The 57,671-nt window shown below is 37.2% G+C and carries 55 protein-coding genes, 1 tRNA gene and 1 pseudogene (2 of these 57 running past the window's edge); 28 read left to right on the forward strand and 29 right to left on the reverse strand.

The genetic code is table 11. The features are described from left to right. Together R3F25_00795 and R3F25_00800 are read right to left on the reverse strand one after the other, a co-directional pair. Nucleotides 1-559 carry the beginning of an SUMF1/EgtB/PvdO family nonheme iron enzyme gene (locus R3F25_00795; GenBank protein ID MEZ5495363.1) on the reverse strand. 1,322 nt of this gene lie to the left of the window's left edge, so 559 of the gene's 1,881 nt are visible here — the first part of the coding sequence; the start codon lies at nt 557-559; its stop codon lies beyond the left edge, outside the window. A 9-nt stretch (nt 560-568) separates the two neighbouring features. Then, nucleotides 569-2,194, reverse strand: a complete 1,626-nt coding sequence (locus R3F25_00800) for a bifunctional metallophosphatase/5'-nucleotidase (GenBank protein MEZ5495364.1) — start codon at nt 2,192-2,194, stop codon at nt 569-571. A 36-nt stretch (nt 2,195-2,230) separates the two neighbouring features. Between R3F25_00800 and R3F25_00805 the strand changes: the two genes are divergently transcribed. The 3 genes from R3F25_00805 (at nt 2,231) to R3F25_00815 (ending at nt 4,426) form a co-directional block, all read left to right on the forward strand. Next, complete coding sequence (locus R3F25_00805; protein ID MEZ5495365.1) at nt 2,231-3,283, forward strand: HRDC domain-containing protein; 1,053 nt, start codon at nt 2,231-2,233, stop codon at nt 3,281-3,283. A gap of 61 nt (nt 3,284-3,344) precedes the next feature. Then, nucleotides 3,345-3,421: transfer RNA gene (locus R3F25_00810), tRNA-Pro, on the forward strand. Between the two features lie 24 nt (nt 3,422-3,445). Then, nucleotides 3,446-4,426, forward strand: a complete 981-nt coding sequence (locus R3F25_00815) for a malate dehydrogenase (GenBank protein MEZ5495366.1) — start codon at nt 3,446-3,448, stop codon at nt 4,424-4,426. An 83-nt stretch (nt 4,427-4,509) separates the two neighbouring features. Here the strand turns inward: R3F25_00815 and R3F25_00820 are convergent, their stop codons facing one another. Further along, nucleotides 4,510-6,576 (reverse strand): hypothetical protein, encoded by a 2,067-nt coding sequence (locus tag R3F25_00820; protein ID MEZ5495367.1) that lies wholly within the window; start codon nt 6,574-6,576, stop codon nt 4,510-4,512. A 401-nt stretch (nt 6,577-6,977) separates the two neighbouring features. On the opposite strand from R3F25_00820, the gene R3F25_00825 reads away from it, so the two are divergent. From R3F25_00825 to R3F25_00845, 5 genes are all read left to right on the forward strand, one after another. Beyond that, nucleotides 6,978-7,913: a hypothetical protein gene (locus R3F25_00825; GenBank protein MEZ5495368.1), complete on the forward strand. Its 936-nt coding sequence runs from the start codon at nt 6,978-6,980 to the stop codon at nt 7,911-7,913. Nucleotides 7,914-8,170: 257 nt separating this feature from the next. Next, nucleotides 8,171-8,905 carry a DUF1538 domain-containing protein gene (locus tag R3F25_00830; protein MEZ5495369.1) on the forward strand — a complete coding sequence of 245 codons (735 nt, stop codon included), beginning with the start codon at nt 8,171-8,173 and terminating at the stop codon, nt 8,903-8,905. A gap of 4 nt (nt 8,906-8,909) precedes the next feature. Then, nucleotides 8,910-9,689, forward strand: a complete 780-nt coding sequence (locus R3F25_00835) for a DUF1538 domain-containing protein (GenBank protein MEZ5495370.1) — start codon at nt 8,910-8,912, stop codon at nt 9,687-9,689. Nucleotides 9,690-9,693: 4 nt separating this feature from the next. Then, nucleotides 9,694-10,038, forward strand: a complete 345-nt coding sequence (locus R3F25_00840) for a P-II family nitrogen regulator (protein MEZ5495371.1) — start codon at nt 9,694-9,696, stop codon at nt 10,036-10,038. A gap of 8 nt (nt 10,039-10,046) precedes the next feature. Beyond that, a complete protein-coding gene (locus tag R3F25_00845; protein ID MEZ5495372.1) occupies nt 10,047-10,445 on the forward strand; it encodes a CBS domain-containing protein in 399 nt (132 codons plus the stop codon). 5 nt (nt 10,446-10,450) lie between these two features. On the opposite strand, the gene R3F25_00850 is transcribed toward R3F25_00845, so the two are convergent. From R3F25_00850 to fur, 4 genes are all read right to left on the reverse strand, one after another. Beyond that, nucleotides 10,451-12,625, reverse strand: coding sequence for a M28 family peptidase (locus tag R3F25_00850; protein ID MEZ5495373.1), 2,175 nt, complete (start codon nt 12,623-12,625; stop codon nt 10,451-10,453). 122 nt (nt 12,626-12,747) lie between these two features. Continuing rightward, nucleotides 12,748-13,323 carry a transglycosylase SLT domain-containing protein gene (locus R3F25_00855; GenBank protein MEZ5495374.1) on the reverse strand — a complete coding sequence of 192 codons (576 nt, stop codon included), beginning with the start codon at nt 13,321-13,323 and terminating at the stop codon, nt 12,748-12,750. 47 nt (nt 13,324-13,370) lie between these two features. Next, on the reverse strand, nt 13,371-13,727 hold the full coding sequence (gene queD, locus R3F25_00860; protein ID MEZ5495375.1) for a 6-carboxytetrahydropterin synthase QueD: 357 nt from the start codon (nt 13,725-13,727) through the stop codon (nt 13,371-13,373). A gap of 6 nt (nt 13,728-13,733) precedes the next feature. Beyond that, entirely contained in the window at nt 13,734-14,132 is a 399-nt protein-coding gene (gene fur / locus R3F25_00865; GenBank protein MEZ5495376.1) for a ferric iron uptake transcriptional regulator, read from the reverse strand. 104 nt (nt 14,133-14,236) lie between these two features. Between fur and bamE the strand changes: the two genes are divergently transcribed. Next, nucleotides 14,237-14,578 (forward strand): outer membrane protein assembly factor BamE, encoded by a 342-nt coding sequence (gene bamE, locus R3F25_00870; GenBank protein ID MEZ5495377.1) that lies wholly within the window; start codon nt 14,237-14,239, stop codon nt 14,576-14,578. Next, nucleotides 14,575-15,096, forward strand: a complete 522-nt coding sequence (locus tag R3F25_00875; GenBank protein MEZ5495378.1) for an SRPBCC domain-containing protein — start codon at nt 14,575-14,577, stop codon at nt 15,094-15,096. Before bamE ends, R3F25_00875 begins: the two co-directional genes overlap by 4 nt. 2 nt (nt 15,097-15,098) lie before the next feature. Here the strand turns inward: R3F25_00875 and maiA are convergent, their stop codons facing one another. Continuing rightward, nucleotides 15,099-15,740 carry a maleylacetoacetate isomerase gene (maiA, locus tag R3F25_00880; protein MEZ5495379.1) on the reverse strand — a complete coding sequence of 214 codons (642 nt, stop codon included), beginning with the start codon at nt 15,738-15,740 and terminating at the stop codon, nt 15,099-15,101. A gap of 78 nt (nt 15,741-15,818) precedes the next feature. On the opposite strand from maiA, the gene R3F25_00885 reads away from it, so the two are divergent. Continuing rightward, nucleotides 15,819-16,259: a hypothetical protein gene (locus R3F25_00885; protein ID MEZ5495380.1), complete on the forward strand. Its 441-nt coding sequence runs from the start codon at nt 15,819-15,821 to the stop codon at nt 16,257-16,259. Nucleotides 16,260-16,269: 10 nt separating this feature from the next. On the opposite strand, the gene R3F25_00890 is transcribed toward R3F25_00885, so the two are convergent. Both R3F25_00890 and thiI read right to left on the reverse strand, forming a co-directional pair. Next, complete coding sequence (locus tag R3F25_00890; GenBank protein ID MEZ5495381.1) at nt 16,270-16,758, reverse strand: GNAT family N-acetyltransferase; 489 nt, start codon at nt 16,756-16,758, stop codon at nt 16,270-16,272. Next, nucleotides 16,745-17,983 carry a tRNA uracil 4-sulfurtransferase ThiI gene (gene thiI, locus R3F25_00895; protein MEZ5495382.1) on the reverse strand — a complete coding sequence of 413 codons (1,239 nt, stop codon included), beginning with the start codon at nt 17,981-17,983 and terminating at the stop codon, nt 16,745-16,747. Before thiI ends, R3F25_00890 begins: the two co-directional genes overlap by 14 nt. A 133-nt stretch (nt 17,984-18,116) precedes the next feature. Here thiI and R3F25_00900 point away from each other — a divergent pair, with 133 nt between their 5' ends. The 4 genes from R3F25_00900 to R3F25_00915 all read left to right on the forward strand — a co-directional run bounded on the left by R3F25_00900 (nt 18,117) and on the right by R3F25_00915 (nt 25,768). Further along, on the forward strand, nt 18,117-22,364 hold the full coding sequence (locus tag R3F25_00900) for a S8 family serine peptidase (protein MEZ5495383.1): 4,248 nt from the start codon (nt 18,117-18,119) through the stop codon (nt 22,362-22,364). A 16-nt stretch (nt 22,365-22,380) separates the two neighbouring features. Beyond that, nucleotides 22,381-22,578 (forward strand): hypothetical protein, encoded by a 198-nt coding sequence (locus tag R3F25_00905; GenBank protein ID MEZ5495384.1) that lies wholly within the window; start codon nt 22,381-22,383, stop codon nt 22,576-22,578. A 66-nt stretch (nt 22,579-22,644) separates the two neighbouring features. Further along, nucleotides 22,645-24,975 carry a penicillin-binding protein 1C gene (gene pbpC / locus R3F25_00910; protein ID MEZ5495385.1) on the forward strand — a complete coding sequence of 777 codons (2,331 nt, stop codon included), beginning with the start codon at nt 22,645-22,647 and terminating at the stop codon, nt 24,973-24,975. Between the two features lie 10 nt (nt 24,976-24,985). Continuing rightward, complete coding sequence (locus R3F25_00915; GenBank protein MEZ5495386.1) at nt 24,986-25,768, forward strand: class I SAM-dependent methyltransferase; 783 nt, start codon at nt 24,986-24,988, stop codon at nt 25,766-25,768. Nucleotides 25,769-25,796: 28 nt separating this feature from the next. On the opposite strand, the gene R3F25_00920 is transcribed toward R3F25_00915, so the two are convergent. After that, nucleotides 25,797-26,600, reverse strand: a complete 804-nt coding sequence (locus R3F25_00920; GenBank protein MEZ5495387.1) for a PhnD/SsuA/transferrin family substrate-binding protein — start codon at nt 26,598-26,600, stop codon at nt 25,797-25,799. Nucleotides 26,601-26,745: 145 nt separating this feature from the next. Next, entirely contained in the window at nt 26,746-27,474 is a 729-nt protein-coding gene (locus R3F25_00925) for a hypothetical protein (GenBank protein ID MEZ5495388.1), read from the reverse strand. A gap of 118 nt (nt 27,475-27,592) precedes the next feature. Between R3F25_00925 and sdhC the strand changes: the two genes are divergently transcribed. The 6 genes from sdhC to R3F25_00955 are packed head-to-tail and all read left to right on the forward strand — an operon-like array spanning nt 27,593 to nt 32,265. Further along, on the forward strand, nt 27,593-27,970 hold the full coding sequence (gene sdhC, locus R3F25_00930) for a succinate dehydrogenase, cytochrome b556 subunit (GenBank protein MEZ5495389.1): 378 nt from the start codon (nt 27,593-27,595) through the stop codon (nt 27,968-27,970). Between the two features lies 1 nt (nt 27,971). Beyond that, nucleotides 27,972-28,346, forward strand: a complete 375-nt coding sequence (gene sdhD / locus R3F25_00935; GenBank protein MEZ5495390.1) for a succinate dehydrogenase, hydrophobic membrane anchor protein — start codon at nt 27,972-27,974, stop codon at nt 28,344-28,346. A gap of 10 nt (nt 28,347-28,356) precedes the next feature. Next, nucleotides 28,357-30,168, forward strand: coding sequence for a succinate dehydrogenase flavoprotein subunit (gene sdhA / locus R3F25_00940; GenBank protein ID MEZ5495391.1), 1,812 nt, complete (start codon nt 28,357-28,359; stop codon nt 30,166-30,168). Between the two features lies 1 nt (nt 30,169). Beyond that, entirely contained in the window at nt 30,170-30,955 is a 786-nt protein-coding gene (locus tag R3F25_00945; GenBank protein ID MEZ5495392.1) for a succinate dehydrogenase iron-sulfur subunit, read from the forward strand. A gap of 11 nt (nt 30,956-30,966) precedes the next feature. Beyond that, a complete protein-coding gene (locus tag R3F25_00950) occupies nt 30,967-31,548 on the forward strand; it encodes a tRNA-(ms[2]io[6]A)-hydroxylase (GenBank protein ID MEZ5495393.1) in 582 nt (193 codons plus the stop codon). Between the two features lie 9 nt (nt 31,549-31,557). Then, the gene (locus R3F25_00955) at nt 31,558-32,265 is read left to right on the forward strand and encodes a hypothetical protein (protein MEZ5495394.1); all 708 of its coding nucleotides are present in this window, start codon (nt 31,558-31,560) and stop codon (nt 32,263-32,265) included. Here R3F25_00955 and R3F25_00960 read toward each other — a convergent pair. The 8 genes from R3F25_00960 to dksA form a co-directional block, all read right to left on the reverse strand. Further along, nucleotides 32,236-33,594: a hypothetical protein gene (locus R3F25_00960; protein ID MEZ5495395.1), complete on the reverse strand. Its 1,359-nt coding sequence runs from the start codon at nt 33,592-33,594 to the stop codon at nt 32,236-32,238. The two genes, R3F25_00955 and R3F25_00960, sit on opposite strands and share 30 nt — an antisense overlap. A 3-nt stretch (nt 33,595-33,597) precedes the next feature. Next, a complete protein-coding gene (locus R3F25_00965; GenBank protein MEZ5495396.1) occupies nt 33,598-35,031 on the reverse strand; it encodes a rhomboid family intramembrane serine protease in 1,434 nt (477 codons plus the stop codon). 3 nt (nt 35,032-35,034) lie between these two features. Continuing rightward, complete coding sequence (locus tag R3F25_00970; protein ID MEZ5495397.1) at nt 35,035-35,478, reverse strand: SUF system NifU family Fe-S cluster assembly protein; 444 nt, start codon at nt 35,476-35,478, stop codon at nt 35,035-35,037. Between the two features lie 48 nt (nt 35,479-35,526). Next, nucleotides 35,527-36,147: a LysE family translocator gene (locus R3F25_00975; protein ID MEZ5495398.1), complete on the reverse strand. Its 621-nt coding sequence runs from the start codon at nt 36,145-36,147 to the stop codon at nt 35,527-35,529. After that, nucleotides 36,066-36,491 carry a PilZ domain-containing protein gene (locus R3F25_00980; protein ID MEZ5495399.1) on the reverse strand — a complete coding sequence of 142 codons (426 nt, stop codon included), beginning with the start codon at nt 36,489-36,491 and terminating at the stop codon, nt 36,066-36,068. Before R3F25_00980 ends, R3F25_00975 begins: the two co-directional genes overlap by 82 nt. Nucleotides 36,492-36,519: 28 nt before the next feature. After that, on the reverse strand, nt 36,520-38,007 hold the full coding sequence (gene lysS, locus R3F25_00985) for a lysine--tRNA ligase (protein ID MEZ5495400.1): 1,488 nt from the start codon (nt 38,005-38,007) through the stop codon (nt 36,520-36,522). A 39-nt stretch (nt 38,008-38,046) separates the two neighbouring features. Then, nucleotides 38,047-39,142, reverse strand: a protein-coding gene (prfB, locus tag R3F25_00990) for a peptide chain release factor 2 (GenBank protein MEZ5495401.1) whose coding sequence is annotated in 2 segments (ribosomal slippage) — nt 38,047-39,078 and nt 39,080-39,142 — 1,095 coding nt in all. Because the reading frame shifts where the segments join, the coding sequence is not laid out codon by codon here. Nucleotides 39,143-39,153: 11 nt separating this feature from the next. Continuing rightward, the gene (gene dksA, locus R3F25_00995; protein ID MEZ5495402.1) at nt 39,154-39,615 is read right to left on the reverse strand and encodes an RNA polymerase-binding protein DksA; all 462 of its coding nucleotides are present in this window, start codon (nt 39,613-39,615) and stop codon (nt 39,154-39,156) included. 159 nt (nt 39,616-39,774) lie between these two features. Between dksA and yidD the strand changes: the two genes are divergently transcribed. From yidD to R3F25_01020, 5 genes are all read left to right on the forward strand, one after another. Continuing rightward, nucleotides 39,775-40,020, forward strand: a complete 246-nt coding sequence (gene yidD / locus R3F25_01000; protein MEZ5495403.1) for a membrane protein insertion efficiency factor YidD — start codon at nt 39,775-39,777, stop codon at nt 40,018-40,020. Nucleotides 40,021-40,026: 6 nt separating this feature from the next. Continuing rightward, nucleotides 40,027-41,358 carry a dihydroorotase gene (locus tag R3F25_01005; GenBank protein ID MEZ5495404.1) on the forward strand — a complete coding sequence of 444 codons (1,332 nt, stop codon included), beginning with the start codon at nt 40,027-40,029 and terminating at the stop codon, nt 41,356-41,358. 4 nt (nt 41,359-41,362) lie between these two features. After that, nucleotides 41,363-42,367, forward strand: a complete 1,005-nt coding sequence (locus tag R3F25_01010; GenBank protein ID MEZ5495405.1) for an isoaspartyl peptidase/L-asparaginase — start codon at nt 41,363-41,365, stop codon at nt 42,365-42,367. A 10-nt stretch (nt 42,368-42,377) separates the two neighbouring features. Further along, nucleotides 42,378-44,411: an excinuclease ABC subunit UvrB gene (gene uvrB / locus R3F25_01015; GenBank protein ID MEZ5495406.1), complete on the forward strand. Its 2,034-nt coding sequence runs from the start codon at nt 42,378-42,380 to the stop codon at nt 44,409-44,411. Nucleotides 44,412-44,493: 82 nt separating this feature from the next. Further along, on the forward strand, nt 44,494-47,676 hold the full coding sequence (locus R3F25_01020) for an amidohydrolase family protein (protein MEZ5495407.1): 3,183 nt from the start codon (nt 44,494-44,496) through the stop codon (nt 47,674-47,676). Between the two features lie 156 nt (nt 47,677-47,832). On the opposite strand, the gene R3F25_01025 is transcribed toward R3F25_01020, so the two are convergent. The 9 genes from R3F25_01025 to R3F25_01065 all read right to left on the reverse strand — a co-directional run bounded on the left by R3F25_01025 (nt 47,833) and on the right by R3F25_01065 (nt 56,068). Continuing rightward, nucleotides 47,833-48,954, reverse strand: coding sequence for a GMC oxidoreductase (locus R3F25_01025; GenBank protein MEZ5495408.1), 1,122 nt, complete (start codon nt 48,952-48,954; stop codon nt 47,833-47,835). Next, a complete protein-coding gene (locus R3F25_01030; protein ID MEZ5495409.1) occupies nt 48,846-49,547 on the reverse strand; it encodes an FAD-binding protein in 702 nt (233 codons plus the stop codon). Before R3F25_01030 ends, R3F25_01025 begins: the two co-directional genes overlap by 109 nt. Then, entirely contained in the window at nt 49,544-50,209 is a 666-nt protein-coding gene (locus R3F25_01035; protein ID MEZ5495410.1) for a gluconate 2-dehydrogenase subunit 3 family protein, read from the reverse strand. The genes R3F25_01030 and R3F25_01035 overlap by 4 nt, the downstream gene beginning before the upstream one ends. After that, entirely contained in the window at nt 50,193-50,771 is a 579-nt protein-coding gene (locus R3F25_01040; protein ID MEZ5495411.1) for a TlpA disulfide reductase family protein, read from the reverse strand. Before R3F25_01040 ends, R3F25_01035 begins: the two co-directional genes overlap by 17 nt. A 75-nt stretch (nt 50,772-50,846) precedes the next feature. Beyond that, nucleotides 50,847-51,716, reverse strand: a complete 870-nt coding sequence (locus tag R3F25_01045) for a UTP--glucose-1-phosphate uridylyltransferase (protein MEZ5495412.1) — start codon at nt 51,714-51,716, stop codon at nt 50,847-50,849. Between the two features lie 2 nt (nt 51,717-51,718). After that, nucleotides 51,719-53,569 (reverse strand): nucleoside-diphosphate sugar epimerase/dehydratase, encoded by a 1,851-nt coding sequence (locus R3F25_01050; protein MEZ5495413.1) that lies wholly within the window; start codon nt 53,567-53,569, stop codon nt 51,719-51,721. Nucleotides 53,570-53,578: 9 nt separating this feature from the next. Continuing rightward, nucleotides 53,579-54,583 (reverse strand): hypothetical protein, encoded by a 1,005-nt coding sequence (locus R3F25_01055; protein ID MEZ5495414.1) that lies wholly within the window; start codon nt 54,581-54,583, stop codon nt 53,579-53,581. 5 nt (nt 54,584-54,588) lie between these two features. After that, on the reverse strand, nt 54,589-55,767 hold the full coding sequence (gene lapB, locus R3F25_01060; GenBank protein MEZ5495415.1) for a lipopolysaccharide assembly protein LapB: 1,179 nt from the start codon (nt 55,765-55,767) through the stop codon (nt 54,589-54,591). Beyond that, complete coding sequence (locus tag R3F25_01065) at nt 55,760-56,068, reverse strand: lipopolysaccharide assembly protein LapA domain-containing protein (GenBank protein ID MEZ5495416.1); 309 nt, start codon at nt 56,066-56,068, stop codon at nt 55,760-55,762. Before R3F25_01065 ends, lapB begins: the two co-directional genes overlap by 8 nt. 205 nt (nt 56,069-56,273) lie before the next feature. Between R3F25_01065 and R3F25_01070 the strand changes: the two are divergent. Then, nucleotides 56,274-57,253 (forward strand): annotated as a pseudogene (locus R3F25_01070) (IS5 family transposase). Between the two features lie 157 nt (nt 57,254-57,410). Beyond that, nucleotides 57,411-57,671: the beginning of a YdiU family protein gene (locus R3F25_01075; GenBank protein ID MEZ5495417.1), read on the forward strand. 1,173 nt of this gene lie beyond the right edge of the window; the window shows 261 of its 1,434 coding nt (coding positions 1-261); the start codon lies at nt 57,411-57,413; its stop codon lies off the right edge, out of view.

Consider the following 57,671-nt stretch of genomic DNA (forward strand, 5'->3'; position numbering starts at 1 on the left):
GATATATGTCATTGATGGTTTTGATGGTTGAAAGTTTTTCTTCAAGATTGAGTATTTCATCATGATTTGGATTTAGTGTTTTCAATCTTGAGATAGCAAAAGTTAAGTTGTCAGAATCGCTTTCAGAAATCGCCAAATTGCTAATATCCAGAATCTTATTGGTAATCTTCTCAGAAAGTATTTGCAAATTTTCATTCGCTTCGTCAATTGATTTTAAACTCAGATAATAAAATAATGCATTATCATTTTCAGGTTGAAAATACCTGTCTTCATCAATTGAAAGGTTTGCGGATTTAATAAGTTCTTCACTGGTTAAGGTACTCAGAGTTTGCAAATCGAACTCCCACTGCGGAACATCGAGAATACTATCAATAGTTGGGAAATTAGTATCTGGTTGAAACTCTTTAGGTTGTTGAATTGGTATTGGAGTTTGCGAGTTGTCAGCCACTAAATCAGGTGCATCAATAAGGCGGGAATTCGATGCAGTATTTTTCATAACAACAAGAAAAACAACAAGAATAACTCCTACAATGAAAACAGCAATTTCTTTACCAGACATATAGTTATTCTATTCCGGACAGTTATCTCTCAATGTGTTGCAAATTCTACCGTCAACGACCGGTGCAATTCCTCCGCTCGTAAATTGAATCTTCTGGATAACCAGTTGCTTCAAACTGGAACCATTTTTATTACAATTTACAATCATACTCGAATCAATCATATCATATCCATCATGGTCTGTATTATCATCAATTATATATTGCGGAACGACAGCAAATATTTCTTCATTATTCTCTATGAACCTATCATTTTTGGACCAACGCAAGTTTGTAAATTGTTGTTTTTCCGGATTATGTGTGTATTTAAAACCTGAGGTTAATAACCAGTGACCATTTGCAGTCCACATATCTATGCTATGAGTAATAACTTTTTTTAGAATTTCACCATTAATTTTTATCAGCTTCAACTCTGTTGAGTACGGGAACATTCCCTCTATGTGCTTCTTAGTGATTGAACTGTTTGCCTCAATATCGTGGTTAAGTCTGACTCCTCCTGAATTAATAAATGCAATATCAGCATGACAATGATCAAATTCTTCTTTAGCAGTATCTGCGATAAAGTTGCCGATATTTGTTTCAAAACGTCTGATTTCGCTTTCTTCAGCTTTTAAGGTTACTTTAGTTGTTCCATAAGCCGAGTCGAGACAATCGTCTTCTAATTTGAGTTTACGACAGTATTGCGAGTCTGTCATTACAACCATATTATTCACGATTTGCTGAACGAAATTATCCGGTTTAAAATCTTTATCCAAATCAATAAAAGCTGGTAAAAAATTTATATTGCCATCGTGAGTTTTGCTCACTTCAATCACAGTTGCTGAAACGGCATCCGCATCCGCCTTGGTAATCCAGTGATTGTCGATTTGTTCCAGTTGGCGATAGTGTTCATGACCACCAATAATCAAATCCGGGCGATCTTTCTTATCAAGATTCATAATTCTTCTGTCATCGGACATTTGCTGATGAGTGAGAGCAACAATCACATCAGCACCTTTTTCATTAAGAAATCTCACATAATGCTTTGTTACTTCAACTGTATCATCAAATCCGGCGATATATTCAGGTTTCGCCATATCTGTCATTAAGCTAAATATACCGACTTTGATTCCTGAATAGTCTTTCATCAACCATTTATGCATTTTCTCAGAGGTAATCACACCCAATTCATCATCACGTTTCCAGTTGATATTGGAGTCCAGCCAATTGAATTCAGATTCATCAATTCTTTGTTGCAAGTTGGACATGTATTTCATTTTTCCTTTGTCAAATTCATGATTTCCAAAGGTAATAATCATGTCATCATCAAATTGCGGAGAAAAACCATCCAGAAAATTCAATACATGAATCATTGACTCGCCATTATCAACTCGGCTAGAAAAAGATGGATAAAGGAAATCTCCGGCGTGCAATAACAAAACTTTTTTCCCTTCACTCTCTAGTTGATTTCTTAAAGCTCTAACCCTGGCAAGACCTCCAACATTCCCTTGATCCAATCCTTCAATACGATAAACATCGTTAATTGCCAGAATGACAAATGATTGAGAAGCTGAGTGTTTTTTTGTATGGCAAGAGCTTAAAACTAAGATGAAAATTAAAAATAATATTCCGAGTTTTTTAAAATTTACTGAGTGCATATTGGCTGTTTTTGAAAAATATGTTTTAATTAGCGGATGATAACAGATTACCATTGGATTGACGATAATTCGCAATTAGAACAGCTTATTTCTCTTGAAAAAAAAGCCGCTTTAGCTTTTGATAGTGAGTTTGAGCGCGTAAATACATACTACCCGAATCCGGCACTATTTCAGTTTCAAATCGGTGAAGAATTTTACCTTTTGGATATGAAAAAACTTCAGCCAAGTGAAGGTTTGCAAAATATATTGGATAATATCATAGTTCATTCCGGCTCGGAGGATTTAGAAATTATACAAAATATGTTTAACCGCCAGCCGAAAAATGTGTTTGACACTCAAATCGCTGCCTCTCTTTGCGGATATGGTTTACACGTTTCCTACCAAAATCTGGTTAAAGATCTGTTGGATGTTGACTTGCCAAAAGAACACAGTCGTTCCGATTGGATGAGAAGACCACTCTCCCCTAATCAAATTAAATATGCGATCGGAGATGTAGCACATCTTGCTGAAATGAAAAATATTTTATCTCAAAAGCTCGAAACTTTAGGAAGAATGGAATGGTTTGAGCTTGTCAGCAAAAATAAAATGCATTCAACTGATGCTAAAGAAGTTATTGAAAAACTATTTATCAAAATTTCAAAGTCTGACCGCTTAAATATTTCACAAAAGAAGTTGTTATTTGCAATTCTACAATGGCGTGAAGATTTTGCTCAGCAAAGAAACAAGCCTAGAAACTGGATCATGAAAAATGATCAAATCAGAAAAATTATCAAACTCAGACCCGGTAACAATACTGAACTCATCAAAAAAGCTGGATTGTATGAAAAATTTGTCGAATACAATGGCAATGATTTGATTGCTCTCTATGACAGTTCTCAAAAAATACATGCCAAATCGTTACCGGATATTTTCAGACTTGATTTGAATCAAACTCAAATCTTCGCAGCTTCAAAACAGATGATGATTGAAAAATGCGAAGAGTTAGATATTCCACCTTCACTGGTTATAAACACGCAAGATTTAAAAACGCACATTGCCCGAGGGAATACTCTCAATGATATTGAGTTATGGGGGTTAATCAATGGCTAATTTGTGAGTATTTGGAAAAACACTTGCACAATTGAACTTAAAAACTAAAATACACACTTCTCGGGATGTAGCGCAGCCTGGTAGCGCACCACAATGGGGTTGTGGGGGTCGGAAGTTCGAATCTTCTCATCCCGACCAATAGAAAATTATATGAGGTTAAATATGAAAAATCCGGTAAGAGTGGCAGTAACAGGTGCAGCAGGACAAATTGGATATCAATTGCTGTTCAGAATCGCAGCAGGTGATATGTTAGGACCGGATCAGCCGGTCATTCTTCAACTTCTGGAAATTCCGCCGGCGATGAATGCAGTTCAAGGTGTGGTAATGGAATTAGAAGATTGTGCATTTCCATTACTTCATGGTGTTTTTGCCAGCGATGACCCGAATGTAGCCTTTAAAGATGCGGATTTTGCTCTTCTTGTTGGTGCTCGCCCAAGAGGTCCGGGAATGGAAAGAAGCGACCTATTGGAAGCAAACGGTGCAATTTTTACCGTTCAAGGAAAAGCTATCAATGACAATGCCAACAAGAATATCAAAGTTCTTGTTGTTGGTAATCCGGCAAATACCAATGCTCTTATAGCCCAACAGTCAGCACCGGACATTAATCCAAAGCAGTTTACAGCGATGACTCGTTTGGATCATAATCGTGCGTTGGCACAACTAGCTGCTAAAACAGGAACTCAAACCAGTGACATCACAAATATGACAATCTGGGGAAACCATTCATCCACACAATATCCTGATATTTCTAATGTTAAAATTGAAGGTAAAAGTGCAACTGAAATGGTTGAAAGAGATTGGTATGAAAATGATTTTATCCCAACCGTCCAACAACGCGGTGCAGCGATTATTAAAGCTCGTGGTGCTTCAAGTGCTGCATCAGCTGCCTCTTCAGCGATTGACCATATCCGCAACTGGGAATTAGGTACAGATGATGGAGAGTGGGTATCAATGGCAATTCCAAGTGATGGCAGTTATGGCGTTGAACCTGGAATTATTTTTTCCTATCCAGTTACTTGTAAAAATGGTGAATATGAAATCGTTCAAGGTTTAGAAATAGACTCATTTTCACAAGAAAGGTTGGATGCAACTGAAAAAGAACTTAGAGAAGAACGAGCTGCCGTTGAGCATTTGTTCTCTTAAAAACTTTTCTTAAATTTCAATAAAAAAAACCTGCTTTAACTGCAGGTTTTTTGCAAAAGAAAAAAGTAAAGATAACTCTGTTCTTACTCAAAACCATTCATAAATATCAAGTCATTTAAAACACCAGATAATACAAACGATCCTCTTCCCATAGTCCCTACAATTAGCTTATCATTATCCGAGTGATACATTAACTCATAAACCAATGCGTTAGGCATGTTAGTGCCTAGAACAGACCATGAGCTGTAATTAGTAGATTCTTTTGAAATATAGACGCCTTTATCAGCTCCAACAGCCACCCCATTGTCACTTCCATTGCTATCAGTTAAAAATTCAATCGAACGGAATCTTCCGAAATTTGACAATGAACCTGTAATATCAGTCCAATTAGCTCCTGTATTAATTGTATGTAACACCCTGAGATTTTCAATAATAAATGCCTCTGTCGGGTCAGAAGGGTTAACAATAACACCTTGGATTAAATCATTAGGAGTAAAAACATGATTCAACGACCCATTTGATACTGTTCTTACAAACACTCCATCACTACCATCCGATCCATCGTAACAGCTTCCTTGACATCCTCCAATATATAATATATCTTCATTACCTGCTGCACCATAAGCAATATTGTTTCTTCCTGTGCCTACTGTAAAAATTCCGGGTCCAACCTCTGTCACAGTATCCCCTTTGTCCAAAGATTCGTATACTGAATTACCAGCTCCTATGATTAGTCTGTTCCCATTTAAATTATTAATTGATAAGGGAGTAACAAATTGAGCAGAAATCGGGTCACCTCCATTAAGGACTATCAAAGATGGATAATCTATGCTGATAAAATTATTATTATTATCATAGGTTATTCTCCTCAATACTTGTAAGTTCTGAAAACTGACATATCTTATCGACTGACTTACACCAGATAATGATAGTGTGTCCACCACAACATCGCCTCCATCTCCGCCACTAATCACAGACCAACTTCCGCTGTTAAATGTATCTTGTCTGCTTGTGCCATTATCTTGATTACCACTCAATGTTATGTTTGATGTTGTATCAAACGCCATATCATGTTGTTCGGTTACTCTAAGGTTTCCGTTAATTGAGACCCAATCACCGCTGGAATTAGTAGGATTCGTTCTTCGATAAATCCCGCCATCATCAGACTCCAGAAGGTTTCCTTGAAAATCAAATTGCATATCTCTTGAGTCTGCATGAGGAGAGCTATTACTAGCAGTTCCTGAATGTGTCAACGGTGCCCATTGAAAACCAGGGCTTTGAGAGGCATCACCTCTAAAAAGTCTTCCTGAATAAGTATTTGCACCGATTGAATTCGGAAAAGATGGTGATGTTCCAGAAGCTGGCTGTCTATCTCCTCCAACGTAAACAATATTATTATTAGATGGATCTGCAACTAATGAAAAGTGCAATCCGCCTTGCCCACCGGGGTGAATACCTTCCATTGTTCCCGATTCATTTGTTTCAGGAATATCCATTGCAGTCCATGTTGATGCTCCATTATCCGAACGAAATACACCTGCAAGCTTTCCCTGACAAGCCATGCCAGCAAAAACAATATCACTAGTGGATCCCACTGAAATCTTATAATGGCAAGTATCAGATCCAACGACAGTATCCATTGCTATATCACTGACTTTTATCCAGCTACTACCACTATCTATAGATTTGTAAATACCACTCACTGCCCCTGGCGAACAAACTCCTCCATATGTATTGACACCCGCATACAAGATACTATTATCGTGAGGATCAACTACCATACCAGTAGTGTTACCTAGGTTCATAGTATGAGACCAATTAGTTCCTCCATTTGTGGATTTAAAAATCCCAATATTTCCACATGTATATGAGTCTGCAACATCCACCGCAGTGACAAACGTAGAGCCGTTTGCATAGACATTAATAATATTTTTCCCTGACATACCATTTACGGGGAACCATGTATTACCTCCGTCAATTGTCTTGATTAACCCTTCTCTACTACCGCCAACACTTCCTAAACTACTTTTTCGTCCAAATGATGCAACTAATGTTTGAAAGCTGACATCTGAAAAATCAAATACTATATCAGTCATTGATAAAGAGTTCTGGTTATCGGTTAATGGCATCCAGTCTGGACTCAAATCCATTGCACTTGAGGTCTTCCAAACCCCTCCATTTACTGTCGCAACATAAATAATATTTTCATTGGTAGGGTGTGTTGCAATCCCGTGAATCGCGCCAATAACAGGAGTATCAGGCATCCCTTCAGATTGACCATACAAGAGTGGTCCCGGACCAAGACTCTGCCAGTCCTGCGCTAAAGCACTCCCAATAAAAAATAATCCAAGTATTAAGCATTTACTGCTTAAGTTATGCCTGTTTTTTATACATTTAATCACTGTTAATCACCACTATTTTCAAAGCATAAACAATCCTACTATAAAATGTAAAAAAAATATAGTAGAATTCAAACTAGGTTACGTTGATTACTGTTGTTTTTATCGAAAAACATGTGTACCGCAATTAGATAACATATTGGTGAACAAAAATGTATAAATTGATTTACTTTATTGGGTTTACAACACTTCTCCTTACTTCAAACTCATTTTCATTTGAGCTTTTCAAAGGTGTGATTCTTGATAAGGAATCATCACAAATTTTAATTGCTAGTCCTGAAAATGGAATTAAGTCAATTGATGCAAGCACCGGCAACGTGAATTGGAAAAGTGATTCGGCTGATATACCTATTGCTGTTATTGATTCAAAGATACTAACTCAGAAATCAAGTAAAAACCTAAAGTTTCTAGCAATTTCAACGTTATCTATGACTGGTCAAACATTGCAAATAAAAGAACTTCAGCTTCCGCAAGATGTAAGTTCGCAAGTTCAAGATACAATTCATTCAAAATTCAACCTAACCGCTTATCCAACTTTCGATAACATAAGCAATACATACAGTTATGACTTTCAATGGAGTTTTTTCGAACAAAAAATACAAGGCATGATGGCAGAAGAAATTACACCGCCTACACAAATTTTTGGCTCTGTTGTGATTGATGATATTAACAGTTTGGAATTAGCTAGCGTAAAACCAATGTCCAGTAGAATGGTTAAACAAAATATTCATGTTGAATCAGATAATCTCATCCCAGCGGTTGTAGGTCGGAAGTTTAAAAGTATCTCTGGAGACTATGTATTAGTAAGTAATCAGGATAGCGATAACGCCAAATGGGATAATTATATATGGACGATTTATTCTGTTTCTGGACAAGTATTAGGCAGTATTATGAATCATTCTTCTTTTAGACCTTTCGAAGTCATTGGTGAGCAATTAGTGTTTGTTGATTTGCCATCAGTTCGATTGATAAATAACCAATATGAGACTGTACCTTTATCAGTTAAATCTTACTCACTAACCAACTCCTCGTTGAATTGGACAAAAGAAATACGAGATTTTAGTTATAAAGGTCCATACCCTCACTAAAAATTTATCGAGCATCTTTGTTACATTTATGAAAACATGGAAAAGCTTTTCAATCGATAATTTGAGTATCTTTTACTGACAATTTAAGCATTATCAAATACACAGTTTTTTTGTAATGCTTTTGTAGCATTCAGTTTCTAATTTTCAGATTATCGACTTTTAATTCTACAAATCTTTATGGAAATTCATAAAAAATATATAATGTTACACTAGTAACTCATTCCATAATTTACCGGAAAAACCCAAACACCAATTCAATGGTTCTAAAACTCACAAAAATAATTACCGAAAAGCTAAAAGTGTCTTTTCTGGATTTGTTACCAATAATTTTCGTTGTGTTATTTTTTCAGATTGTTGTTTTACATCAACCATTTCCAAACCTTACAGAAATTTTAATCGGACTCATTTTTGTTGTCGTTGGGTTGATGCTTTTTGTGGAAGGACTTGAGTTAGGATTGTTTCCAATTGGTGAGAATTTATCCTATGCATTAGCCAAAAAAGGCAGTTTGTTTTGGTTATTATCCTTTTCATTCTTACTGAGCTTTTCTACAACAATTGCAGAACCTGCATTGATAGCTGTCTCTAAAGAAGCTGCAGAAATTGCTGTCCAGGCCAATCTCATTAGTGCAGAAAATGAATCAAGCTATGCAATGGGTCTGAGGTTATCAGTAGCTGTATCTGTTGGTTTGGCAATTTTAATTGGAATTTGGAGAATTATTAAAGGTTGGAAAATTTATTATTTGATTATCGGTGGCTACGTTCTGGTAATCCTGATGACTGTTTTCGCTCCGGATGAAATCATAGGAATTGCCTATGATGCCGGCGGTGTAACGACCTCAACCATTACGGTTCCTTTAGTAACTGCTCTTGGTGTTGGATTAGCAAGCATTATTGATGGCAGAAGTCCGCTAACTGACGGCTTTGGCTTAATAGCTTTTGCTTCATTATTACCAATGATATTTGTAATGGGTTATGGGATGGTTATTTTTTAGAATTATGTTGATTCAAGAACTTGCCAATACATTTGTTAATACAATTAAGGATGTCGCATCTATAGTGACACTCATTGCTGTTTTTCAAATTTTTGTAATTAAGAAATCCATACCCAACCTCGGCAGAGTTTTATTTGGTGTCATTTTAGTCATCATTGGTTTGACATTCTTTCTGATTGGTTTGGAGAAAGCTCTATTTCCCGTTGGAGAACTCATGGCGAAACAGCTTTCATCTCCCGAGTTTCTGAAAGACCACTATTCCGGTTCGCTGACAGATTGGCAGGCTTACTACTGGATTTATATTTTTGCAGCTCTGATTGGTTTCTCAACCACTATTGCTGAACCTTCACTCTATGCTGTTGCAGTTAAAGCGAATGAAGTTTCAGGAGGAACAATAGGAACATTCTATCTTCGGTTTGTAGTGGCTATAGGGGTAGCACTTGCACTAGCTGTTGGAACATATCGTATTGTTGTTGGTGGCTCATTGGCCACATACATAATGGTTGGGTACATTGTAGTTATTATTCAAACCATTTTTGTCAAAAAGGATATCGTAGCACTTGCTTATGATTCCGGTGGAGTTACCACCTCGACAGTTACTGTGCCGATTGTGGCTGCATTAGGTTTAGGGCTTGCTTCAGTCGTACCCGGGAGAAATCCTGCTTTAGATGGCTTTGGCTTAATTGCTTTTGCCAGTGTTTTTCCGATGATTACGGTTTTGGGGTATGCACAGATAATTGACTTAATCACATATATTAGTAAAATTAAAAAAAGCGGAAAATAGACTTATGAAATTTAATTTAATTGTTGCATTAGTAGATCCGAGTATTACTGAAAAAGTTGTAAAAACGGCTAAAGACTCAGGAGCTACCGGCGATGTAATTATTCAGGGGAAAGGTTCTGGCATTGATTCTTCGAGCTTTTTGGGTCTTTCAATCAGAGATAAAACAGATATTGTTTTACTAATTGTGGAAGAACATCACACAAAGAAAATCATGGATACAGTCTCCGAAGAATGTAATATAGAAGATCCCGGTAATGGCGTATTGATTGCACTCAATATTGACAAGGTTGCCGGTTTTTCAAACCAAATAAAAGCAATCCGGGAAAATCTTAAAACCGAACAACTATAAAACTCATTATGGAAACTTATACTCAAATAAAAGATATAGCATCGGATCAACTATTTTATATTGATGGACTAGCAAGTGTCAGAGATGCAGTCAAATTGATGAAAGAGAAAAAGGTCAACGCGTTAATAATACAGAAAAGAAATCAATCTGATGCCAATGGCATTGTAACTGTTAGTGATATTATTCACGGTGTTATTGTACCCGGCAAAACATTGGATGAAGTGAGTGTTTATGAAATCATGACTAAACCGGTATTTGCAATTCCTTCACATTTAAATATCCGCTATGTTCCTCGGCTCATGAATAATTACAACATCAGAATTGCTCCAATCGAGGAAAATGGTAAATACATCGGAATAATCGACTATACCAAATTTCTCTTTAATGCACTTGACGAGAGTAAATAATACATTTACTTTTTGATTGGCAAATTCTGTTTAGTGACAATCGAATCACTAGCGACAAATGGTTTAGGCATAAACTCTTCAGGTCTTTGCGGCAAATTAAATTTCTCAATCAGTCCCGGAGTTAGTTCGTACAATGATAAGTCTATATCAGAGTCTGAGCTCGCAACCATATTCACTTCAAAGAAAGACTCTTGATTTGCGTATATTCTTAACAATCTTGATTGTTGCTGATATTTCTTTTCATTAGAGATATTACTTTTCTCACCATTGATAGATAGTTGATAAATGACAACTTCATTATTTGTTATCAAATTCATACGATTGACCTCTTTCCCAGACTGAATCAAAAATTTGATATTTCTTTTTCCATCTAGGGTCGTATCATTCAAAATTTCCACGTTTGCAACAGGAATGTGTCTATTTTCTGTATAAGCCACGTGTTTCGCCCACAACCACTGATGAGTAATAAATTCTTTAAACCCTTCTTCTGTTAGTACATTCTCAGTGAAAAACTGGTTGGTCCATTTATCAGTTTTATAATCATGGGTGTAATAATAGGATTTCTGTGTTTTCTCGTCTTGGAAATAATACAAGCTATCAGGAAGTGGTCTGTCTTTATTAAATGATGCTTGAGTTTCTGCAAAAATATAAATCGCCAATGGGATAAAAACAAAAACAAATCTATTGACCTCAATTGTATTTTTATCAAACAAAACCGGCAGATAAACTGACAAAATCATTACCAGCAATACACCGACAAAAGGTAATGTTGAGAGTCCTAAAGCAACCGGAAGTTGAACTATCAAAGGAACAAATATCACTATCGAAGGAATTACCAATAGAAGAACCAAATAATTACTCAACCTGTTAAAGAAAACTCGAACTGCAAGAATTAAAGTTCCTGTCAGCCCAAGAAGAATAAAAAAGTGAGCACCGGTTAAATAGATACTAAAAAGTAAAATAATAATCTGCCAAATTAATATCGGCGCAATCATAAGCTCGATTGAATTAAATTTTTCGCGAGCATAGGAATACAAAAAATAATTTGTACTGAATGCCACCAAACAAAAGAACAGAATATACCAATAACCGTTGTAGGTAAATTCTTGCATGATTTCTGAATAATGAGGATGCAACCAATAAAGAAATTTCAATAATGCAAAGCAGATAAATAAAACCATAATTATCGACTTGAGAAACGGCAATGTTGCTGAAAGAATCCTCTTCGGATTGGCTAAACCTTTTTTTACAGTTACAAGAACAACACTCAAAAATAGCAATAAACTGACAAGACTCAATGAAACTGCCCAGGAAAAGGGATAGGAAATCGTCTTCAAAAACGGTAATTGAAAATAAACCATATCTCCATCTGTACGAATATGTGTCAAATCTGTTATTGATAATTCTTGCAGAATCGGCACTAAATATGAAGCCTGATGAGCTAAAGAGTTTAACGAAAGGTTATCACTATTATCCCTGGGAGTGTGATAGTCGAAATGGTTATCTATAAAGGCAAAATTATAACCTTGAATATCGTGATCACGACGAAAAACAGTTAAATCGGTATCATTCGGAAGGAGTTTATAAATGCTGTACGCTAAAGAATTGGAATTTGGATATTGAACTTGTGACTGATTAAAAAGATCCAGAAGTTTCGCATTACCCTGATTGGTTTCCATAAACATAAAAGCCGGTCCTGCGGTTCCGCGAGCTTCAAAATTCATGACAATTTTTACATCACTCATCCATCTGTGTTTATCAGCAAATGCCTTTGCACCCAGTAATCCGATTTCTTCTGCATCAGTGATAAGGATAATAATATCATTATGTCTTTCGCTGCTACTTTGTAATATCGTTCTGATTCCCTCCAGAATCACTGACACACCGGAACCGGCATCAGCAGCGCCAAATGATTGATAGGGAACGGAGTCATAGTGCGACATTACAAGTATCGCATCCGTACTCGGAGCTGAACTATTAGCAGGAACACGAGCAATGACGTTAGTCACAGAAGAATATACATTTTGCTCATTGAGCACCGGCTCAGTTTGAGTTTCAACCTGCAAACCCAATGTCTCAAGTTCTGAAATAATATACTCTCTGACAACTTCATGATTAGGTGACCCTACATAATGCGGTTCTTTGCTTATATTTCTGTTGATTGCGACCGCATTTTGCATTTTGAAACCACTTGTAAGTTGAGTTTCCTGACTTAATTTTCTAGGTTGACTCAACCATATTGACAGAAATGAAAAGATTGCTATGACGATAAGCACAATGTGATTACTATATTTTTTGAACATTATTGACAGTTTTTAAGTTGAGTTGAGTAAGTTTTTGCTGTGTTATCAACTCGTCGAGCTGTTTCCAACAACCATTTTTTATTTTTAAAAGTCTTTCTTTGAAAGCCACCTTGCCCTTCATGATAAGCAAGGTATTGATTGTAAGCATCCCATTTTGATACACCTGTAATGCTATGAGTCTTGAATGTGTACCAACCTATAAAGTCTATGGCATCCTTAAAGCTATCCCTGTCAGCGCCGTTATTACCACTTTCATCAATGTATTGCTCCCAGGTTTCATCCAATACCTGTGCATATCCAAAAGCCGAAGATTGTCTGGTCCAAGGAATAAAACCGAGTAGTTTTTTTCGTTTCGGCTTCGCATCATGTTTAAATGATGATTCCTGCTTGAGTATTGCCATCTGAACTTGAACTGGTGTTCCCCATTTCTTAGCAGATTTCTTTGCGTGTTTATACCACCTGCTCTTTTCGTCAAATATTGTGCAAATATTATCAAGGCTGGATGGTGGTTTTTTGGCACAGGAACTGATCGAAGAAATAATTAACAAAGTTAGAATAACAGTAAACCAAAACACTTCTATTTTGAAAAGTTGAGTTAGCTTTTCTGTAGAAAAAATCAGACTTAGATTCCCCGATAAATACAACCCGAATTACAAGTTTCACAAACTTCAACTTGAGAAAGATTTGGTAACTCAGGTTTTAACTTTTCCCAAATCCATAAACATATATTTTCGCTGGTTGGGTTTTCCAAGCCATCTATATGATTAAGACAATTGTGATCCAATAGGTGATATATTGGTTTAAACGCAGTTTTTATATCAGCAAAATCCATAACCCATCCGGATTGCCCATCAACCTTGTCTGCAACGCTGATAATAATATTGATTGAGTGGCCATGCAATCGACCACACTTGTGACCATCAGGAACATTAGGCAGCCAGTGAGCTGATTCAACCGTAAATTTCTTGTAAATTTCCATAAAGTATTATAATTTTTTCACGTACAAAACCATGCTATGATCAACGAGTTCATAACCATATTTTTTCGCTAATTTTTCCTGAAGCGCTTCAATTTCTTCATCATAAAACTCTTTCACTTCACCACTTTCAACATCCACCATGTGATCATGATGCTCACCTGTATCCAATTCATAAACAGCCTGACCATTCTCAAACTGATGTTTTATAACCAGACCGGCTTCTTCAAACTGATTTAGAACTCGGTAAATTGTTGCCAAACCAATTTCACTACTGCTGGTTCTTATCTGCGTGAATAATTCATCTGCTGAAAAATGTTTACCAACATTTTTTTCCAAAAATTCCAAAACCTGAAGTCGTGGGAGTGTTACTTTTAACCCTGCTTCTTTAATATTTTCGCCTTTCATAAGTCATCCATTAACGGATTATATTTGCCAATATAATACAATTTAACTGCTATTTAACCGGCAATATTGTATCATTTGCACTGTTAAAAAGTTTAATTATTGTTATGAAAATATCTACTATTTTAGTTTCATTGTTTGTTCTGTTCTTTTCCACGGCTTGTGTTTATAAAACACCGGTTCAACAAGGAAATGTTTTGGAACAAGATGATGTTGATGAAATTAAGCCCAATATGAGCAAACGCCAAGTAGCGATAATTCTTGGTACACCTGCGATTGCCGATCCTTTTAATCAAGATCGTTGGGACTATATTAACACCATGAAATTAAAAGGCAAAATTGATAAAGTTAAACATTTAACTCTCTACTTCGAGAATGATAGACTGGTCAGAACCGAAGGAAACTATTTCCCTGAAAAAAATAGTGAGAACATCGAAGAAAAAGAATGAAGTCTTTGATTTCTTTTATACTGATTTTAACTTCAGCAACTTCTTTTGCTGAAGTTACATCAAGTTCAGCGAATGGCTTTTCAGTACAAATTGAGAAATCTATTCCTACCAATTCTCAAAACCTCTATCAGCAATTTTTAAATATTGGACAATGGTGGGATAAAGACCACACATGGTTTGGCAAATCTGAAAATATGTTTCTACAACCTAAAGCCGGCGGTTGTTTTTGTGAAATTGATGGTGATAACCAGGTTTGGCACATGACTGTGACTTTTGTAAAACCAAATGAAGAAATTCTTATGACCGGCGGACTTGGTCCAATACAGATGATGGGGTTGCACGGTGGTATGAGCTGGAAGTTTTCTGCAATTGACGAAAATAACAGTAAACTGACACTAGTCTATAATGTTAGTGGCTATTCCAAAGAGGGTTTAGAATCACTTGCTCCCATCGTTAATCAGGTATTACAGCTTCAAGTCAATCGATTAACTGAGAGATTTGTAACCGAAGAATCCTGAAATTAAACATCGTAATCAGGCTGATTTTCGGGAATAGCCTTGATAAATTCATCACGTTTGAGACAATTCGAGTTAATCCTGAGTATATTGGGATAATTATCTAACGGAACATTAAATCTGTTGGCATTGTATACTTGAGCAACCAGAAAAATGTCCGCGACCGAAACTATTTCTCCAAAACAAAATGTGCCGGCTGTTTGCTCAATTTGTTTTTCGATTGCTGAAAACCCTTGATGAATCCAATGAGCATACCAATCATCAACTTGGTTTTGCTGAAAAGATTTTTCTTTCAAATACTTCAACACTCTTAAGTTATTGAGTGGATGAATATCACAAGCAATACTTAAAGCGATGGCTTTTGCACGGTATTTTTCAGCAATATTTACAGGATATAGCGTTTTTTCAGGATACTTTTCATCAAGATAATCAATAATTGCCAATGATTGGGTAATAACTTCATTATTTTCAGTAATCAATGAGGGTATCAGCATTTGCGGATTGATGGATTTATACTCTTGCGAAAATTGTTCTCCACCATTTTTAACTAAATGTACTGGACAGTATTCGTAGTCCAATCCTTTGATATTTAATGCAATTCTGACTCTGTAGGCAGCCGTGCTACGCCAATAACTGTATAATTTCATTGTTTTTACTTTCGAAATGATTATTCGGTCATTTTATCACTATAATTTGCTAGAATACTTAATTAATTTGTTTAAAAAATGATGACAGAAAATTTTCAAGAGAACCATAACGATTCAACTTTACCCAAAAGACGATATTTTTTTCATATCGTAGAAATCATTTCAGCGCTTGCATATACCTATTTTGTAGGATTCTCAGGAATCCTGTGGATAGCTGTTGCTATCAGTTTATTAAGCCTTGTTATTCAAACAAATGTATTTTCAAAAAGTCTGTCAACTAAAGCGACTTTTATCATTTCACAATTATGTTTAGTCATTTCTTCGATTATTTGGGGGTATTTGGTGATGTATTTTCTCAGCTCAGCACCAAAAGTCTTTACAATAATTTTAGTTGCAAGAGTAATAGCCACAATTGTTGGATTTAAGGAAATCAGAGATCAGGCAATTGTAGTATTGCCATTATTAATAGGTTTTGTGTTTATCCAACAACAAGGCTGTATTCCACCATTAGATTTTTAAAAAAACCAGATTACAATTTTTTGAGCATAAATACAGGGCAACCATGATGCCCTGTGTTGCCCATTCTTTCATTGAGATATTCAAAGCCCCTACTCCGATAGAGCTTTTGAGCTGTTTTCATTTCATGAATTGTTTCGAGATACATTGAGTGATAGCCCATTTCTTTCGCTTTTTCGATACATTGATCAATCAGAGTTTTACCAACGCCCTGACCTCTTAACTCAGGAAAGAAATACATTTTTCTCAACTCACATATTCCAGACTCTTCCTCACCGTCCAAAGGGGCAATTCCGGCTCCACCAAGAACTTGTCTATTCAATTCAACGACAAAATAATGTTTTCCTTTTTTTTGGTAGTTTGAGTACATATCGAGTAATTCCGCATCAGCCATGGCAAATCCATCGCCACAAGCACCAAATTCTTCCAAAGTAACATGCACCAGACGATTGAGTGCATCGTTATCTTGTGGTTGAACATCGCGAATATTAATTCCAGACATAATCTATCTTGTTTCCAAATTGATATGCAACAACCTGCATTTCTTCTAAGGTTTCTTTGACTAGTTCGTCATAATCATCAAATGCAGCATTTTCAATATTATTCAATTTTTCATGTAGTGATTTTGTTTTAGGTGAGTTACTTATCAATGCACAACAATCTTTGTAAGGCTCAACACAAATATCAAACAAATCAAGTTCTCGTGATATTTCCACAATTTCGCCCTTATTGTAAGTTAGTAAGGGTCTTAAAATCGGCATATCAACCGATTTTGTCATACTGACAATATTCTCCATTGTTTGTGATGCAACCTGACCCAAATTATCACCTGTTACCAAACATTGCGCATGAACTTGTTGTGCTAAATTCTCAGCAACCCGAGCCATAAAACGTCGGAATAATATCAAATCATATTCCAGCTTTTGATCCATTAGTGCCAAATCAAAATGGGTATAAGGAACCAGAAACAACCTCACTTTTCCGGCAAATTCACTAATTCGTTTAGCAATTTTTGAAACTTTATATTCTTCAAGTTTGGATGACTGAAGATTACTGGCAGTAAAGTGAATAAAATCCACATTACATCCTCTTTTAGCAGTTAGATAAGCGGCAATTGGAGAGTCAAAACCACCGGAAAGCAAACACATAATCCTTCCTGTCGAAGACACCGGTAATCCACCAATTGCTTGTATTCTGTTAGTGTGAATCGCCATTCCTCTTGATGAAATATCCACATAAAAATACTGATCAGCGTGTTTTAAATTCACATTTTTCCATTCTGTATTTTTCAAAATAACAGTTGCTAATTGAATCTCTAAACCTCTGGAACTGAGTTGGAATCTTTTATCTGATCGTTTCACACGAACCGCGAAACTTTTTCCCTCTTTATAATTATCATTTGCTAACTTTTCAATCAAATTTTCCGCTTCAGCTAAGTTTGGAATTCCTTCAAAAATATGATATTTCTTTGCCGAAAACCAATACACACGACTAAGCCATGCTACTCCCGGTACTTCAGCTAATTTAGCTGCAATAGAATCAATATCTCCGGAAAAATCTTCAGGAATATCAATAAACATGCGATCATGAATTGACTTGACATCCCAATTAAGATTGAGTGCTTTAACTTTATGACGAACATTGATTCGCAGTTTTTTTACAAAAGTCTGTCGGTTGCAACCTTTCAGGGTTAATTCCCCGTAGTGCAAAATAATTCGGTTTTTCATTATCAGTGAATGAGATATTGCGATGTGTTGTCGGATTTTACATGACATATATTCAGCTTTCAATAACAGAACATTGTTATTTATGACGAATATTATTATACTTTTTCTACTATGTGTTAACTGTATGTATGTGATGAAAAAACATTTATTTTTAATTTTAGGTACTTTTGTATTCTCAGGAATTGTAAATTCTGCCGAAAAAACAATTCTTAAAGCCGGATTCCCCTCTGTAGAAGGGATAAAAAATGCTTCTGAAAATCAATTACTCCTTTCTGTTGGTGTATTTGATCCATTAACCGAAAAACTGAGTTTTTCGGAGTCAAAAGTTACTGAAAAAAAATCTGAAAAATATTCAATCATACAGTTTAATAAAGGGCAGGCGAGATCACAATGGTTAATCAAAAAAGGGATTAAAGTATTATCATATTTACCTAATAATGCCTTTATTGTTGCCAATTCCAAAGAGTTGCAATCCATTGAGAGTGATAAGAATATCCGTTGGATTGGGCCTTATCAATCTAATTTTAAAGTACCACCTCACTTATGGGAAAAAAATCTTAAACCACAATTGGATTATGAGTTAGTTGTTTCAGTTTTTGAAAATTATCCGAATGATAAACTTGAGGTATTGATTCGGAAATTTCTCCCAAATGCTGAACTTTTAAGAAAAACCGAAAGCAATGATGTATTTCTAAAAATTCAAAACAGAAATATTCTTCAATCCATTCAATCATTAGCACAAATTGATGAGGTCAGATTTGTTGATATTGTCAAACCAATGAAGTTCGCTAATACTGAAGCAGTTTCTGCTATACAAGCTAATGCAGATTCAGGCGGACGTCCTGCTGATGACAACTATATTCCAATCAATACACCAATTTGGAATAAGGGTCTATTTGGTACCGGACAAATTATTGGTGTTGCTGATAGCGGATTGGATTCAGATGAAGATTGGTTTGTACATTATAATAATGGAATGAGTATAACGCATCAGGTTACGTCTGCTGAATCAACTAATCCTCCTTCACTGGGAACTTTATACCCTAACCGTAAAGTGATTGGATATTTTGTCATGCCGGGGGCACTCGCCTATGATGAATCCGGACATGGAACACATGTGACAGGTTCAGTTGCGGCGGATAGATTGGATTCCATTTCAAATGGATCGGCAGGTCGAATTTCATCCCCGACTTCATCAGGATATGATAATGACGATGGTATGGCTCCGAATGCTCAGATTCTGTTCCAGGATATTGGTGGTGAAGACGAGGATGACGAAGGTGCGCTAACAGGGCAAGGCAGCTATCCAATGTGGCAACAAGCATACAATGCCGGTGCTAGAATCCATTCAAACTCTTATGGTGCTGATGGAGATGGTGCATATACTATTTCTGACTTGTATCTGGACAGACATCTTCGTGAATATGAAGATATGCTCATTTTGTTTGCTGCAGGTAATGACGGAGTTGCCTCAAATACTATTGGTTCACCGGGCAATTCTAAAAATGCTATGACAGTTGGCGCATTAGGACACGGTAATGCTTCCGTTGTTGCTACATTCTCAAGCCGTGGTCCAACAGATGATGGCAGAATCAAACCAGACATTGCAACTACCGGCTCCAGTGTAGAATCAGCACAGAATGATTCAGAAAACACCACCTCTATTTCACCGGCTGCCCGTACAACGAAATCAGGGACTTCGATGGCTACACCAATTGCTGCAGGTGCTTCTGCATTACTCCGACAATACTTCACAGATGGATTTTATCCTTCTGGTCAAAAAAATTCTGCAGATTCACATATACCAACAGGACCTTTAATGAAAGCCACTTTGATTAATGGTGCAGGTACTTCAGGTGGACATTTCAATAAAAATGTGGGTTGGGGAAGAGTTAATCTATCGAATTCTATTATGTTTAACGATAGTAGTAAACAGCTCAGAGTTTGGGAGGTTGAAAACGACAACGGGCTAAAAACGAATGAAACTTATGAATTTAAACTCGGTGTGAAAAGTGATAAAGAGTTCTCAGTCACTCTTGCATGGTACGATGTTGCAGCAACTTCAGGTGGTGGCAAAACTCTGGTTAACAACCTCGACCTAGAAGTCCAAATAGGAAATACTAACTACAAAGGCAACAACTTTTCAGATGTTGCACAATCTTCAACAGATGGTGATTATGATACTATTAATACTGTTGAACAAGTCAAATTGCAAAACCCTGTAGAAGGGATTTATACAATTACAATCAAAGGAACTGATATTCCCGGCAATGGCGACTCCAATTCCTTCCGACAAGGCTTTGCATTAGTTGCTACGGGTCACTTTGATAATATAAACTCTAATCCCGGAAGTTTAACTTCTGCTTCCGGGCTCAATGCTGAAATGATGGGTAATAACGGAGTTGAAATCAGTTGGTCCGGCGGTAGCAATGCCGATTACTTTGAAATCTATCGCGTTGAAGGAACATGTTCTACAGCTGATTTCAGTAAAGCTCGCTACGCAGGTCGTTCAGAGTCCAATAGTTTTACAGATTTCAGAACTCACAATGGATTAAGTTATGCTTATAAAATTAGATCTGCACAGCATAAACAATTAGGTTCATTGTCAAATAGTTGTGCTGAAGTTGTATCTGCTCAGGCTTGCGACACTCCTCCTACATTTAATCAAAGCTCAGTTGAGATAGTTGATAATGTTGGTAACATGTGTCATGCAGAATTACAATGGAGTTCAGCAACAAGCAATTGCTCATCAAGCCCAAATATCAAATACAACATTTACCGCTCTGAGAACCCTAATTTCATTCCATCTGCTGAAAATCTCTTAAAAACAGTTACCTCTACTTCGTTTGATGATATCTTTGCACCGGATATTCCAGTTTTTTATATTGTCAGGGCGGAAGATAATAGCTCTTCAGGAAATGGCCCAAATGGAGGAAATGAATCTTCAGGATCAGTTAAAGTTTTGGGCAAAGCGGTAGGAAATGGCTTCGTTGACAGTTATGGTAATTTATTGGAAGATGTTGATAATATCTCAATAATGAATTTAAATACTCCGTGGCAAATTGTTTCTAATCGCTCAGCTGATGGTGAGTTGAGTTACAAAACCGGTGAGCCCGATTCCGGTTATCCTGCAAATACATGCGGTGAAATAGTAACCAATACAATTCCTCTTTCAGGCATTGCTAATCCCACAATAGAATATAAAGCTCGGTTTAATCTGGAAGAAAACTGGGATGGTGTTGTTGTTGAAATTTCTACAGATAACGGGCAAACATGGTTCGATTTGCCACCAGATGGTGGATATCCCGGTGATTTCTCTGAAACAACTACAAATCCTGTAAATGCCTGTGGTTATCCAAGTACACACGGAGCATTTAGCGGCAGTAATACATACTTCCAACCATTCAGCCACGATTTATCCGCTTATTCTGGTCAGAACGTGAAAATAAGATGGCGCCTATCAACCGACCCCGGAGTTGAAATGGAAGGCTTTTATATTGACAGCATTAAGTATCCAAACGTGCAAATTCCAAATTCATGTACAGTGAATACCAATAAAATACAACCGGGATATTATTTTGATAGAAGCAAAAGTGGACATGGTTTTGTTATTGAACAAATAAGAAATGTCAATTTATATTTTACTGTGTTTTTTACATACAAAGAAGATGGAACACCAGAGTGGTACACTTCTCTGGCTCAATTAGAAGACAATATCTTGAATATCAATATGGATTCAAATACACTATTAAAGACAAATTACATACCATCAGAATCTCCCGGGAATGTCTCAGGTATGATAACTCTTATGAATACAGAGGAAACAAACATACTACAAATTGACTTTAATGAAGATGTGAATAACTCTGCAGCATGTAATGATGGTTTTGAACGCAGAGATAATACAGCTCTTGCTAAGTGGCAACTGGGAAGCCAGTCCGGAGAATGGTGCATTGAACCAATAATTGCTGAACAAAACTATCCACAAATTGATTTTGGTGGGACATGGTGGGGAGGTAGTATAGATGGAGGATGGGGAATATCTATAGCATTTTTGAGAGATAATATTGTTGTAACAATCTATTATTACGATGAAGATGGTACTCCCAGATGGGTTCAGGGAGTTGAACCCGGATTTGTGATTGGAGAGCCAATAACAATCGAAATGTTTGAGTATCTAGGTTTTTCAAGAATTGGACAACCAACAGAACTTCAAGGGACTTCTGCAGGCAGTTTAACTTTGACATTGTTTGATAACTCTGGAGACGCTGATGATGGTATCTTGAGTGTTGATATTAGATATCAAAATGGTAATGATGAGATGTCATGGCAAAGAGACAATATATCTTATATGCTCGATACGTTACCTCATAATCGTTAGTAAAAAATTAAACAGAATGACAAATATATGGCTTGAGTTAATATTCCTGATTGTAGTGTTAATTTCACTAAAGGTGGCTAAATTCACCAATCAAAGCAAGCTGATTGTGTTCCTTACATATATTATTTCAGGAATCCTGACAAAGTTGTTCTGGATTCCTGCGATTTTGTTCGTTGCTATGTACATCTATTTTAATCAGACGGATACCGAGTAAAACAAAAAGAATTTAAAAGCCATTAATTGCCACACTATCAACACATCTGTTTGTTAGAATATCTACATGTGGAAAAACAAACTAAAAAAATGGTTTAAGAGACTAGCTCTCACAGTGCTGGTTTTATTTGTAATTTTTCTGATTATAGATCGAATATTCCCTCTTCCACTTGAAGAATTTAATAACAGAAGTTTTGCTCAAATCGTTGTAGATAAAGATGGTCATATCTTACGAGCATTTCCTGACTCCAATGGAGTCTGGCGATATCCGGTTTCAATTACAGATGTTTCACCACTCTATTTGGAAGCCTTGATTCAATACGAAGATCGTTATTTCTACAAGCATTTTGGTGTTAATCCCTTGGCTGTACTAAGAGCATTTGGACAATGGATTTGGCACGGAGAAGCAGTTTCCGGTGCTTCAACACTAACTATGCAAGTTGCCCGAATACTCAAACCACATAAAAAAACATTAAGTGGAAAAATTCGACAAATGTTTATGGCGTTGCAATTGGAATGGCACTTGAGCAAAGACGAAATTCTAGAATATTACTTAAACTATGCCCCGTTTGGAGGAACAATTGAAGGGGTTCAGGCAGCCAGTTTCACATATTTGGGTAAAAACGCAAACGAACTCACACATTCAGAAGCTGCCTTACTAGCGGTAATGCCACAATCACCATCTCGATTTCGTCCGGATAAATATCCACAGAAAGCGGAAACGGCTCGAAATAAATTGTTAAATCGTTTGAATGAGCAAAATATTTGGTCAGAAAGAATAATTAATGACGCCATACAAGAATCGGTTCAATCCGAGTTTAATCGTAACCCAATGCTTTCCCCACTTCTATCGCGCCAACTAGCTCAACAATTTCACCAACAACAAATTATTCATTCAACCATTGATATAGAACTTCAAACAGAGCTTGAAACTCTGGTAAAAAGTTACGTTGAATTAATTTCTGAAGAACTGAGTGCTTCTGTTCTAATTATCGACAATGAAACTCTAAATACTCTTACATATATTGGCAGTGCTGACTTTTTCAGCCATAATCGTAACGGTTATGTTGATATGATTCAGTCCGTTCGATCGCCAGGCTCGACTCTCAAGCCATTTATCTATGGTATCGCATTAGATGAAGGGATTATTCACTCACAATCGCTTCTTTTTGATATTCCACAATCATTTGATGGTTATCGCCCTAAAAATTTCGATAATATGTTTCATGGAGCTGTTAGTACCTCTCAAGCACTATTGCGTTCACTCAATATGCCGGCAGTGCAAGTTTTAAATGAAATCAGTTCAGAGAAGTTTTATGCCAAAATGATAAATGCCGGTTTAAATTTATCATTACCGGATTCAGCTAAACCAAATTTATCAATTGCATTAGGCGGTGGCGGAGTGAATATGCAAGAACTCGCAGGCCTATTCTCCAGCCTCGGACGAAAAGGAAAGTCAGGCAAAATAAGATTTACGGTTAATGATGAATTAACAGAATATCCTGTTTTAAGCGAATCGAGCGCTTGGGTGATACAAAACATACTCTCTCAGTCTTCGCTCGAATCAATTCATTCACGGCAATTTAAATCAAGTGAAGATATAGCCTTTAAAACAGGAACCAGTTATGGCTCAAGAGATTCTTGGGTAATCGCTGTCAATAAAAAAGTGACTATTGCAATCTGGCTGGGACATGCAGATGGTACACCGGTTGAAAATAATAGCGGCAGACAAACCGCAGTCCCCTTATTACAAAGAATCTTCTCCATCCTACCGGAGCAATATAAACAGAACATTGAACAACCTCTTAATGTGCAATCTGACATCATTTGCTGGCCCTTGGGAACGAAGATAACATCTCAAAAAAAAGAGTTTTGTCATATTCAGAAACATGCATACTTAATTGATGAGTTAGCTCCACCAACTTTATCTTCGTCAAACTCAGAACTAGCAGAGAATTTAATTATAAATGCTCAACTCGATAAAAATTCGGGACTTCGGGTATTACCAAATTGCCAAACAGATTCAACCGAAATTAAAGAGTTTGTAGTATGGCCAAGAGTTCTCGAACCATGGATTCCCAAGCCATTAAGACGTAATTCTTTTTTACCCCCATACAACCCTAATTGTTTGATTTCTCAATCGAATAATTCTTTACAAATCAAAGGAATACATGAAAATTCTGTGCTTTATCCTGAAGCAAATTCCTCAATAATGCCAGAAGTTATGCTTGAATCTGTGGGGTCAAATGGTAAAAACTATTGGTTTGTAAACGGCAAACTTCAAAATGATAATGATAGCAAATTACTGCTATCTGAATTAAAATCAGGCTCTTACAAAATTACTCTTATCGATGATAGTGCAAATTACGCTGAAATCGAATTTTCTGTTAAACTCTGATTAAAATTTCATGACAATTAAAAAGGACAAATATCAAATGTATCAGGAATCGGTTCAGTGTGTTGAAGCTGAAATCGATTTTGTTGAAGCAACTTATAAAGAAATTCGTGGAAATGAAGCACGCTTTCTTCGTGAAGATTTCTCCGGAACAGGGCAAACATCGGCTGAATGGGTGAAACGAAATACTCAGAACAAAGCATGGGCCGTTGATTTGGATGAAGAAGTTGTTCAATGGGGAATTGATAATGTCTGCTCTCAACTCAGCCATCCGGAAAATTTGACTTATAAAGTTGCCGATGTCAGAAGTTCAGACATCACTAAAATGGATGTGATTTTAGCAATGAATTTTAGCTATTTTCTGTTTATGGAACGCCAAACCATGAAAGAATATTTTGTATCAGTAAAAAACTCTCTTGAACCAACCGGAATATTTTTTCTGGATGCGTTTGGAGGTTATGAGGCTGCAAAAGAATTAACCGAAGAAAGAGAATGTGAAGGATTTACATATATTTGGGAACAAGCCACATTTAACCCTATCAATTCACAAATGCAATGCTATATCCACTTCAAAACTGATAAAGGTGAAGAACTCAACCGAGCATTCTCCTATTATTGGAGACTCTGGACATTACCGGAATTGCAAGAGTTATTGCTGGAAGCCGGTTTCTCACAAGTTGACATTTATTGGGAGGGAACTGACGAAGAAAGCGGTGAAGGAGACGGCGTATTCAAGCCAGCAAAAGTCGGAACTGCTGATGCCGGCTGGGTCTGCTATATCGTAGCCTTACCCTAATTTTTTGATTTTATTAAACTTAACTTGTTTAATAAACACCCGGCAACAGCTTCATCAAATCTTCATAGTCATTAGGATGCGGCTCTTTAAACCCTTTGGTGTTAAGCTCTAATAAGACATCATAAGCCTCATCATTTCCATTAAGCTGCATCAAAGCATTTTTAAATTGATTAACAACATTTTCAGGGACATTTGTTGATGCCATAAAAGTCGATCCGGGAATACTGTCGCTTTCAAGCAATGAGGCAAAATTGGGATATAAATCAAACATCCAGTTCGGAACAATCGCAGCATCTGCACTTCCATCAAACACAATTTCAACTGCTTCCTGCCATGATAATGCTGTTACATCTTTGCTCGGAGCTGAAAATAAATCAGTGAACCATTTATTAAAATAAACAGTTGCCAAACTAGGACTTGGCAACATTACAATTCTTTTATTGGCCATAAATTCCTGAACTGTTTCACCATCATAAGGTTCATCCAGACAAACTAAGTGGAAAGATAATGGCTCCTGTGTTGTTAAGACATACTTATAGTCTTTTTTCTGAGCTCTGAAAGCAGCTACATGCGAGGCATCTAGTGTGAAGTCAGGATTACGGCTACCGTTAGCACTTCGCCAATAGGAATAATAATTTTTGTCGATGATGATTTCAAAATCATGACCTGTTTTTTTGTTGAGCCATTGGCGCAAGGGTTCATATACTTCTCGACCTTGCTCAATCGGATAAGTTGGTTCAATCACCAGTGTATAACGCTCAGCATGAATAACAAAAGCCATGAATAAACTTAAGAACACAAATCCTTTTTTTGGTTTTATTATTAATTGCATAATTTGTCGCCCTATTTTGCATTTATTTTAGATTATATTCTTACCATATTAGATAACACAAATCAATAAATGGCTTCGGAAACATTTTAAAAAGTTACTACAATTCATTGTTTTTAAGTCAAATTTAAGTTGTGAAAAGAAATTGTTACAATGTTTCGATTATTTGAACAGAATATGTTCCATTGGACGAATAATAAATAATTGGCGATACAAATTCCACGTTGTCGGAAAGATTCTGAAGATTGTTTGAATCTACATTCTGCATCAATTTCATTCTCTTTTTTATTTTTCCAAGATATTGAATTCTCGCTACAATTTCTTGACCCGGATAACAACCTTTGGTGAAACTCATCACTCCTTTTTGCTGATCCAGGTTGAGATGTTGTGGAATAAATTTCTCTGTATTTTTAACATCAATCCAAGGTAAGTTTTGAGAAAACAAATAATTGTAAAAGCCATCTTCATTAATATATTCATGCTCACCATTTTCAGCAAGAATCAACTCATCAATACTAATACCAATATAAACCTTAACTTCCTCGATGCTAATTTTTGCTCGGAATTTACGCATATTAAAAAAGTCAATCAAGACACTTGCCATATTTTGCGGGCAAACCAACAAAACATCTGATACAGAGTTTTTATAAATCCAAAAACTACTGATTATCCGACCTTTCGGATTACATAGTGCGCTAAATTGAAAAACACTCGTTGGAATTGACTTTACATCTGAAAGAATCAAATTATTTAAAAAAGGTTCGATACCATCACCGGTAAATCTGATACAAGAACATATCGAATTGATTAACATCAAATTTTTTACACTATCTGTCGTTGTCACAAAAAAATCCTTACGGCTATCATCAGAATCCATTATAATATCGCAGTCGTTAAATTCTTAAAAGCGTAATATGAGTTTTACGCTGATAGAATCAACATTCCAAGCTCAAAGTTATGATATCAAAACACTTAAAAATTAAGGAGTTGATTTAATGAAATCTTCTAATCGACCATTATCTCCCCATTTGCAGATTTATAAACTGCCGTTATCAGCCAGACTCTCTATTCTTCATCGTTTAACAGGTCTCGCTTTAACAGCAGGAGCATTCGTACTCGTATTATGGTTATTGGCTTTAGCATTTAACTCAGGCTTAGCAATCACTATCTACTCTTTCTTTACCACTACAATTGGTAAAGTTTTTCTTATCGGGTGGACTTTTACGTTTTTCTACCACTTTTTTAATGGTATGCGTCATTTACTGTGGGATACAGCCAACGGATTAAAAGTGGAATGTATCAATCGCTCAGGTATAACTGTTATCCTTGTTTCAACAGTTTTAACCATACTGGTTTGGACATTAGGAGTTTAAAATGCAATATCGTTCAGATACAAAAAAAGTAAAAGGTTTGGGTTCAATTAAGCACGGCTTTGGGCATTGGTGGGCTCAAAGATTAACTGCTGTCTTAATGGTTCCTTTGGGACTTTGGTTTGTTTATTCAATGGTTTCAATGGAAAATTTACACCCTGATACATTGATTTTATGGTTGCATAATCCTATTCCGGCAATTTTGATGACACTCTTTGTAACCACAGTGGTTTATCATGGAGCATTAGGACTACAAGTTATAATCGAAGATTATGTCGGAAATAAAAAAATGTCTCTCATACTATTGGTATTACTTAAATTTGCCATGTTTGCAATGATAGTTGCATCCGTCTTTTCACTCTTCAAATTAGTATCTTAAGGACTTGATTATGTCAGAAACAAAAACAAATAGCTCGCTCGGTTATAAAATTGTAGAACACAAATTTGATGCGGTTGTCGTTGGTGCTGGTGGTGCCGGATTGCGTGCAACAATGGGATTGGCGATGGAAGGCTTATCAGTTGCTTGTGTGACTAAAGTGTTCCCTACCCGTTCACATACTGTCGCTGCACAAGGTGGAATGAGTGCTTCATTGGGAAACATGGGCAGAGATGATTGGCGTTGGCACATGTACGATACGGTAAAGGGTTCTGATTGGTTAGGCGATCAGGATGCGATTGAATATATGTGTCGAGAAGCTGTACCGGCTGTGATTGAATTGGAACATCAAGGCGTGCCTTTTTCTCGCACAAAAGACGGAAAAATTTACCAAAGACCATTTGGCGGTATGACCACGGAATATGGAAAAGGAGCTCCTGCTCAAAGAACTTGTGCCGCTGCCGACAGAACCGGTCATGCCATATTACACACTCTTTATCAGCAATCATTAAAACATGATGCTAACTTCTTCATTGAATACTTTGCCATAGATTTAGTAATGGAGGACGGAGAATGTAAAGGTGTGATCGCTTTGGATATGTCTGATGGAACATTGCATTTATTCCGTGGACATGCAGTTATTTTGGCGACTGGTGGTTATGGTCGCACCTATTTTTCATGCACTTCGGCTCATACTTGCACCGGTGATGGAAACGGAATGGTTTTGCGTGCCGGATTACCACTACAAGATATGGAGTTCGTACAATTTCACCCTACAGGAATATACGGAGCCGGTTGTTTAATCACCGAAGGTGTGCGTGGTGAAGGTGGATTTTTAACTAATTCCGAAGGTGAACGTTTCATGGAAAGATATGCACCTTCCGCCAAAGATTTGGCATCTCGTGATGTTGTCAGTCGAGCCATGACGATTGAAATTAATGAAGGACGTGGCGTTGGACCAAACAAAGATCATATACACCTACATTTGGAACACCTTGGACCTGAAGTTATCGAGAAACGATTACCGGGAATTGCTGAATCTGCCGAAATTTTTGCCGGTGTCGACGTTACCAAAGAACCTATTCCTGTTCTTCCAACCGTTCACTACAATATGGGTGGCATTCCGACCAATTATCACGGCGAAGTTGTGAACTTGGTTGGTGACAATCCCGATTCTGTGGTTAAAGGTTTATACGCTATTGGTGAAGCTGCCTGTGTGTCAGTTCACGGAGCTAACCGACTTGGTTCCAACTCTTTGCTTGATATTGTTGTATTTGGACGTGCTGTAGCACATCGCTGTGCAGAGACAATTAAACCCGGAACTAAGCACAAAGATTTACAAACAGATACAGTTGATAAAATCATTACAGAATTTGATAAAATCCGCAATGCTGACGGTAAAAGCTCAACTGCTGATTTACGTTTGGAATTACAGCAAACCATGCAGAAACATGCCGCAGTTTTCAGAACACAGGAAACACTACAATCAGGTTGTGAACTGGTTGGTGAAATTGTGGAAAAATATGCTGATCTGAAAATAACAGACCGTTCACTCATTTGGAATACGGATTTAATCGAAGCTCTGGAACTCAGAAACCTGATGGCACAAGCCAAGGTTACAATTATGGGTGCTGAAAACCGAAAGGAATCACGCGGAGCTCATGCTCGCGAAGATTGTCCAGACAGAGATGATGAAAACTGGATGAAGCATACATTGGCTTATTTTGATGAAAAACACAATGTCAGTTTTCAATATCGTCCGGTTCACATGAACACCTTAACTGACGAATGTGAAGTCATTCCACCTGCAAAGAGAGTTTATTAAAATGGCACAGTTTAGTTTACCGAAAAATTCAAAAGTTCAGAAAGGAAATTACTTCAAGGCTGAAGGTGCTAGTAACATCAAAAAACTGAAGGTTTATCGCTGGAATCCGGATAACGGAGAAAATCCAAGAACCGACACTTACGAAATTGATTTGGATAATTGCGGACCAATGGTATTGGATGCTCTAATCAAGGTTAAAAACGAGATTGACACCACTTTAACTTTCAGACGTTCATGCCGTGAAGGAATCTGCGGAAGCTGTGCGATGAATATCAACGGCACAAACACTTTGGCTTGTACGAAATCAATTAAAGACTGCAAGGGTGATGAAATTGCGGTTTACCCACTTCCACACATGGAAGTTATCAAAGACCTGGTTCCTAACTTGTCACATTTTTATGCACAATATGCCTCGGTTCAGCCATGGATTCAAACCGATTCGGTGCCACTACCAGATGCCGAAAGACTTCAATCCATTGAAGACAGAGAGAAACTGGATGGACTTTACGAATGTATTTTGTGTGCTTGTTGTCAAACATCATGCCCAAGTTATTGGTGGAATGGCGATCGATACCTAGGACCGGCTGTTTTATTGCAGTCTTATCGCTGGATTGCTGATTCGCGTGATGAACATACCGGCGAGAGACTGGAAGAACTTGAAGATCCGTTCAAATTGTTCCGTTGTCATACAATCATGAGTTGTACTAATACTTGTCCAAAAGGATTGAATCCGGGTAAAGCCATAGCGGAAATTAAAAAACAAATTGCGGAAAGACATATCCTGTAAAACAATTTTAAATGCAACACTCCTACGAGCTTAAATGCAAAACAGATCCTCGCTGGATTGAAGCTGTAATGGCGGATTTTGATGAATTTTTAATCGACCATGCGGCTAATGAGCGAAAAGCAGCGATGTTGGCACTTTCGATGGTTGTTCACTATCCGGATAAAGAGCATATCGTTCGTGATATGACCGACTTGGCAATGGAAGAAATGGCTCATTTTCGTGAAGTCATTAAAATCATGCTCAAAAGAGGCTTGCAACAAAAACCGGATACGACCAATTTTTATATCGGTTCCTTCATGAAGGCATTAAAAAAAGATCCAAAAAACTATCTTTTGGATCGATTGCTGATGTTTAGTATCGTCGAGAAACGAGGTGCTGAGCGATTCGGAATCGTCGGTGAAACATTGGCAGAATCAAAAATTAAAGATTTTTATCAGCGTTTAGCAGCAGCTGAGTACCGCCATTTTGAATTATTTATTGAACTTGCTTATAAATACTACGATGAACAACGCGTCAAAAAACGCCTGAATGAGCTTCTTGATGTTGAAGCTCAAATCGTTAAACAATCCCCTTTCATAGCTGCTGTTCATTAAGATTCGATTATGAATTTGGTAAGAAATACAATATTCCTGTTTCTTACACTATTGATTTCAAAAGGATTTCCAAAAGAACCTAAACAAATTCATCGTTGTATGATGGAGAATGGAACTATTTCTTATCAAGAACAATCTTGCAAAAAGACCAAATCGAATAAAAAAAATAACATCAAAAAATCAATTAATAGCGCTCTATCTTATGTGAGTTCTATTCAGTATAAATCTGTCAGTGAAATTAGCTCGGACAACAACTCGTCTCAAATCATTTCTGAAATAGTAAAAAATTATCAAATTTCATTAAAGGCTTTATTGAACTGGAAGATATTCAAGAAAGTTTACGATAATAAATTCCTACATATTCGCTTACTTGATTCTGATATTTCTCTCAAAATCGACTTTATTTATCCGGATAATAAACAATTTAATGAGCAGGAATTGATTGAATTATTGCAGCTTTCTGCAAGCAGATATGTCAAAGGCTCGAGAGAAGGTTCTGTCAACCTCAATGTTTTCAACTTATCCTCGGGCAAAGCTATCACAGCCACTCTGACAAATTCTAAAGCTATAAAAGACTATAAAATAATCACTAAAGGAATTATTTTTAAAAGTGATTGGCTGATACAATTTACTTTACTCAGTAATAACACCAATTCCAATTCTTACAAATTTGCGATGGATTCGTTATTAACCAGTCTGACTTTGCGAAAGCTCTAGCTTTTTAGAAAAATCACGACATTTTTGAGCCTGAGATTGCATATTGGGCATATTATCCAAAGAGTCTGCCATCAATACAAACGCTGTACCTAAAATTGAATGTTTGGGAAAATCCTTATGAATCCCATTAATCAAAAAGACCGATTGCTTATAATTTCCTTTATTATGAAGTATTTTGGCAACTCGGTATCTTTGTTCCGCTGTTAATGGTTTAAAACCATCAATGACGGAACTTATTCTTTGAAAGGCAATTGAAACTTTATCGTCAATTCCTTTATTTATCAATGAATTGAGATATTTTTCACTGATGCTATGAATGGTCTCTTTATCTCGGGTTGCCAGTAATAACTCGACGAAATTTTGAATGAGATTCTCATCATCCGGATAGGATTCGCTTAGATTCTTGAAAATATTGACTGCTTCGTCATATCTTCCTTCTTTAATTAAAATATCAATATGAGTAAGACCATTTTCAACAACCGATTTTCTTTTTTCACGAAAATTACCGGGCAATTGTGTAACAAAACCCAACTCCTCTTGATACTGGTAAATCATGTATCCCATGATGTGAAAAATTACAACCATGTAATAATTACTCACTGATGATTGTAATATAATCGAAATTAAAGATATATCATCACTCATTAAAAATTGATTGATGACACCAACAGAGCCGGTCATAATTAAGATAAAGGCAAGAATTAAGCCATAAGGTAAACCAATAGAAGACATCAAACGGAACATTGAAAGAGGATTCAATGCATCAAAGATATTTTCAGTCAGTGCGAAATTGATAATCATTGCCGGCAATCCGGCAATTAAAATCACTGCAATCATGCTTCCAATCATACTGCCAAGATAATCATAAGCGGCTCCAATCACCAAAAACACGGCAATATTGAGAAAAATCACCTGCAGAACCAACTTAAAACCACTGCCATAAGCCTGAGTGATATCAGGTGCTGTTAACTCTCCTTTGGCGGTATTTTCCAAACAAGTAAAACTATATTTAATCAATCCCCCAAGAATCAACAATTGAAAAATCAGACTGAATGGTAAATAAGAAGTTAAAGTGAATAAAACCGCTGCCCCAAAAATCAGCATGAGTGAGTCCATATTCATCGGATATTTAAAACTTTCCGATAAACGACGCCAAAACGGCGTAATCGTATCAGAGTTTAAAATTGGTGTCAGAGGTTGATTGCATAAAAAACAACGAGATAACCCGGTTCTATCTTCTGAATTTATACAATCTCTGCAACATTCATACTCACAATTTTGACAACGATAAAATGCCGGTTCTATGGGATGATATTTACAAAATTCCATGGCTTACGACTCGAGTTGCTGGGTTAATTGTTTATATTGAGACGTTTTATCGGAATTATTGATTTGACTAAAAACCGTTGATAGCTTTCTTGAAAGATTGACTAACAAATCAAACTTTTCTTCATCCTTATTAAGAATTTCAAATATCTCTTCAGAAACTTTAAAATGGGTCGAGTTCGCCATTAAATAGCCAAGGTTGTATAAATCCGCCTTTTTCACTCCAATCATACTCTCTTTATGAACATCCCATAAACTTTGCAGTTTAGTGAGTTGAGATTCATTGAGGTTCTGTAATTTGGCAATTTTGAACATTAATTCATGTCGCTTATTATTTGAAAGTAGCTTTTGAAGATTGTATTTAAGAATCAATCTGTCAAAATTCTCTCCGTATTTCTTCATCACACTGTCCAATGCTTTTTCAGCTGACTGAAATTTGAATTTGGAGATAAAATCATTCACCACACCCATATCTTTCTGTACTTGCGGTAATGATTGGTCCTCCTCAATGTATTCAATGTTAAATAACTTCGGGTTAATCAAATATGTCACAATCATTGCTAAGGCACCGGCAATAAAACCTCCGGCGTGAGCCATAAATGCAACATTTGAACCAACATCATTGAAGTAATCATATAACTCTTTGCCTATATAAAAAGGCAGAATCAGCAAAGCCGGAGCCCGGAAATAACCGACGAATACAAAAAACCAGTAGAAAAACTCGATTTTCTTAAACCTAAAAACTCCCAAATACATTGCCATAACGCCGGAAATCGAACCTGAGGCCCCAACCAACGGGATATTACTATTCGGGTTCACAAAGCAAAATAGTAATCCACCTGCTACACCTGAAATTAAATAAAATAATAAAAACTTCAAATGCCCGATGGCTGCTTCAACCGCAAATCCACAAACAATCAGAAAAAACAGATTGCCAATCAGATGCATTGCACTTCCATGTAAAAACTGATAACTAATGAACGAAAAAGTATCCATTTGCTTTGGAATCAATCCATACGAAATAGAACTGATAGATTCAATTTGTTGATTAATTTCTGTACGGACAGAAGTCCAATTTGTCACATAGTTTGCATCAAACACATCATAGGAATTTTGTTGCAAATATTGAAAAAAATCTTTGTCTGTGACAATTTCATAGAGCAAATTAAAATAAGCATCCGGATATTCTGAATGATTATATAACTCCTGAACTTCGACTAATCGCTCATCTTCATTTTTGGATTTCAGAAATTCCCTATAAGCCGGCCATTCATACTCCAACAAACCAAGCGCATCATAACGACTCAGAGCTGAATAAATTTTTTTATCATCGTTATGTTGATAGCCAAAATATATCAGTACATTTAAGACAACAATAACAAAAAGCATAATTGGAGCATGTTTCCAGTCAAATCTTTTTTCAGTAGGAATGATTACCATAATTTACTCCGTCGTCGCCGTCTCTTTACCGTCTAAAGCCGCATTCATTGCATGCCAGCATAGAGTTGCAGATTTGATTCTTGCAGGAAAGTTTTTAACACCGGCTATTGTGTTTACAATTCCTAGTGATTCCATTGAATCAATTCCGCTATTTTTATCCATCAATATGCAAAAGTCCGTAAATAATTCCTTTGCTTGCTGAACTGTTTTACCGGTGAGAAATTCCGTCATTAAAGATGATGAAGCTGTTGATATTGCACAACTTTCTCCATCAAAAAAAATGCTTTCAATGACATCGTTTACAACATTCAGGTACACGAAAACCTGGTCTCCGCATATCGCATTCAGACCTTCAGCTTTATGAGTGAAATTTTCAGGTGTGCCGTAGTTCTGCGGGTTACGATTGTGCTGCAAAACGGTTTGTTTATAAAGTTGTTTGATATCCATTTACAATTTTTTGATGATTGTAAACGGATTATACTGGATTTTAAGGGCTCAAGTAAAAATATCTATTATCAATAAAGTAGAAACTCCAACAAAAACCAATATTGCAAACCAGTTGATTCGATGGCTGAATTTCGGGTTTTCAATTAACTTTTCGCGCCCTTTTGAACTGATCCAAGCGACGATAGAAAAGGCAACTATCGTCACACTAATAAAAAGCAATCCCAGAATCATCAAACGAACCTGATAACCATCTTTCTCGAGATTGGCAAATTGAGGAAAAAAAGCCAGAAAGAATAGCATCACTTTTGGATTGGATACATTCATGAAAAATCCTCTGAAAAAGTAATTTTCAACTTTATCTGTTTTATTCAGAGTGATAGAGTCCAAACGATGAATGTAAGTTTTATAAGCCAACCACAATAGATAACCCGCGGCAAAAACCTGTAAAACTTGAACTCCGTACTGGGATTGACGGATAAGAGTGGAAATTCCTATAACGATTAAAGTTGTGTGAACGATAACCCCTGAAGAGAGTCCCAGAATGAATTTAAAAGTGGTTCTGAAACCTTGAGATAAAGACGTGACAATTACAAATAGAATGTCAGGACCCGGCGTAAAAGCCAGAACGGTTGAGGCCAGAAGAAAGGCGGAAATTTCAGAGAATGACAAATTATTTTTCTATTCTTGTCAACATGCTCACCCAGCAATTCCCACAATGGAATTTGCTTTTCTTCAGGAATCTTGATGAACTTCAATGCCACTTCTTCTTCACTCACTCTGACAACATCAGCTTCAACATGGAGATTAAAATTGTTATTCAAAATGATTTCCAAAACGCAAAAATCATCAACACGAAGTTTAATATCATTTTCTTCATCGTATTGTAATAAAATACCCGATGCCGATATATTTTTAACTTCCATGACTATGGAGCGACCTTGCCTCAGTAACAAACAAGAAGTTGTTAAGGGTTTTCTGGAGTAACGAATTTTATTGCTATTGTTGAAACTCATATCAAAACAATCCCAAAAATCTTATTCTTCAACTCACCTCAGGACGCATATAAGGAAACAGAAGTACGTCTCTGATCGAAGCTGAATCTGTAAACAGCATCACCAAACGGTCAATCCCAATACCCTCACCTGCTGTCGGCGGCATTCCATATTCCAGAGCTCTAACATAATCAGCATCATAATGCATCGCTTCATCATCGCCGGCTTCTTTACTGGCGACTTGCTCTTTGAATCTTTCTGCCTGATCTTCAGGATCATTCAATTCGGAAAATCCGTTGGCTATTTCATTTCCTGAAATAAACAGTTCGAAACGATCTGTGTAATCAGGATTAATATCATTTCGACGGGATAATGGTGAGATTTCAGTTGGATACTCTATCACAAATGTCGGTTGAATTAACTCCGCTTCCGCTGTTTCTTCAAAAATTTCAGATAATAAACGACCTTTACCCCAATTATCCTCAACATGAATACCCAACCTGTCACAATGTGTCGCTAATGCATCTCTGCTTTCGCAATCGGATGCAGAAATTTGCGGATTATGTTTAAGTACAAGGTCTTTCATACTGACTCTTGCAAAAGGACTGCCAAAATCAATTTTTTGACCTTGATAATCAATCATTGTTCCACCGGTAGCAACTTCAGCAAGCTGTTTAAACAATTCTTCAGTGATATCCATCAAATCGTTATAATCAGCATACGCCCAATAAAATTCCATCATGGTAAATTCAGGATTATGCCTTGTAGATACCCCTTCGTTACGGAAATTACGGTTGATTTCATAGACTCTTTCAAAACCACCAACAACCAGACGTTTCAAAAACAATTCAGGGGCAATTCTCAAATATAAAGTCAGATCCAAAGCATTATGATGTGTTTCAAAAGGTTTGGCAGCAGCACCACCCGGAATGATATGCATCATTGGAGTTTCAACCTCAAGAAAATTCTTGTTTTCCATAAAGTTACGAATGTGAGAAATGATTCTTGATCGTACTTTGAAAGTATCTCGACTTTCTTGGTTCATAATCAAATCCACATATCTCTGGCGATAACGGGTTTCCTGGTCGGATAATCCGTGAAATTTATCCGGCAGTGGTCTTAATGACTTGGTAATCAGACGGATTTCAGAGGTTTTAACAGAAAGCTCACCGGTTTGAGTTTTAAACATTGTGCCTTTAGCCGCAATAATATCGCCTAAATCCCAGGATTTGAATTCATTAAACTTCTCTTCTCCCACACCATTGAGCTGGACAAAAAGTTGAATGGATTCAGTCACATCTTTGATAACCGCAAAACCACCCTTACCGAACTCACGTTTACTCATCATACGTCCAACAACTGAAACTTCGATATTCTGAGGATCTAAATCTTCTTTTGAAATATCGCCGTATTTCTCATGCAGTTCCAATGCTAAATGAGTTCGCCTGAAATCATTAGGAAACGCAATTCCTTTTTCATCACGAATTGATTGTAATTTTTGTCTTCTTTCAGTAATTAAATGATTTTCTTCCGACATTTCCCAAATCCTGGTTGAGTTATTTAAAAGTGGTTGATTTTATAAGCCTTGTTTCAAACTGGCAATAATAAATTTGTCTAAATCACCATCGAGTACAGCTTGCGTGTTTGAGTTCTCAACTCCTGTGCGTAAATCTTTGATTCGTGACTGATCCAGTACATAAGAACGAATTTGCGAACCCCAACCCACATCCGCTTTAGCATCTTCAGTTGATTGCGATTCCTCCTGACGTTTTTGCATTTCAAGTTCATACAATTTAGCCTTTAATTGCTTCATTGCTGATGCTTTATTCTTATGTTGAGAGCGATCATCCTGACACTGAACCACGACATTCGTGGGAATATGAGTAATCCTCACAGCAGATTCAGTTCGGTTAACGTGCTGACCACCGGCGCCTGATGCCCGATAAACATCTATTCTCAAATCAGAAGGGTCGATTTCAATTTCAACATCATCATCAATTTCAGGTGATACAAATACGGCTGCAAAGCTGGTATGACGTTTGTTACTGGAATCAAATGGTGATTTTCTCACTAAGCGGTGTACACCAATTTCTGTGCGTAACCAGCCAAAAGCATGGTCGCCGGTAATTTCTATGGTTGCTGATTTAATTCCTGCAACATCACCAGCGGAACACTCCAATAATTTGGTGCTAAATCCTTTTTTCTCACAATAACGCAAGTACATACGCAGAATCATTTCTGCCCAGTCCTGAGCCTCTGTTCCACCGGAACCGGATTGAATATCGAGAAAACAATTATTAGGATCCATTGGGTTGGAAAACATTTTGGTGAATTCCATTTTTTCCAATAGTCCTTGTATACGTTGTAAGTCCTGAATAACTATTTCAAGCGTTTCTTCGTCTTCTTCATGTTCAGCCATTTGTAGAAATTCATCAGCATCTTTGATGCCATTATGCAATTCATCAAGGCTTGACACGATTTGTTCGAGTTGTGAGCGCTCTTTGCCAAGAGCCTGTGCATGTTCCGGATTGTTCCAAACTTCCGGATTTTCAAGTTCTAAGTTAACTTCTTCGAGTTTTTCTTTTTTGACATCATAGTCAAAGAAACCTCCTTAACTCGGAAGTTCTTTGACTAAAATCTTTAATTTGCGCGTGTTGCGGAGCGGTTTCCATAATTTTGTAAATTACTTTCCTTCTTTGAGCAATCTCTGACGCAGTTCCCAACGTTCCTGTGCATCAATAGTCATTGTTGCGATCGGTCTCGCCATTAAGCGTCGTAATCCAATCTCTTCATCAGTATCTTCGCAATAACCATAGTCGCCTTCTTTAATACGAGTTAAAGCCTTGCGGATTTTTGCTAAAAGTTTTCTGTACCTGTCTCGAGTTCTTAATTCCAGGGTGTTTTCAGTTTCTCTGGAAGCACGTTCGGCATCATCGCCAACATCACGAACTTCAGATTGGAGGTTGTTTATTGTTTCCTGAGACTCCTTATTTAATTCTTCCTGCCATTGAACTAGTCTGCGACGGAAATACTCGACATGCTTATCGCACATGTATTCCTCATTTTCTGAGGGAATATAGCCTTCTTCAAGCTCAAGTTTTGGTATATATCCCTCTGGCAAATCATTAATGCTTCTTTCTGACATTAAATTCTCCTGCGTATTTATATGGTGCAAATCCCATGATAGAATCCACACAATCAATCGAATAATCCGGCTTCAAGAAGCCAGAATTTTAGGGCGAGTATTTATAACTCAAAGACACTCAATGGGCAATAAAAACCTGACAATTTTTAACAAAATGGTATGAAATTCATATTAATTTACATTCTTAAAGGCTACAAATATTTTATTAGTCCACTTTTGGGCAATCGTTGTCGCTTTTATCCGAGTTGCTCTGAGTACATGATGACTGCCATTCAACGATTTGGAGTGATTAAAGGAATCGGTCTTGGTGTGAAAAGAATTTCACGCTGTCACCCCGGTTGCGAAGGAGGAATTGATCATGTGCCGGAGGTTGAACCCGAACAAAATAAAAACGAAAATCTGTGAAATTATATGAATAAAATTCTTATTAAAAACGCAAAAATTGTCAATGAGCTGATTCTTTCAGAAAGCGACGTTTTAATCCATGGTCAAAGAATTGAAAAAATTGACAAAAACATCAGTGCTGATGATTCTTACACCATTATTGATGCAGAAGGCAAACACCTTCTTCCAGGAATGATTGATGACCAAGTCCATTTTCGCGAACCCGGAATGCCACATAAAGGTCGCTTTATTACTGAATCAGCAGCAGCTGTTGCCGGTGGAATCACTTCGGTTATGGATATGCCAAACACATCACCTCAAACCACAAGCCAGCAAGCAATCATAGAGAAGCATAATCTCATCAAGGGTTATTCCCATTGTAATTATGGATTTTATTTGGGCGCAACAAACGATAATATCGAAGATATTAAGTCCATTGATACCAGTTTGGTTTGTGGAGTCAAAGTTTTCATGGGAGCTTCAACAGGTAACATGCTGGTTGATAACGAAAATACACTGGATGAAATCTTCAAAAATACTGAAATTCTAGTAGCAACCCATTGTGAAGATTCACCGACCATACAACACAATGAAGAACTCGCCAGAGAAAAATACGGTGAAGATGTCCCTGTTTCAGAGCATGGCAATATTCGTTCCAGAGAAGCCTGTATTAAATCGACCAATCTGGCTATGAAACTCGCAGAAAAACATGGAACAAAACTTCATGTTTTACATATTTCCACCGCTGAAGAAGTTGAGCTTTTCAAACAATTACCTTTATCACTGAAGCAAATTACCGGTGAAGCCTGTGTACATTTTGCCTGGTTCGACGATCATGATTACAGAGATTTAGGAACTCTCATTAAATGTAATCCCGCAGTTAAAAGAAATTCCGACAAAATGGCGATTATTGACGGAATTAATCATGGTAACCTCGATATTATTGCTACCGATCACGCACCTCATACATGGGACGAGAAACAAAATAAATACTTCAAAGCGCCATCCGGTTTACCATTAGTACAAACAGCCCTACCCAGTTTATTGACATTGGTAAATCAGGGAAAATTTGCATTAGAGAAAATCGTTCAAAAAACATCTCATAATGTTGCCGATTTATTCAATTTGATTGATCGAGGCTACATTCGAGAAGACTATTTTGCCGATTTGGTTCTCGTTGACATGAATAAAAGCTATACCGTTAAAAATACTGACATGCTTTATCAATGTGGCTGGACACCTTATGATGGTGAAACATTTACGGCGAGCATTGAGAAAACCTGGGTTAATGGTGAACTCAAATGGAATGGAACTTTATTAGGTCAAGCGAACGGTTTAGCACTCAAATATATCAGGTAAAGTCATGAGATTTCGTTTTTTAATTTTAATTCTGTTTATTATTTCAACCACTGCCATGTCAGAAGAAACCAATAAAAACAAACCAATTGCTATTGTGATTCACGGTGGTGCCGGAACCATTCTTAAAGAAAATATGACTCCTGAAAAGGAAGCTGCTATCTCAGCCAAACTTGAGGAATCACTCAAAGCCGGATATCAAGTCCTTAAGAACAACGGAACTTCAACCGATGCCGTTATTGCGGCAATCAATGTTATGGAAAACTCTGAACTTTTTAATGCCGGCAAAGGTGCTGTTTACACAGCAACCGGTGAACACGAATTGGATGCTTCAATCATGAGGGGAAGTGATTTACAAGCCGGGGCTGTGGCAGGCGTTAAGAAAATCAAAAATCCAATTAATGCTGCCAAAGAAGTAATGCTGAATTCTCCGCACGTTATGCTTTCTGGAAAAGGAGCCGATGAATTTGCCGCAAAACAAGGATTAGAAATGGTTGATAATAAATATTTTGATTCCGAGTATCGCTATCAACAATGGCTGGAAATTCAAAAGAAAGATACAGTTTCCTTATCAGAAGACTTACTCAAAACAGATGGTAAATTCAGCACAGTTGGTGCAGTTGCCATAGATAAAAAAGGAAACATAACTGCCGCTACATCAACCGGCGGCATGACCAATAAAGCATACGGCCGAATTGGTGATTCACCTATAGTTGGGGCAGGAACTTATGCCGACAATCGCAGTTGTGGAATTTCAGCAACAGGTCATGGAGAATATTTTATTCGTTATGCTGTTGCTCACGACATATGTGCCAGAACACTCTATCAAAACAAATCTTTAGAACAAGCAGCTGATGAAGTGATCAATCAAATCCTCAAAAATGCAGGAGGAGATGGCGGAATTATTGGTTTAGATAAAAACGGCACTCCGATCATGATTTTTAACACACCAGGAATGTATAGAGGATATAAAACTGAACAATCGGAATACACTGTTTTGATTTATAAATAAACAATTGAATATGGAAGTCGTTAAACTTAAAGTCAATCGCAATCAGAAAAATTTTGCTATCAGCAGTCCGTTTGAACCTGCCGGTGATCAACCTGAAGCCATCAGAAAACTGACCGAAGGTTTTGAAAGTGGACTGAAAGCTCAAACTTTGTTGGGTGTCACCGGTTCAGGAAAAACTTTCACTATCGCCAATGCGATACAAAACATTCAGAAACCAACAATGGTGATGGTGCATAACAAAACTCTCGCCGGGCAACTTTACAACGAATTTAAAGAATTTTTCCCCAATAATGCGGTTGAATATTTCGTTTCCTATTACGACTATTATCAACCGGAAGCCTATGTCGCTGCATCGGACACTTATATCGAGAAAGATGCTTCAATCAACGAGTACATCGAGCAAATGCGACTGTCTGCTACCAAAGCCCTGATGGAACGTCGGGATGTGATTATTGTGGCAACGGTTTCCGCTATTTACGGTCTAGGTGATCCTCAGTCCTATTTACGCATGGTCATTCCACTGAAAGTCGGACAAATTATCGACCAGCGGGATTTACTCCGTCAATTAGCGGAATTACAATTTGATCGTAATGATTACGAATTGGCACGAGGAACTTTCCGGGTTCATGGGGAAGTGATTGATATTTTTCCAGCAGAATCTGACAAACAAGCCATTCGTATTGAACTTTTCGATGATGAAATCGAGCAACTGAGTTATTTCGATCCTCTGACGGGGAAAAAACTCAGTAATGAAACAGAAATCACAATATTTCCAACAACACACTTCGTCACTCCGCGTGACCGAATTGTACATGCCATCAGCACCATTCGCGAAGAACTAGTTGAACGCTTGAAATTTCTCAAAGAAGAAAATCGCCTGGTCGAAGCACAAAGACTGGAACAACGAACCAATTATGACTTGGAAATGATGATGGAACTCGGCTATTGCACCGGAATTGAGAACTATTCCAGACATCTGACCGGATTGCCTCCCGGTGCACCACCACCTTGTTTGTTTGATTATCTGCCAGATGATGCTTTACTGGTGATGGACGAAAGCCATGTTTCCATTCCACAAATTGGCGGCATGTATAAAGGTGACCGTTCTCGAAAAGAAAATTTAGTCAATTACGGTTTCCGTTTGCCTTCGGCAATGGACAACCGCCCTCTTCGTTTTGAAGAATGGGAAGCCAGAACCCCTCGAATGATTTTTGTCTCAGCGACTCCGGCAGATTATGAAGAAAAGAATGCTTCGCAAACTGTTGAGCAAGTGGTGAGACCCACAGGACTTCTTGATCCTAAAATTGAAGTCCGTCCGGTTTCCACACAAGTCGATGATTTGCTTTCTGAGGTTAATAAAAGAGTCAAAATTGGCGAACGAATTCTTGTCACCACGCTCACAAAACGCATGAGTGAGGATTTAACCGATTACATGACAGAACATGGCATTAAATGTCGATATCTGCATTCTGAAATTGATACTGTTGAACGTGCGGAAATCATCCGAGACTTGCGACAAGGTGTTTTTGATGTTCTTATCGGTATCAATCTTCTTCGTGAAGGTTTGGATATGCCGGAAGTTTCGCTGGTTGCGATTTTAGATGCAGATAAACCCGGCTTTTTACGTTCTGATCGCTCGCTGATTCAAACTATTGGTCGTGCCAGCCGTAATTCAAAAGGCAAAGCGATTTTATATGGTGATAAAATCACTCCGGCAATGGAATACGCCATCAACGAAACCCAACGTCGTCGTGAAAAACAAATGGAATTCAACAAAAAACATGGAATCACACCGAAAACAGTGATTCGTAAAATTCATGATTTGAAAGATGGATTTGATGCCAATTCAGAAGCCGGCAGCAGACTGAAAGTTGCTGAAAAATCTGCAAATTACAATATCGAAACTCCTAAACAATTAGCACAACTCATTGCCAAGCTCGAAAAATCTATGTTTGAACACGCAAAAAACATGGAATTTGAAGAGGCTGCCAAAATTCGAGATGAAATCGCTCGTATTAAAAGCTCACAATTTGTTGGTGGTTAATACAATTCTGTATTCGAAATAATACGAACTCCCATCAAATTGTGATAAAGTATCTGAACTTTTTCACCATAACAATAAATTAATGAGAAATTCAAAAATACAAATCATATTGACTCTGTTATTTAGCTTTTCTATTCAGGCAGAGGATAATTCCAACAAAGAGGAAGAAAAAAAGTGGGATGTCAATAATCCTCCCGGAGAAACCACTTTAGCAACAATTAAGACAACAACAGGAACATGGATGAATCTGGATGTCAGCCCTGATGGCAAGACCATTGCTTTCGATTTATTGGGTGACATCTACACAATGCCAATCGGTGGAGGGAAAGCCACAAACATTACCAACTCTATGGCTTGGGACATGCAACCTCGATTCTCACCGAATGGTAAACAGTTGGCTTTTACGACCGATCAAGGTGGTGGTGATAATATCTGGACAATGAACACCGATGGTTCAGAACAAAAACAAGTCACCAAAGAAGAGTTTCGCTTATTGAATCAGCCGGCATGGTCACCGGATGGCGAATACATTATTGCCCGCAAACACTTTACCGGAATGCGTTCCATTGGAGCCGGTGAAATCTGGATGTATCACAAATCAGGTGGTTCAGGAGTTCAGCTCAACAAACGCCCTAACGAGCAAAAAGACTTGGGTGAACCGATTTTTATGCCTGATGGTAAACATGTTCTTTATTCTCGTGATGCCACTCCTGGACGTTATTTTGAATACTCTAAAGATTCAAACAATCAGATTTATGATATTGAAGCCATTGATTTAGCAACTGGCGATATTGACATCTGGGTCAGCGGTCCCGGCGGTGCGGTTCGCCCTACTCCATCACCTGATGGTAAAACGTTGGCGTTCGTGCGTCGGGTTCGGAATAACTCCACATTATTTTTACAAGATCGTGAAAGCGGCGAGTTAATGCCGATTTATGACAATCTGGAAAGAGATATGCAGGAAACCTGGGCGATTCACGGAGTTTATCCATCTTTTGCATGGACTCCTGATGGCAAGGAAATTGTATTCTACGCTAAAGGTGAAATTCACAAAGTGAATGTTAAAAGCAAAAAAGTGAATAACATCCCTTTTGCAGTTGAAGACACTCGTAAAATCAGTAAGGCCGTGACAGTAAATATCGACCCTGCTCCTGAAGAGTTCAAAGCAAAAATGCTGCGTTGGTTACAAAAATCACCAGACGGCAAGCAAGCGATCTTTCAGGCTTTAGGATATATTTACACCGTAAACCTCCCTGATGGAAAACCACAAAGACTCACCAAACAAACTAAGGACTTTGAACTTTATCCCAGATTTTCTCAAGATGGCAAATCCATCGTTTACACCACTTGGAACGATGAAAACCTTGGAACTATTCAAATTTCTAATCTTTCCGGCAAATCCAAACAAATCACTCAAAAACCCGGACATTTTATTAGTCCTTCATTATCAGCGGACAATAAAACAGTTGTCTATGAAGCCATTGGCGGAGGCTATCTGACATCTCCTCTCTACTCACAAGATACCGGTGTGTTTGTAATTGATGTGAAATCAGGAAAAACCACTCTCATTGATAAAAACGGTTCCGATCCTTTCTTTGCCGGAGATTCAGACCGTGTATTTTATTCCACATCGGATCAATCAGGCGAAGTGATAACCACACAACTTGTCAGTAAGGATTCATCCGGGCATAATCAACAGGAGCACTATTCCGGTCAATGGATTACAAATTTCAGTATTTCGCCGGATCAAAACTGGCTGGCATTTATCCAGAATTTTCAGGTTTATGTCACTCCATTTATTCAGAGTGGTAAATTTATTTCAACCGGTTCCGGTTCCAACAATCTGCCATTACAAAAGTTCTCTGATATTGCAGGAAGTTATCTGGCGTGGTCAAAGGATTCTCAAAAATTATCCTGGGCGCTTGGTCCTAATATTTATCAACAAAAAGTTTCTGAAAAATTCACCTATTTAGGCGGTAAAGACGAGAATGTCGCTGATCAAATTCACATCGAATTCGATGTCAAATCTGATATTCCTGATTCATCTGTGGCATTAACCGGTGCGACAGTCATCACTATGAACGGAAATGAAGTGCTGAAAAATGCAACTATTTTGATTAAAAATAACCGAATTTCAGAAATAGGTACAGATGTCAATATTCCTAAAGGTACTGAAGTAATGGATGTTAGTGGTAAAACCATAATGCCAGGAATCGTTGATGTACATTGGCACGGACCTTATGCGAACAACCAAATCATTCCACAAGCCAGCTGGCACGCTCTAGGAAATCTGGCATTTGGTGTTACCACCGAACACAATCCGTCTGCTGATACCGCCGCTGTTTTCTCAGCGAGTGAAATGCAAAAAGCCGGGGTGATTACAGCTCCAAGAACTTTCTCAACTGGAACCATTCTGTACGGTGCGACACACTTTTTCACTGCCAAAGTTAATGGCGTTGAAGATGCCGTCGGACATTTGGAGAGATTGAAATCTGTCGGTGCATTTTCAGTTAAAAGCTATAATCAACCACGTCGTAATCAACGTCAACAAGTGATTGAAGCTGCCAGACAGACAGGCATTATGGTTGTTCCCGAGGGTGGCTCACTATTTATGCACAACATGAGTATGATAGTTGATGGGCACACAGGAATTGAACACTCGATTCCGGTGGCAGCGATTTATGATGACGTTGTGCAGTTATGGTCACAATCAGAAACTGCTTATACACCAACTTTGATTGTTGGTTATGGCGGAATTTGGGGTGAAAGATATTGGTACGATACTACAGAAGTCTGGAAGCACCCTCTTCTCACCAAGTATGTTCCGAAACATATTCTAGAACCAATATCTGTTCGCAGAACAAAAGCTCCATTGGAAGATTACAATCACATCCGCAATGCAGAAGTCGCAACCAAATTACAAAATGCCGGAGTCAAAGTCATGGTTGGTGCACATGGACAACGCGAAGGCTTGGGGTCTCATTGGGAAATGTGGATGTTCGCTCAAGGCGGAATGCCACCAATCAATGTCATTAGAGCCGCAACCATTGACGGAGCTAAATACATTGGCATGGAGAATGACTTAGGTTCATTGGAAAAAGGCAAACTAGCCGACCTTATCATCCTTAATAGCAATCCTCTGGATGATATTTATAAATCCGACGACATTTACCAAGTCATGCAAAACGGCCGTTTATATGATGCTGAAACCATGAATCAAGTCTTTCCTGAAAAGGTGTCAAGAGGGAAGTTTTATTTTGAGTAAACTTCAATAAAATCATGAAGGGTCTGGTACAATAGTTTTCAGACCCTTTAGTTTTAAATCCTTTAGTTTTAAATCAAATGTTTATTTCAAAATTAGCTCTTAATTCATCTCATTTTTAGTGAGACTAATAAATATGTTCAATTTTTTCATAAAGCTTTAGTATTTAAACACCAAAGTGTTCTGTTCGATTGCTCTATTAGATAAACTTTGGAGAATTTTATCAGCAACTCTGAATGAGTTCGCATAGATTGTGAATGTCGGTGTCACACTACCACCATTAGGCATAAAACTGCCATCTGTGACATAAATATTATCGGTTCCGTGGACTCGACAGTTGGCATCCAGAGCTGAAGTTTCAGGGTTATTACCAAACCGTAACCCTCCTGCCATGAGGTTTGAAGTCGGACTCGACCAGACATTTCCATAAGCTCGGTCTGCTCCCATTTTTTTCATCACTTCCACACCTTTATCAACCAAATATTGAGCCACTTTGAGATCGTGTGGATGATAACCTGCTTTCACTTTTGCAACCGCTGAGCCCCATTTATCTTTTTCTTTTTTATCGAGTGAAACATGGCAATTATCATTCGGCAACCAGTCACAAAAAACTTCAAATTTAAAATCCTTGGATTGAGTGAAATGCGATTTAAGACGCTGCTTTAACTCTGTTCCCCACAATAATTTGCCGTTTTTAAACCGCAAATCCATCGCATTGGAAGTAAATGATGGTGGATCAAATACAAAATCAATAGTTCCGCCTTTAACAGGTTTGTCAAATGCTGATTGATCATCAATCGTGTACCAGTCTTGCAATGCCCGATTGAAAAATGGTCCTCGCAATAACATTTCGTTTTGTTCAAATTCACTTAATTTTGATAAATCAAAAACTCCATGTCCGGTTCCACCGGCACAACAATGCAGGTTTTTACCAATTTGTTGGTATTTATTGCCGATTCCATCGGGATGTTTGACGCCTTTGGATGCTAGCAACAACCGAGACGATTCAATGGAATAACACGCCACAACAACTTTTCGGGCAAATATTTTTATATCATTATTTTCTTTATCAAAATAACTCACCGATTCCGCATTGCCGGAATTGTCCGTATTAATTTTATAGGCTTTAGCATAAGTAATAACTTCACAATTCCCGGATTTGACAGCATCATTCAATAATGCCACGCGGGAACTTCCTTTGGCCTTAGTTTCACAACCAAAACTTCCACAATAACCCGATAATACACAAGCGTTTCTATCTTTGTGTGGTCTGGAGAGAATTCTCTCGCCATTGGCAAAGAGTGATAACCAAGTTCTTTAACTGCTTTATCAAACTTCTTAGCAATGGGATGTTCTGTAGTTGGAGGGAACGGATAGTCTGCTGTTGAGCGAGGTTCCAGATTGGGGTGATTGACCACTTTTCCTGAAACACCAATCAGATTTTCAACTTTGGTATAATAAGGTTCCAAATCTTCATAACTGATTGGCCAATCAACAATATTGGCACCTTCTATTTCGCCAAAGGTGCTGAGTAAACGAAAGTCTTGAGGTTTTAAACGATGAAAATAAGCACTCATAAAGTTGGTCGCACCGCCAACTATATTTCCACCCCAAAACTGCGATGTTGTACTTTCTTTAAATTCACCTTTAGAGTTTGGTTCAGACAATACATGTCTTTCGTCTTTAAATTTCGACCGGAATACTCGTCTTCTGCTGAGCATTTCATCTTTGGTAAAATCCTTTTCATCAAACCAACCACCTTTTTCCAGTATTATCACCTTATAACCTGCTTTAGCAAGCTCATAAGCAACCGGAGAACCACCTGCTCCGCTACCAATCACACAAACATCACATTCTAAATTTTTAGAACTCATTCAAAATCCCTATAGGTTCTGCCTTTTGAAGGTGACGGCGAACCCCCGCGATGTTTCAACCATTGCCAACCAATTTGATTGGTGTTACCACCATAATAAGGATCAAGAGTCAGTGCTTCAATCAAATAATAACTCAAAATAGACATCCAGCGTTTGCCTTGCTCGGATTGTGCTGTTACTTCCAATAAAGTCTTTTGTTTCTTTTCTGACAAATTAACAAAATCATCTGAATATTTTTCCTGAGAATACTGATTGAGCCAAATCAAACCTTGTTTAATAAAGTCAGCATCACCATCCTTTCTATTTCTTTCATCCGTTAAAGCCCATTCCAGATAAGTTAAAACGTTTAAATCTTTTGCACTGGGACCATCGCCATCATCTGGAAACATTTGCATATAAACGGATAAAAGCTCTTTGTGTTGTTTATTGGTAAAAATATATTCCTTAAGTTCAACAACTTCAGAAGATAGATTGATAAGATTTGATGAGTTATTTAAATCTGCAACTATTATTTTCGGCTTACACGCTAACAAAGGTGTTAGCAAAGCCAAAACAGATGCGGATTTAATAAATTGCCGACGATTGAGTCCAACTGTCCAATGATTATTCTTAATCAATGGATTGGATTCTATATTTGAGGAGTTTTTATCCTGCTGTTTCATTCGCAGAATGTCTTACTGCACCATGAAAAAATGCATACATATCCTTATAGGCGGTGATAAATCCTGAATACAATTTCTCAATGGTGTTCCACTCAGCTAAATAATCTTCCAGTTTCTCAGGAACATCATCCCGGTAACGAACCACTCCGTTGATATCAATAATAAATTCAGTCGGAGTTCCCCAAACATTATAAAGATCGGTCACTTTTTTTCCATAATCAAAGGCAATCGGATAGTTTACATTGAATTTTTTAATGAATTGATCAATTTCTTCGATACTGTCTTCTTTAGTGGTATTTACAGCAATAATGACAATATCATCGGACAAAGTTTTTTGTGTTTGCTTTAGTTTTGGAACTTTTTTCAAACAATATCCACACCAGGTATTCCAAAAAATCAGATAAACACTCTTTTTGCCTTTGTAATCACTCAATTTGAAATTGCTGCCATCCAACTGCGAAATAGTGAAGTCAGGTGCTAAATCACCGGCATCGGGTTTATCAGCAAAAGCTGAATTGGTAAAACTGATAAAAAGCGTTAGAATTGCGAATATTTTTTTCATACGTTTATTGGAATCAAACTACTAATGTCATTAAGACCTATGTTTTATTAAAAAATTTCAAATATCCTGAATAATTTACAACTTATGAATAAAATCAGCAACTTGTTTCGAGATGGAATCATCATCTAATGCGGAATCAATGGTCGCTTGAACATAACCGAGTTTATGACCGCAATCATAGCGCTTTCCTTTTAAAGTAGCAGCATACAGATTATTTGGTTTATCTAATAGTTTTGCTAATGCATCCGTGAGTTGGATTTCACCACTCTTATCACATTGGGTTTCTTCCAACAGTGCAAAAATCTCAGGTGATAAAACATAACGTCCAATCACGCCCAAATTACTCGGTGCATCTTCCAATTTTGGTTTTTCAACAATGGATTGAATCAAATTAACATCGGATTCATTATTTCCTACATCAACAATTCCATAACTTGAAACTCTGTCATCTGTTACCTCTTCAACTGAAATCACACTGGCATCATATTTTATGCTGGCATCAATCAATTGCTTGGTGGCATTCACTCCTTTCTCAGGCTTAATATAATCATCCGCTAGAATGACCACAAAATACTCATCATCAACCACTTCTTTAGCCTGTAAAACAGCATGACCCAACCCTAATGGCTCACCCTGAGGAATAAAAACACGAGTGATTTGCGTGGTTAGAGTCTCCAATTTATCGACCAGTTCAGTTTTACCTTCTTCGGTAAACTTCTGTCTGAGTAATGGTTTTGGGTCAAAATGGTCACTAATGGCGTGTTTACTGGCACTAGTGATAAAAATTAAGGTTTTAACACCGGCTTCTATGGCTTCCTCAACTGCGTATTGAATCAGAGGTTTATCAATGATGGGCAACATTTCTTTGGGAATAGATTTGGTTGCAGGCAGAAAACGTGTACCCATGCCACCAACAGGAAAGACTGCTTTACTTATTTTTTTCATGCTTAATTATTATTTTCGACAATTTTTAAATGGGGTTGATGAACAAATTCAGGAACTAGTTTTTTAATCGTTTGTGTCAAATCGACATCCTGAAATTGAATGGCTTGTTTGATTGCCTGCTTCAACAATTTTTCATAACTTTCTGAATGTTTCATTGTTGATTGAAGGTGATAAATTTTGTTGTGACTGGTGTGTTTGAGCTCTTCAACATCATAATAAAGTTGCTCATGCATTTTCTCACCGGGACGCAATCCGGTAATTTCAACTTTAATATCCACCTCAGGAATTTTACCGGATAAACTAATCATGCGATTCGCCAGACTCAGAATACTCACGGGTTTTCCCATGTCCAGAACATGAATATCACCATTGGAACCCAATACCATTGATTGAACGATCAGTTGACAAGCCTCTGTGATGGTCATGAAATAACGTGTCATTTCTTCATGGGTTACAGTGACAGGACCACCTTTGGCTATTTGTTCTTTGAACAATGGAACCACACTTCCTGCCGATCCCAAAACATTTCCAAAACGAACAATCACATAATCGGTGTTTGAATTTTTGTTCCTTGATTGGCAATACATTTCTGCAATTCGCTTGGTCGCACCCATAATATTGTATGGATTGACAGCTTTATCGGTCGAAACCAATACCATTTTTTCGACGTTAAACTCATGACAGGTGTCAACAATGTTCTTAGTACCGATAACATTATTGATAAAACCCTCACAAGGCATTTTTTCCAATAATGGAACATGTTTATAGGCAGCTGCATGAAAAACTATATCAGGTTTAATCGTCGAAAAGATTTGCTGAAGATGTGCTTTATCAGTGACATTCACTAACAAACTTGTAGTAATTAAGTCGTTGTTTTTATTACTTAACTCTCTGTCAATTTGATAAAGATTAAACTCTGAATGATCCAGAATGCACAATTTTTTCAAATCCAATTGAGCCAATTGTCTTGCCAATTCCGAACCAATCGAACCACCTCCGCCTGTGATAAGAACCGACTTTCCTTGAACTGCTTTTGCAACATTGGACCAGTCAATCGAAACCTTTTCTCGACCCAAAATATCATCAATAGTTACCGGTGTCAGATGGCTGATTTCAAACCCTTTCTCTGTGATTTTATCCAAATTTGGCAAAGTTAGTAATTGACAATTACTCGTCATGCTATTGTCAACCACCTCTTTCATCATTGAAGCTGAAATATTTTCTTTAGTCACAACAATGGCACGAACTTCACGCTTTTTGCAAATTTTCTCAATATCTGCAACTCCCCCTAGAACTTTAACTCCTCTAAGATTTGAGCCTTTGTAATTTCTTTCATCATCAACAATTCCCACAACTTCATATAATGCCGAAGCATGGGCGTGACGGATAAACATATCTGCTAATCGACCTGCTCCAACAAGCAAAACTCTTTGTTTTTCAGAATTATTAATGTGCAGAGTTAAATCCTTAAACATGCGATAAGTCAATCGGGGAACTCCCCAAAGTACCATCAATATAAACGGATACATCAACAATACAGAACGAGGCACTCCATCGGCTCGATGAACCAAAAACATGATAAAAGCGATGATAAATGTTCCAACAACTGCCGATTTGGCAATATTTATCAAATCAGGAACACTGGCAAATCTCCAAAGCCCTCGATAAAGATTAAAGTAATAGGCAATGACTCCCTGAACGAGTATGACTGTGGCAAATTCATAATTAAACCAACTGAGTTCAGGTGAATCGACCCAGACACTATAACGAATCACATAACTCAACATCCATGCCAACCAGGTCATGAATAAATCATGAAGAACAACTGCGAATCTGGGATGAAAAATATTCATGACGTTATTTTACTGGCGAAAGCGCTGGAATTTCGTTTTTTGATAAAAATTAAACCAGAATATACTTAAAACGACCATTTGAAACAACAATACAAACACCCGAATCTTTATTTCAAACTCTGATAAGTGTATAATTAATGCAATTGAAACATTTATCAAAGTTACAAAAGCATAAATCATCGAAACTTTATAATGAGGTATCTGACTGGTATTTACCATTGATTGAAATAAATGCAGATTGTGAGCTTGAGAAATTTTATGTCTAAATTTCAAACGAGTGAATAAAGTTAAAGTGGCATCGACGATAAATGTTAAGTGAAAGGTTATGACAACTATTTCATCGAGAACTTGTTTTGAAATTCCGTATAATGCTATCGTTGCAACTAAAAAAGACACTGATAAACTTCCTGAATCACCCATAAACATCTTAGATTTAGGAAAGTTAAAGATCAGAAAAGCAACTAAACTCACCGTCGTCAGGATAAGTAAACTATTAATGGATTGAATTTCTGAATTCATAAATAATACCAAATATCCAATCAGAGTTACTAATGCGTGTAATACTGCCATTCCATCGGCTCCATCCATAAAATTATACAAATTCATCCACCAAATCACGCCTAATACAAAAACAAATATTATTCCATAAGAGACATTGGCATGACTTAAAATTATTGTATAGACCAGAACTACTGAAAAGATTGTAATCAAAAGCAAACGAATTTTTACCGAAATATGGAAAAAGTCATCAAAAGCACCCAATACAATAAACAGCAATAAACCTAATGATGAAACTAAGGAAATATTGGATTCAAAATAATTACCAAAATAAATAAAAAAAGGTAATGAAATCATGAATACCAGACCGGCTGATGTCGGTTTTGAAACACTATGAAGTTTTCTTTCTTCGTTTGGATGATCAAACCAATGGTATTTATGACTTAAGTGCAGGTAAAGTGAAAGTAACACAATATTTGCTAAAAACAATAACAAAGACTGAAGCCAGATTGACATTGATATTATTCCGATTCTAAACCATAAATTGGTTTTACCGTACCCCAACTTTTACAACTAGGGCATTGCCAATGCAGGTTCTTAGCACCAAAACCACATTTGCGACAGCGATGATTGGGTTTTTTTTCAAGCAAACTATTAACCAGCTTTTCCAGAACTTTGAACTTAGTGATATTGCTACCATCGTCATTATTCTTTTCCAGGTTGAGTTTTAAAAGTAAATCCAAACCACGAACGGATGGTTTTTCAACCAATTGTTCTTCAACAAATTTTTCTGCCGCATCAATTCCATCGAATTTCTTATACATCTCAGCAAGGACCAGTACAGGAGTAATTCCCCGATAAGATTTGATGAATTCCATCAGAAATTGTTGAAACTCACTGCATTTTTTCAACATGCTATAGCAATACGACATATCGTTGAGATATTCGGAAGCAAAAACGTCATCAAATTCCAAAGCCTTATGATAAGCCTCAATCGCTTTTTTCCACTTTTTATTTTTCTGAAATTCACAGGCTTGCATGAGTTTGGCACGCACGCACTTGGAGTCAATTGATAACGCCGAATCCAGATATGCATTTGCTTCATTGACATTACCATTTGCATAGCTAATTTCAGCCAATTCACAATTAAAATGAGCAATATCACCGGCCATTTTACGACCCGAAACATTCTCATAGCGTGTAGCTGCTTTTATTGCTTCAGTCCAGTCCTGTTCTTGTTGATAAACATCACATAAAGCATACAAAGCTTCAGGTGTGTAGGCTTCAATCTCAACCAACTCGGTAAATAAAACTTCTGCACGATCCAAAAGACCGGCACTCATATAATCTTTCCCCATCGCCAAAAGAGCTTTGGTGCGGTAATCTTCTGTTAAATTCGGTTGAGAAATCAAAGATTGATGCAATTTTATGGCTTTATCAACTTCGCCTTTTCTTCGATATAAATTGCCTAATGCGAGTTGAGGTTCAAATGTTTCGGAAGATGATTTTGCAAGTTCAATAAAAACATCAATGGCTTTTTCTGAATCATCATTGAGTAAGTAGTTCAAACCTTTAAAATAACTGTGATTCAGCTTTTCCAGTTGTTTATGGCTTTTTCGTTCAATTTTGAGACGATTGAGATTGATTCCAATCATCACTCCGACTAATGCAGCCAGAATAAAACTAATAGTTTCAATCATTTGCGTCTATTTGTTCCAGTCTCTTCTGTTCAAGATTTAACTTTTCTTGTTGATAATTTTTGCGAGATAGCTTTCTGATTTCTGACTTTAATGGCATATAAAATTGAAATAATGACATCAATAATCCAGTCAATAATCCTCCTATTAAGGCAATAATTAAAGCAAATCCCAGCGTCAGTTCAAACTGAAAAAAATACAAATTTATTGTCACTTTTTCGGTATTCAAACCGCTCACCGCTACAGCCATTACAATAACAGCTACAGCCACTACAAAAAGAATCAATCGTTTTAATAACAACATAAAATAATTACATCAATCAAACATTCGAATACTATAGCAAAATTGGTGTTTTTTTTATACAAATAAATGTTTTTGCAGGAATTCAGGAAAGGGTAAGCAAAGAATTGAATATTTAAACATTTCTTTATATTAGAGACCTTTGCTCGAAACACAAGAAATTTGAAAAAATGTTAAACTACCGTAGTTCACAAAATTTATTAAAATCATGTCTTGGAAACAACTTAGCCAATCAAGCTTAGCCGACTCATTAGCTAGTCACCATAAATCCCTTGAAGAACTCGATGATATTCATGAATTACTGGACTGGAGTCGAATTGAAGCTCATCTGAGAGATATGTTTTCATCCAAACGAGGAGAGCCGGCATGGCCTCCGCTATTAATGTTTAAAATCATGTTACTGCAACAATGGTATGGACTGAGTGATGAAGGCATGGAAAAACAATTGGCACGAGATTTATTATTTCGTCGTTTTACCGGACTTGGTTTAAGTGATGGAACACCGGATCATACTGTTATCTGGCGTTTCCATAAACTGATTGGAAAATTAAAACTGGCAGAGGTTTTATTTGAAGAAATCAACCAACAACTTTGTGAACAAAACATTATGATTAGAGCCGGAGGAGTCAGTATTATTGACGCCACAATAATCGAAGCCAAAAACTCTCGTCCTAAAAATGGAAAAAGCGGTGAGAATACACAGGATAAAGATGCTGCTTATACCAGTAAAAAAGGTTCAGATGGCAAGCTCAAAACCACTTATGGTTTTAAACTTCATGGTAACAGTGATGAAGATGCCTTTTTACAAAAATACACCTGTACTGCTGCCAATGAGCATGATTCTAAACAATTTAAGAAACTGCTTACAGGAGAGGAATCTCAAGCTTATGCTGATAGTGCCTATAAAAGCAAGGAACATGATGAGTATCTTCAAAGGAACAAAATAAAAATGAAATACACGAGCGAGCTCACCGCAACAAGCCTCTGACTGAGAAACAAAGGCTGGCAAATACTTGGAGGTCTCAAGTTAGGAACCGTGTTGAAAGTGTGTTCGGCATTCTGAAGCTACATTATGGCATTGCCAAAGCCAGACATGGAGGATTAATGCAATTACATACATCAATAGGCTTTGCTGCCATGGCATATAACCTTAAAAGAGCGGTAAAAATACAAAATAGTTGTGCCTGAAATATGGCAAAACACCCTGATTAGCCCTCAAAAAGCTAGTCGGGATTAAGAAAATCGGAACAAATAGTGGTTTTTATCGAAAATCGAAAAAATCAGAAGTTTTAATAAATCAAGCAAAGGTCTCTATTATTTTAAAATAGAACAAAATGAAATATTGATGAATATCAAATTACAAAGTCATTACGCTGACTTGGGAAAAAACTTTTCCGCGTCAGCTAAACCCGAAAGAATTGAAAACCCGCAAATATTGATGTGGAATCAATCACTGGCAACAGAATTGGGGCTGGACTTAACACCAACAGAACAAGCACAGTATTTTTCCGGGAAGAAGCTGTTTGCAGGCTCAAAACCTGTGGCAATGGCTTATTCCGGGCATCAGTTTGGTCATTTTAATCCACATTTAGGCGATGGTCGTGCT

The organism is Gammaproteobacteria bacterium (assembly GCA_041395445.1).
Lineage (GTDB): Bacteria > Pseudomonadota > Gammaproteobacteria > Xanthomonadales > Marinicellaceae > NORP309.

What these genes read in the sequence shown, in the direction of transcription:
- R3F25_00800 (MEZ5495364.1), bottom strand. Translation starts at nt 2,194, where the DNA reads ATGCACTCAGTAAATTTTAAAAAACTCGGAATATTATTTTTAATTTTC.
- R3F25_00805 (MEZ5495365.1), top strand. Translation starts at nt 2,231, where the DNA reads ATGATAACAGATTACCATTGGATTGACGATAATTCGCAATTAGAACAG.
- R3F25_00815 (MEZ5495366.1), top strand. Translation starts at nt 3,446, where the DNA reads ATGAAAAATCCGGTAAGAGTGGCAGTAACAGGTGCAGCAGGACAAATT.
- R3F25_00820 (MEZ5495367.1), bottom strand. Translation starts at nt 6,576, where the DNA reads ATGGATTTGAGTCCAGACTGGATGCCATTAACCGATAACCAGAACTCT.
- R3F25_00825 (MEZ5495368.1), top strand. Translation starts at nt 6,978, where the DNA reads ATGTATAAATTGATTTACTTTATTGGGTTTACAACACTTCTCCTTACT.
- R3F25_00830 (MEZ5495369.1), top strand. Translation starts at nt 8,171, where the DNA reads ATGGTTCTAAAACTCACAAAAATAATTACCGAAAAGCTAAAAGTGTCT.
- R3F25_00835 (MEZ5495370.1), top strand. Translation starts at nt 8,910, where the DNA reads ATGTTGATTCAAGAACTTGCCAATACATTTGTTAATACAATTAAGGAT.
- R3F25_00840 (MEZ5495371.1), top strand. Translation starts at nt 9,694, where the DNA reads ATGAAATTTAATTTAATTGTTGCATTAGTAGATCCGAGTATTACTGAA.
- R3F25_00845 (MEZ5495372.1), top strand. Translation starts at nt 10,047, where the DNA reads ATGGAAACTTATACTCAAATAAAAGATATAGCATCGGATCAACTATTT.
- R3F25_00850 (MEZ5495373.1), bottom strand. Translation starts at nt 12,625, where the DNA reads ATGCAAAATGCGGTCGCAATCAACAGAAATATAAGCAAAGAACCGCAT.
- queD (MEZ5495375.1), bottom strand. Translation starts at nt 13,727, where the DNA reads ATGGAAATTTACAAGAAATTTACGGTTGAATCAGCTCACTGGCTGCCT.
- fur (MEZ5495376.1), bottom strand. Translation starts at nt 14,132, where the DNA reads ATGAAAGGCGAAAATATTAAAGAAGCAGGGTTAAAAGTAACACTCCCA.
- bamE (MEZ5495377.1), top strand. Translation starts at nt 14,237, where the DNA reads ATGAAAATATCTACTATTTTAGTTTCATTGTTTGTTCTGTTCTTTTCC.
- R3F25_00875 (MEZ5495378.1), top strand. Translation starts at nt 14,575, where the DNA reads ATGAAGTCTTTGATTTCTTTTATACTGATTTTAACTTCAGCAACTTCT.
- maiA (MEZ5495379.1), bottom strand. Translation starts at nt 15,740, where the DNA reads ATGAAATTATACAGTTATTGGCGTAGCACGGCTGCCTACAGAGTCAGA.
- R3F25_00885 (MEZ5495380.1), top strand. Translation starts at nt 15,819, where the DNA reads ATGATGACAGAAAATTTTCAAGAGAACCATAACGATTCAACTTTACCC.
- R3F25_00890 (MEZ5495381.1), bottom strand. Translation starts at nt 16,758, where the DNA reads ATGTCTGGAATTAATATTCGCGATGTTCAACCACAAGATAACGATGCA.
- thiI (MEZ5495382.1), bottom strand. Translation starts at nt 17,983, where the DNA reads ATGAAAAACCGAATTATTTTGCACTACGGGGAATTAACCCTGAAAGGT.
- R3F25_00900 (MEZ5495383.1), top strand. Translation starts at nt 18,117, where the DNA reads ATGAAAAAACATTTATTTTTAATTTTAGGTACTTTTGTATTCTCAGGA.
- R3F25_00905 (MEZ5495384.1), top strand. Translation starts at nt 22,381, where the DNA reads ATGACAAATATATGGCTTGAGTTAATATTCCTGATTGTAGTGTTAATT.
- pbpC (MEZ5495385.1), top strand. Translation starts at nt 22,645, where the DNA reads ATGTGGAAAAACAAACTAAAAAAATGGTTTAAGAGACTAGCTCTCACA.
- R3F25_00915 (MEZ5495386.1), top strand. Translation starts at nt 24,986, where the DNA reads ATGACAATTAAAAAGGACAAATATCAAATGTATCAGGAATCGGTTCAG.
- R3F25_00920 (MEZ5495387.1), bottom strand. Translation starts at nt 26,600, where the DNA reads ATGCAATTAATAATAAAACCAAAAAAAGGATTTGTGTTCTTAAGTTTA.
- R3F25_00925 (MEZ5495388.1), bottom strand. Translation starts at nt 27,474, where the DNA reads ATGGATTCTGATGATAGCCGTAAGGATTTTTTTGTGACAACGACAGAT.
- sdhC (MEZ5495389.1), top strand. Translation starts at nt 27,593, where the DNA reads ATGAAATCTTCTAATCGACCATTATCTCCCCATTTGCAGATTTATAAA.
- sdhD (MEZ5495390.1), top strand. Translation starts at nt 27,972, where the DNA reads ATGCAATATCGTTCAGATACAAAAAAAGTAAAAGGTTTGGGTTCAATT.
- sdhA (MEZ5495391.1), top strand. Translation starts at nt 28,357, where the DNA reads ATGTCAGAAACAAAAACAAATAGCTCGCTCGGTTATAAAATTGTAGAA.
- R3F25_00945 (MEZ5495392.1), top strand. Translation starts at nt 30,170, where the DNA reads ATGGCACAGTTTAGTTTACCGAAAAATTCAAAAGTTCAGAAAGGAAAT.
- R3F25_00950 (MEZ5495393.1), top strand. Translation starts at nt 30,967, where the DNA reads ATGCAACACTCCTACGAGCTTAAATGCAAAACAGATCCTCGCTGGATT.
- R3F25_00955 (MEZ5495394.1), top strand. Translation starts at nt 31,558, where the DNA reads ATGAATTTGGTAAGAAATACAATATTCCTGTTTCTTACACTATTGATT.
- R3F25_00960 (MEZ5495395.1), bottom strand. Translation starts at nt 33,594, where the DNA reads ATGGAATTTTGTAAATATCATCCCATAGAACCGGCATTTTATCGTTGT.
- R3F25_00965 (MEZ5495396.1), bottom strand. Translation starts at nt 35,031, where the DNA reads ATGGTAATCATTCCTACTGAAAAAAGATTTGACTGGAAACATGCTCCA.
- R3F25_00970 (MEZ5495397.1), bottom strand. Translation starts at nt 35,478, where the DNA reads ATGGATATCAAACAACTTTATAAACAAACCGTTTTGCAGCACAATCGT.
- R3F25_00980 (MEZ5495399.1), bottom strand. Translation starts at nt 36,491, where the DNA reads ATGAGTTTCAACAATAGCAATAAAATTCGTTACTCCAGAAAACCCTTA.
- lysS (MEZ5495400.1), bottom strand. Translation starts at nt 38,007, where the DNA reads ATGTCGGAAGAAAATCATTTAATTACTGAAAGAAGACAAAAATTACAA.
- dksA (MEZ5495402.1), bottom strand. Translation starts at nt 39,615, where the DNA reads ATGTCAGAAAGAAGCATTAATGATTTGCCAGAGGGATATATACCAAAA.
- yidD (MEZ5495403.1), top strand. Translation starts at nt 39,775, where the DNA reads ATGAAATTCATATTAATTTACATTCTTAAAGGCTACAAATATTTTATT.
- R3F25_01005 (MEZ5495404.1), top strand. Translation starts at nt 40,027, where the DNA reads ATGAATAAAATTCTTATTAAAAACGCAAAAATTGTCAATGAGCTGATT.
- R3F25_01010 (MEZ5495405.1), top strand. Translation starts at nt 41,363, where the DNA reads ATGAGATTTCGTTTTTTAATTTTAATTCTGTTTATTATTTCAACCACT.
- uvrB (MEZ5495406.1), top strand. Translation starts at nt 42,378, where the DNA reads ATGGAAGTCGTTAAACTTAAAGTCAATCGCAATCAGAAAAATTTTGCT.
- R3F25_01020 (MEZ5495407.1), top strand. Translation starts at nt 44,494, where the DNA reads ATGAGAAATTCAAAAATACAAATCATATTGACTCTGTTATTTAGCTTT.
- R3F25_01030 (MEZ5495409.1), bottom strand. Translation starts at nt 49,547, where the DNA reads ATGAGTTCTAAAAATTTAGAATGTGATGTTTGTGTGATTGGTAGCGGA.
- R3F25_01035 (MEZ5495410.1), bottom strand. Translation starts at nt 50,209, where the DNA reads ATGAAACAGCAGGATAAAAACTCCTCAAATATAGAATCCAATCCATTG.
- R3F25_01040 (MEZ5495411.1), bottom strand. Translation starts at nt 50,771, where the DNA reads ATGAAAAAAATATTCGCAATTCTAACGCTTTTTATCAGTTTTACCAAT.
- R3F25_01045 (MEZ5495412.1), bottom strand. Translation starts at nt 51,716, where the DNA reads ATGAAAAAAATAAGTAAAGCAGTCTTTCCTGTTGGTGGCATGGGTACA.
- R3F25_01050 (MEZ5495413.1), bottom strand. Translation starts at nt 53,569, where the DNA reads ATGAATATTTTTCATCCCAGATTCGCAGTTGTTCTTCATGATTTATTC.
- R3F25_01055 (MEZ5495414.1), bottom strand. Translation starts at nt 54,583, where the DNA reads ATGTCAATCTGGCTTCAGTCTTTGTTATTGTTTTTAGCAAATATTGTG.
- lapB (MEZ5495415.1), bottom strand. Translation starts at nt 55,767, where the DNA reads ATGATTGAAACTATTAGTTTTATTCTGGCTGCATTAGTCGGAGTGATG.
- R3F25_01065 (MEZ5495416.1), bottom strand. Translation starts at nt 56,068, where the DNA reads ATGTTGTTATTAAAACGATTGATTCTTTTTGTAGTGGCTGTAGCTGTT.